Origin of the sequence: Caulobacter endophyticus, assembly GCF_029543245.1 — a bacterium.
In the GTDB taxonomy this organism is placed as follows: Bacteria; Pseudomonadota; Alphaproteobacteria; order Caulobacterales; family Caulobacteraceae; genus Caulobacter; species Caulobacter endophyticus_A.
On sequence record NZ_JARQWV010000033.1, the window covers coordinates 1 to 51,329 of the forward strand.

Consider the following 51,329-nt stretch of genomic DNA (forward strand, 5'->3'; position numbering starts at 1 on the left):
CACTGCATGGGGAAGGGGTAAAAGGCGGAAGAGGCCTGCGCGCCCCGGCCTGAGGACAAACGATCGCGCGGGGCGTTCCAGCTTCGTCGAAACGGTACTTGAAACTCACACATCCGGGCGAGGCCCGGACGCCCCGCGCCCTCTCCATCAACTTCCGTGGTTTCCACGAGAGGCTGAGAAGCCGTGCCCACTCAAAAGGAACCTCCCCCTGTGGGGGAGGCGATCGCGCAGCGATCGGTGGGGGGAGTGATTGCGAAACAGGCCCATGCCTCGAAAGCTGAAACCGTCCCCCCACCGGCCTTCGGCCGCCTCCCCCAGAGGGGGAGGCTCGCCGTCCAGATGCTCCCCCTCCAGGGGGAGCATCTTGGCCAAGCTCCCCAAACAGCAAAAGGCCCTCCCCTGTCGCCAGGGAAGGGCCAGGAGCCTGCCGGAATGGAGAGCCTAGTTCCGGTAGGTGAAGCCGAGAGCGAAGCGCGAACCGCCGTAGCCGACCGACCAGGGGTTGGCCCGGCCTTCGAAGCCGCGGTCGTCCGAGCCCACCGACAGGCGGGCGGCCTGCAGCAGGTTGCGGCCTTCCAGATAGACCTCGAGGTTCTTGTTGATCCGACGCGAAATCTTGGCGTCGAGGTACTCGTACTGTTCCGAGTAGTAGGGCTCGCTCGGGTTGTACGGGAAGCGCACGAAGTTGCCGATATTGGTGTTCGGCGCGTTGCTCACCGGCGAGGCGCTGGTGTTGCCGCACGGCGAGATGCAGGACAGCACGCGGTCGCGGGTCTGGTAGGCGATACGGGCCTTGGTGACGCCGTCGTCATACCAGAACACCAGGTTGGCGAAGTACTTCGACTGCCCCTGCGGATCCAGGCCCTCGCCGGTCAGCGGGTCCATGTAGGTGACCGCGTTGCCCGACTTGGTGGTCGAGATGTTGAAGTCCATGCCGGTCTTGCTGAGCTTCCAAGGCAGGTAGGTGAAGGCCGTTCGCGCCACGAACTCCCAGCCCGACTGCACGTAGCCGGGACCGTTCTCGAAGGTGGTCATGCCGAACTCGTAGTCCGAGAACTTCTTGCCGGTGCCCGGGATCTCGAAATCGGTACCTTCGAAGATGTTGACGTTCTTGACCGGCACGGCGATCGGAGCGCCCACCCGCACCTTCTGGCGATAGTAGGCCAGGCTGAACGAGGTGTCCTTGTTGGGATACCACTCCAGGCTCGTGTTGTTCTTGGTCGCCTGGTACGGCTTCAGGTCGGCGTTGCCGAAGGTGCCGCAGGCCATGTCCTGCTCGGAACCGTCGGCGTCGGTCACGCCGTCGCGACGCTCGTCATAGGTGCAGGTGCCGCCCGGCCACAGGCGGTTCATCGGCGGCGGCGCGATCGTCTTGGCCCACGAATAGCGCAGCACGACCTTGTCCGGGATCGCCCAGACGGCCGCGTTGTACGACGGCAGCCAGCCGGTGTAGCTCTTGTTGATCGACACCGGGCGGACCCGGTTGGTGGTCGTGACGCCAGCGGTGGCCGTGGGGTTGTTGGGGTCGAAGAGTGCGTTCTTGAAGGTCGTGGCCAGGGTCACGTAGCCCGAGCCCTTGGCCTCGGTCTTGAACATCCGCGTGCCCAGATTGCCGCGGAACTCCATGCCGAACGGCAGGTCGTGCGCCAGGTCGGCCATCCAGTACCAGGAGCTCATGGTCTCCTCGGTCTCGTTGAACGGCTGCTTGTAGGTCTTGCCGTCGCTGGCCAGGCACTCCTTGAGGCAGTCGAAGTTGTAGTTCGCCGCGCCGGCCATCTGCGAGAAGGCCTTCTTGACGTCGATGCTGTCCCAAACCTCCAGGCCCGAGACGCCCTTGTAACCTGGCATGAACTTGCCCGAATTGCCTTCGATCGAGCTCTGGAAGATCTCGATCAACTTGGCCTGCGGAACGGTCTCAATGCCGTACAGGAAGTTGACGCCCGTGGTCGCGTTGGGGGCGTAGCCGTAGTTGCAGGCGTTGGCCGGCAGGGTCGAGGCCACGTTCTCGCACGCCCGCACGTCGCCGCGCAGGGTCAGGGTCGGCACGAAGATGCCCGGGTCGGGCGAGTAACCACCGCCGGCCCACGAATTAGCCGTGCCCTTGCGATAGAGGATGCCCGCCTTGAAACGCGTGAACAGCGGCATGTCGGGCAGGTAGGTGACGTCGAACTTCAGCTGATCTTCGGCGCTTTCCACCTTCCGCGGGTTGAAGACCAGGCGATAGGCGTTCGAATAGGCCGGCTGGCCCACGGCGGTCGGGGCGTTCAGCTGGGCGTAGTTGCGCATGTCGGTGTCATCGAACGACGACGGCATGTCGATCGTCCAGATACCGTTCTCCAGCGCCCTCATGGTGGCGTTGCCGTAGGTGTAGCTGCGCGAGAAGCGCAGGTCGGTGCGCGAATAGTCGCTTTCGCTGCGGCCGAACATCAGGTCCATCGTCAGCGGCCCGCGGTTGTAGTTGGCGCCGCCGGAGATGTAGTTCGTCTTCCAGATCTGGTCGTTCTGGATCTGGTCGATGCCGAGCGCGGCGTTGGTGATGTCGAACTGGGTCAGGTGATGGTTGCCGTCGACCTGGACCGAGCCCGGCACGATGTTGGCGGCCACGCCCCACAGCGGGAACGAATTGTTGGTCACGCTCGAGCCCGGCGTCGTGTCGATCGTGAACGGCGCGGTCGGCATGCCCTGATTGTAGATGTAGAAGCCGCCGCCCGGGATGGCCGAGAGGATGTTGGGCGTGCCGGCCGGGTAGAAGGTGTTGGTGACAAGCGAAGTCGCCGTCTGGTTGGCCGAAGCGCCGTACAGCGAGGTGATGCCGCCACGGGTCCGCTGGCGGTTGTTCTCGTTCTGCTCGCGGTTGGAGACCTGGTACTTGGCGAAGATCGTCAGGTCGTCATTGACGCGGTAGTCGAAACGCAGGTCCCAGGACAGGCGGTCTTCGTACTGGGTCAGGTTCTGGTCGCGCACCAGGTTGGGCGTGTAGTCGTTCCACTGGTTGAGACAGCTGATCTGGGCGTTGATCTGCGCGGCCTGGGCGGCCTGCCGGTTGGCGCCGTTGGAGCCCGACACGATCGAGTTCAGTTGGGTGGTGTTGAGCAGCGGGAACGCGCTCAGGCACTCGGCCTTGGTCTTGGCCGCGGCCGACTTGGTGTAGATGTCCAGCGGCGTGGGGGCGTTGAACGTGCCGCCGCCGACCATCGCCCACGAGGCGATCGGGTCGTTGGCGCCGATGCCGTTGGCCGTGGCCGGGTTGTAGGTGAAGGTCTTGTCCGGCGAATTGTCGAAGTCGGCGAAGCGCGTATAGCCCTGGGCGTTGTTCGAACCGCCGTTGTTCAGCGCGTGGCTGTCGTTCAGGCGCTTGCTGTAGCTGATGTTGCCGATCACCCCGAGACGGTCGTCGAGGAACTTGCGCGAGGCCACCACGCCCAGGTCAGGCGAGGCCTTGCGCGACAGGGTGTTGCCCGCGGCGGCGCCGCGGACCGACAGGTAGGGTTTCTTGAAGTCCAGGCCTGTGCGGGTCTGGATCTGGACGGTGGCGCCCAGGCCGCCCGGCGTCATGTCGGCCGTCTGCCCCTTGATGACGTCCAGGCTCTTGATCATTTCGGCCGGGAATTCGCGAAGGTCGGCCCCGCGGCCGTCACCGCCGCCGGCGGCCAGGCTGAAGCCCGAGGCGGCCACGCCCATGCCGTCCAGCTCCACGCGGGTCAGGTCAGCGCCGTTGCCGCGGATCGACACGCCGTCGCCTTCACCGAAGCCGTTGCGCTCGATGGCCACGCCGGCGATGCGCGACATGGCTTCGTTGACGTTGCTGTCGGGGAACGAGCCGACATCATCGGCGACGATCGAGTCCTGAGCCGTGGCGCTGCGCTTCTTGCGCGCGATCGACGACTGCTGCGAGGCGCGCGCCCCGACGACGATGGCCTCGACCTCGGTCGGGGACTCGACGCTCCCGCCGGTCTTGACGGTTTCGGATTGTGCTGCGGCTTGCTGGACCGGCCAGACGGCCGCACTCAAGGCGATGATCGACACAGCCGCGGCCGTGCGGCCGCGCGCGCTGAAGCGCTTCATTACTTCCTCTCCCAAAGTCTTCTTATTTTCGCGGAGGCGTCTTGGCCGCCCGCCAGGCTCGTGGACTGCAATCGGCGACGTCGCCCGGCCGCTCCTCCCAGAGCTGGCCGGGCCGCCGCTATGCGCCGGCCGGTATTGTCTTGATCATCGTTTCCTCCCGCCCTCGCCGACGGTCGATGCCGTCAGCCCATGCCATATTTGGCCTGACCACTCTGTTGCATAACCGAGATACTCAGACAAGTTATTGTTATGATCAATGCGATAAGCATGCTCGGCGGTATCGCGCGATGACAACGCTGACATATTGCAGCGCGGAATAGGCGAGAAAGCTCAAAACCTTCGGCGAAACAACGAACAATGCTCGCCCAGGCGTCTCAGCCCGGGCGAGCGGTATGGCCAACCAGAGCGGCCATAAAAACTCCTACAAGTGGCCGGTGTTTTTCTAAACGTGACCGAAAAACGTCGATTCGAGGCGTCAGGCCTTGTTCCATCCGGCGGCCGGATAGCCTCCGACCTCGGCTTCGTCGTCGATCACGCGACCTGAGCCGTCCTTTACCTGGCGAAGGATTCGGAGGTCGACGGCGTCACGATCCCAGGGCCGGGCCCCGGCATGGGCCAGCACGAGGCCCTCCACGGCCAGGGCCGGCAGAGCCTTCAACCCTTTGGGCCATAGCGGCGCGGCGGGCAGTCGGCGCACCTTCGGCAGAGGCGTGGTCGGCAGCACCCGCACTTCGGGCATCGGGGCGCCATCGGCATAGGCGGCGCGATTGTCCTGGGCGTAGAGGTCCAGATCTCCCTGCCCCTCGACGATCAGGAACGGCAGGTCGGGCCGGGTCGAGGCGCCGCCGCGAACGACATTGCCGACCAGCGCCAGCCGGCCGACCTGCCAGGCCCGCCCCTCCCATTCGGGGGCGTTCAGCGCATAGTGCATGGCCCGCGTGCCGGGATCGTAGACTAGGTTATTGACCGAGACGGCATGCACCGCGCCCTTGAACAGCTGGTTGCGCTCGAGGTTGTGGGCATAGAGGTTGCCGGCGATCAGCACCTCCGTCGCATTATCGTGGATCAGCGTACCCTTCGAGTGCTCGCCCTTCACGTGGCTGGCGTGCGAGAGGCCCTCGGAAACGATGTTGTTGCTGAAGGTGATCCGGCGCGAAGTCCCCTTGCGCCAGGCCTCCACCGTGTCGACGCCGTCGAAGCGCGGCCCCGAGGCCGACAGGTTCTCGTCGGTGGCCCAGGCGACCGAGCAGTGGTCGACGATGACGTCGCAGGCCTTCCAGCAGGTGATGCCGTCGACTTCCCAGCCGCTGCGGTCGGGGGCTCCGTCACGGCCGGCCCGCACCCGCAGGTGACGCAGCACGACGTCGTGGCTCTGCACCTCGATGCCGCCTCGAATGAAGGTGATGCCCGGCGACGGCGCGGTCTCGCCCGCCACGGTGAGATACGGCTCGCGGATCCGGATGCTCTTGCGGCCCAGGTCGATGACCCCGGCGACGTCGAACACCACCTTGCGAGGCCCGGAGGCCTCCACGGCGGCGCGGAACGAGCCTGGCCCGTCGGCGGCCAGCGTGGTGACCCGCAAGACCCTCCCGTCCTCGCCGCCCCTTGCGCTGGCCCAACCCAGGGCGGCGAAATCGGGCGTCGCGGCCCACGCCGTGGCCGGCGCCAGCAAGGCCGCTCCGCCCGCCGCGAGCACCGTCCGGCGCCCCACCAGCACGTCACCCGTCCGCATCGTCCACTCCTGGTCGAACTGAAAAAGAAGCGGCGGAGAACCGCGCGAGGTCCTCCGCCGAGGCCGCCTTCGAGCCCTGGGGAAAGCCGAAGGGGTTGGCCGCCGCGCGGAGGGGCGCGGCGGCCAGTCTTGCCGCGCGCTAGTACTTGTAGCGCACGCCAACCCGATAGTTGGGACCGCTGCCGCCGTACGAGAGGATGACCGGATCGTTGTAGACGAACCGCTCGGACTTCTCGTCGGTGATGTTCAGCGCCTCGAAGGTGATGCTGACCTGCTTGGTGGGCTGGTAGCGCATGGAGAAGTCGACGTTCATCGTCGACTTGGCCCCTTCGAACTCGTTGATCAGCGGACCATCGCAGGCCGAGCCGTTGGCCTGGAGGCCCGGGTCGCAGTTGCCCGAGGCGATGGGATACTTGGTGTAATACTGGTCGCGCTGGGCCATCGAGACGCGGGCGTTGAACTTCTTGGTCTCGTAATAGACCGTGAAGTTGATCCCCTTGGGCGACGAGCCCAGCCATGGACCCGTGCCATAGACCGGGGCCTTGGTCACCGCGCCCGTGGTGGCGTTCACCGCGCCCGGGTCGAGGATGTACTTCAGCTCGGTGTCCAGCTTGGTCATGTTGAACTGGACGCCGAGGTTCTTGAAGTACCAGGGCAGGAAGGTGAAGTCCTGCTGGTAGCTGAACTCCCAGCCTTGCAGCACGCCGCCGGGCGCGTCACGGACCTGGCGGGCCAGCATCACGTTGTCGGCGTCGATATAGGCGCGGCGGAAGATGTCGCCGCCGGTCTCGCCCGGGAACTGCAGGCGCAGCTGGGCGATGGCGTCCGCATCCAGGAACTCCGACAGCGGCGCCTCGTAGAATACCGTCTGCGGATAGGAGTCGATGTCCTTGCGGAAGTAGCCCAGGCTGATCAGGCCGCCTTCGGTGAAGTACCACTCGCCCGCAACGTCGAAGGCCTTGCCGCGGAACGGCGACAGCTTCGGATTGCCCACGGTCAGGGTGCCGCCGGTGACCGAGCCGTCGCCGGGGATGCTGATGCCGGTGACGGCCGGCGACAGGTTGCCTAGCAGCGGGCGAGCCATGACCTTGGCCGCGGCGAAGCGGATGTAGAGGTTGTCCATCGCCTCCCAGGTCAGGTTACCTGACGGCAGGGTGTCGGTGTACTTGTTCTCGCCGCGGATCGGACGGCCGGCCGTGGTCTCGCCGACGGACTCGACCTCGGTCTCGGCCTGACGGACGCCGACATTGCCGAACAGGCGACGACCGCCCCAGACCTCGTAGCTGAAGCCGAACTGGGCGTAGTAGGCGAGGTTCTTCTCGGCCACCTCGAACGAGGCCGAGCGGTTGCGCTTACGGGTGATGCGGAAGTCGCCGTACTTGTTGATGCAGTCGCAGTCGAAGCCGAAGACGCTGCTGAAGGCCTCAAGGTTCGGCGCGAAGAAGCGCGTGGTCGAGCCTTGCGGCACGTCCAGCCCCTGGCCGAACTCGATCACCTGGCCCAGCGAGGCGCTGGTCACGCCGGCTTCCCTCTCGGTCGGATTCAGCAGGTCGTTGTTGCGCTCGTACTGGTCGGTCGAGAACTCGTACTTGCGGCCGGTGACCCCGAACTTGATCGTCCAGTTGTCATCCAGCTCGTAGGCCACGTCGATCTTGGCGCCGTCATAGGTGTTCAGGGTGTTGCGCTTGTAGTGGCGCATGCCCGAGAAGCCTTTGACGATGCCCCACTTCTTGGCGTCGGCCGCGTCGAAGCCGGCGTCGAAGCGCGGCATGCCCGAAGCGCCCCGCTCGTCGAAGATGAAGGGCTCCTGGGCGTCCATGTAGTTGAACTCGACCAGAGTGCCGGTGTTCTTGTTCTCCGACCGCGAGGCGCCATAGGCGACGGTCGCCTTCAGCCTGTCGCTGAACTCGTGGCTCAGCTCGGCCGACACCTGGCGGAAATCGGTGGTGTAGGCGCCGCGGTCGGCGCCGGAGCGCCAGTCCACATTGCCCAGCTTCAGGTACTCGGCGTTCTGCCCGACGACGTCGGCGTCGAGCAGCTTCACCGAGGGACGCCCGATCAGGTCGCCCCGGAACGGCAGGCTGGCGGCCGGGCCGGCGTAACCGGGCGAGGACGGGTTGGTATAGTACTCGTACGGATCCAGGTTGTAGGGGTTGTAGCTGTAGGTGTAGCCGCTGACCGGGTTCTGCCCGTAGAGCTGCTGGCCGCAGTCCTGGCCTGGGTTCAGGTCGGTTTCGGCCGTGAAGGTGCAGCCGCCGGGATAGAGCGCGCGGCGCTGGGCGTCGGTCATGGCGCTGCCGTTGCGGGCCGTCGCGGTCGGGGTGTTGGCGCCGTACTGATAGCTGGCGTTGGTGTTGTTGCGGTTCAGGCCCACCGGCGACAACTGGTAGTTGGTGCTGACGCTCTCGAACCGCGAATAGAGGCCGTCGACCGTCAGCTTGGTGCGCGGCCCGATCTCGAACTGGAAGGCCCCCGTCAGACCCAGGCGCTCGGTCTCGACGTCGCGCTGGGCGATCGACGGCAGGGCCGGAAAGCGGATCTGGCTGTCATTGCAGCCCGGCGAGGTCGGCGTCAGGGTTGCGACCGGCTGGCCCGAGGTCGCCGCGCAGTTCGGGTAGAGCTTGGCGTAGGCGGCCGGATCCGAGCCGGTCATCTCGGCATAGGCCAGCGGGTTGGCCAGCGGATTGTAGTAATTGGCCGGGTTGGCCTTGTAGGCGTCCAGGGCCGAGCCCGTCAGGGTGGTCGGGATCAGGGCGGTGAACACCGTGCCCGTCGGCGCGGCGAAGCCGGCCCGGCCGGGCAGTTCGTCACCGGTCCAGGTCGAGCCGCGATAGACGTAGTCCGACGAGCCGCCGCCGCGGGCGTAGGTGTCGTCCTCGGAGGTGCGCTTGGCGTAGGCGGCCGACAGCAGCAGGCCCACGCGCCCGTCGAACCAGCGGTTGGAGACCAGGCCCGTGATGCGCGGGCTGTGCTTCTTGCCGTTCTCGTAATAGCTGTCCTCGGCCGACAGGGCGAACGCGCCCTTCTTGTAGTCGAACGGCCGGCCGGTGATCAGGTCGACGGTGGCGCCCAGCGAGCCTTCGTCAGCCTCGGCCGACGAGGACTTGCGCACCCGCACCGAGCTGAAAAGCTCCGAGGCGAAGGCGTTGAAGTCGAAGGCGCGCGAGCGGTTGGGGCTGGAGCCGGAGTCGTTGGAGGCGCCGGTCGACAGGGCCTCCATGTTGTTGATCCGCACCCGGCTGAAATCGCCCGATAGGCCGCGCACGCTGATGGTGCGGCCCTCGCCGTTGTCGCGGTCGATCGAGATGCCCGGCAGGCGCTGCAGCGACTCCGCCAGGTTGGAGTCAGGGAAGTCGGCGATGTCCTCGGCGTTGATGGCGTCGAGCATCACGTCCGAGTTCTTCTTGGTGTCGATGGCGCTGCGCAGGGCGGCGCGATAGCCGGTGACGACCACCTCGCTGACCGCATTGTCGGTGATCGGCTGGTCCGCCGCCGGCGGCGGGGGCGTCGCCTGGGCCAGCGCGACGGCCGGCGTCAGCAGAGCAGCCACCGTCAGGCTCGAAATCCCGGCCAGCAGCCGCGTGCGCGGCGGCGCCTTGCCCGTCTTGTGATTGGTCATCCCTATTTCCCTCCCAATTGTTGATCGCGTCGCTTCGGACGCGTCGGCTTTGGCGCAAGCGCTCCCGTTCGCCGCGCCAGGGGCGCGGCGGCGAGAAAGCCCGCACTGATCTCTTGGTCCTCACGGACGGCGGCAGGCCGCCATCAGGTCTCGGCTCTAGGCGCTAGACATCGTCGCTCACCCTCCTGGGCTCGTGATCGGATCGGCCGCCAGCCAGTCCAGCGCGTTGCTCAGCCAGCGCGTCTGGAGCGGGGCGACCATGTCGGGAAGGCGATGGACCAGCACCCGCGTCGCGCCCTTGCGCGCGATGAAACTGGCTGCGCCATTGTGGCGGTCGTGGTCGCGGCTGTAGGCGGCGATCACCTCGACGCCCTGCCCGTCGACCAGCAGGCCGTTCGAGGGCTGCCCTTCCACCTGGTGCAGCACGCTCATGGCCATGTCGGACGGAATGCCGGCGAAGGTCGGATGCGCCCGCACGTAGTTCCAGTTGCCCATCCACGGCGCCCGCAGGCCGCCGACCTGGCCGGCGTAGGAAAAGAGGCCAAGACCCGCGAGTTGCTTGGCCACGCCCTCGGCCAGGCCGTCTTCCTGCACCATGGCCAGCAGCGGCGTCCCGGCCGAGACGGCCGCCAGCACTTCCGGCGGCAGTTCGCCAAGCACCAACTCGACCTTCTCGCCCTTCTTCGGCTGAGCCTCCAGGCCGGTCTGCTCGCCAATCTGGCGGCGGACGATCTCGTCGGCCTTCAGGCCCGAGGCGACGATCCCGTCGTAACGCACGCCCGCCTTGAAGTCCTCGATGGTGATCCCGGCCTGCTTCTCCAGCTGAGTACGCAGGCTTTTCGCAACACCCGAAACGCCCAGCTTCAGCTTGCGGCGCGCGCCTCCCTGCGGCGCGGCGACCCAGACCTCGCGGTCTGAGACCACCTGCCCCGCCCCCGACAAGGCCACGCGGATCACATGCCGCCCTTCCCGCTCGAAGGCAGGCGTCCGAACGCTTTCGGCGACCAGCCACGACATGCGGTCGGCCTCCTGCCGCGGAACCGGCCAGCGGCCCACCGACCGCGCCGCGCCATCCGGCCCGACTATGCTGAGCGCCAGATCGCCGGTGATCGGCTTGCCGGTGTCGTTGAACAGCCAGAGATCAAGCTCGGCCGCCTCGCCCGGCGCATAGGCCAGCTTGCGAGGCTTAGCCACGGCCAGGGCGGGCCGCAGGCTCTGGCTCATCAGGGTCGGGTCGGCCTTGAAGCCGCGCAGGGCATCGACGATGCCCGAATGGTTCTCGATCGCCGTGCTTTCCCAGCCCGAGATGGCGGCGACGTCCACCGTCTCGCCCAGGCGGATGTTCTCCAGGTAATTGCGCCAGGCCTCGTAGGCCTTGCGCCCTACCGACAGGAACAGCGCCTCGGTGGTCGGGAACGCCTTGCGAAAACCCCAGCGATCCAGATAGGCGCTGGTCTGCTCGACGATGACCTTGTGGTCCTCCAGGTCGTAGCTCTTGCCGCCCTTGGCCAGGATCTCGGCGACCATGGCCACGTGGTTGTCGGCCACGGCGCAGCCCTGCATCTCGCCGAACTCGACGATGAAGGGCTTGCCCTTCTGCATGTGGATGTAGTCGTCCTTGGACGCGTAGAACTTGTCGTACCACTGGTCGCCGGCGCCCTGGTGCTCGACCCACCAGCCGCCCCATTCCTCGACGTCCGAGCGGAAGTAATGGTCGTTGTACGGCAGGTACATCGCCTGGGCCGCGCCGCGCTTGACGAAGCCGTCGTTGAGGATGACCGCCCGGCTGGGATCCAGGTCGTGCATGGCTTTCAGCACGAACTGCACGTCGGGATTGGCCAGGTTCGCGCCGATCTCGTTCTGCAGCGTGTAGTGGGCCAGCGACGGATGCGAGCGGAAGGCCCGCACCATGGCCTGGCACTTCTCGACCATGAACTGGCGGCTGAAGGCGTCGGCGGGATTGAGGCTCTCTCCGGGCTTCAGGTCGCGGCCGATGGCATGACGCCCGCCGCCCGGCTCCATCACCCGCAACAGGCCCATCTCGTCCATGGCCTGGAAGACCTCGGGCTTGCCGACGTTGCGGTGGAAATGCAGCGCGTTCAGACCCAGCGCGTGGGCGGCGGTCACTTCGCGGCGGGCCAACTCCCTGGTCGGCCACAGGCCGTTGAAGCCCCAGTACCCCCAGGAGATCGCCGAATAGAGCCGGATGCGGCGGCCGTTCAGGCGCAGCAGAGCGTCCGTCCCCACGCCCTCGACGCCGAACCAGCGGAAGCCGAAGCGCACCTCGCGCGTATCGACCTCACGCCTGGCCTCCGCCCACGACAGGCGCAGGCGATGCAGGCGCGGCGTATCGAGATCCCAGAGCTTGGCCTTGGGCGCGGTCACCGAGAACCGGGCCCGCAGGCGACGACCGCCTTCGAGGAATTCCAGGCTTTCGAGCTTGATGTCGGCGGCGACCGGCGCGCCCTTGTCGTCGACCAGGGCGGCCGAAGCCTTGGCGCGCAGCGCCTGCGGATCGGCGACCGGCTTTTCCAGCACCACGTCCATAAACGCGGTGATGTTGCGCGGCTGGGGCGTGTTCAGGACCCAGGCGTCGTCGATACGGGCGGCCAGCGGATGGACGCTCAACGTCATGCCGCGATCGAGGCCGCCAAAGCCGTGCGAGGCGAACAGCTTCACCTTGCCCCAGACCATGGTGGTGCTGTCGCGCCAGTCGAAGCGCCCGCCAGGATTGGTGATGCGGATGGCAAGCCGGTTGGCCTGCCCAGGCCTCATCGCCGCCGTCAGGTCGCAGGCGAACGGCAACTCCGACATGATCGAGTAGCCGACCAGTTGCTCGTTCAGGAACACCTCGGCCCGCAGCCGCGCGCCGCGCAGGTTCAGCAGCACCCGCTTGCCCTTGGCCGAAGCGGGAATGTCGATCGTCCGCGACCACCAGGAAACGCCCTTGTAGGCGCCGTAACGCGGCACGTCGTCATCCTCTGCGTAGCGGTACTCGTCCGCGCCGTAGGGCCGCGAGGCGAACCTGCCCCAGAAGTGCTCCTCGACCGTGGTCGGCAGGCTGACGGCGATAGCATCGGAAGAGCCGAGCGCAGTCCAGCCGCCGGTCGGCGGATTGACGGGCAGCGCCTTCAGGTCGACGGCGCTGGGCAGGTGCAGCGTGTCGTCCTTCCAGGCAGCGGCCTGATCGATCCAGAGGCTCCAGCCCTCGTCGGGCACGGCCAGGAGGTCGGCGGCCGACGCAGGCGCGACCATGCCTGTAGCGGCGAAGCCGGCGCCACCGACGGCCAGGAAGGAACGGCGATCCAGATTCACGGCAGCACCTTCCGGCCGGTGACGGCGAAGCGGGCGGAGACCCCGGCGGGCTTGGCCAGACCCGGACGCGACACCGGCTGGCCGCCGCCGATCCAGAGGTCGACCGGCCCCGCCTCGACGGCGCGCACGCCGACGGCGTCGACGACGCTGAGCGCCGACGGATCGAGCTCGAAGGTCAGGGTCTTCGTCTCTCCAGCCTTCAGCGCCACCCGCTGGAAGCCCTTCAGCGATCGGATCGGCGCGCCGGCCGCACCGCGCGAGACATAGAGCTGCGCGACCTCGTCGCCCTCGCGGGCGCCGGTATTGGTGACATCGATGCTGACTTTCACGGCTTCGCCGGCCTTCACCGACTTGGCCAGCTTCGGCTGGCCGTACTTGAAGCTGGTGAAGCTCAGGCCATGGCCGAACGGATAGAGCGCCTCGCCGCCGAAATAGCGGTAGGTGCGCCCAGCCATGCCGTAGTCTTTGAACGGCGGCAGTTGGTCGGCCGAACGATAGAAGGTCAGCGGCAGGCGGCCCGAGGGGCTGTAGTCGCCGGCGATCAGGCCGGCCACGGCATGGCCGCCCTCCCCGCCCGGATACCAGGCCTCAACAACGGCCGGCAGCTTTTCGTCCGCCCAGTTCACGGCCATGGCCGAGCCGTTCATCAGCACCAGCACCACGGGTTTGCCGGTGGCGTGCAGACCTTCCAGCAGGCTCTGTTGCGGCGCGGGCAGGTCGATACGCGTGCGGTCGCCGCCGGCGAAGCCCGGGGCGCGGACCGACATCTCCTCGCCTTCCAGCTTGGCGGTAAGGCCGCCGACAAACAGCACGAAATCAGCGTCCTTGGCCGCCGCTATCGCCGCTTCGGCGCCCTGGCTGGGCTTGCTCCAGGTCAGGCGCTGGTCGCCGCGGTCGCCGTCCTGCCAGGCCTCCACCGTGATGGCGTGCGTCTGGCCGGCCGTCAGGGAGACGGCGCCCTCCGGCGTTGCGTCGGCCGGACGCTTCCAGGCGTCGACCACGACCTTGCCGTTGACGATCACCCGATAACCGCCCTCGCCGCGCAGGGTGAAGCGATGGACGCCGGTCTCGGTCGGCTTGAGGAAACCGGTCCAGCGCGTCGAAGTCTGGCGCTTCTCGCGATTTGGCCGCCCCCAACTGACCTGAACATTGGCGGCCGTCTCGGACTTGGCCTCGCCGGACAGGTCCAGCCCCTGGAAGGTCTCGAACTTGACGCCTTTGGCGGTGCAGGCGGCGTCCGCGCAGAGCGCGTCATTGGGCAGGGTGTTCATCGGCGCACCGACCAGCCCCGTCCCCTCGACATAGCTCACCTGGGCGTTCGGATAGCGGGCGCGGATCCCGGCCAGCACCGTCACCGGCTTGGAGGGCGTGCCGTTGTAGTTGCCGACCAGGGCGTCGAGGCTGTCTGCGTTCGGACCGATCACCGCGATGCGCTTCGGCGCGGCCTTCAGCGGCAGCAGGCCGTTGTTCTTCAGCAGCACCATCGAGGCCTGGGCCGTCTTCAACGACAGGGCGCGGTTGGCCGGCGTGTCGTTGTCGGCTGGGGTGATCTTCGAATAGGCGACATTGGCCGGCGGATCGAAGAGACCCAGCTTGATGCGGGCCACGAACAGGCGACGAACGGCTTGATCCAGTTCGGCCTCGGTCATCAGGCCGCTCTTCACCGCGTCGACGATCGGACCGATCTCCGCGCTCTTGTTGGCGCCGAACTCGGCGCAGATCAGGTCGGTGCCAGCCTTCATGCTTACGGCCACGCCCTCGGCCGGCGTCTTGGCGTAGTTATGCGAGGTCGGCAGGAAGACGTCGGCGATCGCGGCGCAGTCCGACACCACGTGGCCCTTGAAGCCCCATTTGCCGCGCAACGTGTCCTTGAGCAGGAAGTCGCTGGCGCAGGCCGGTACGCCGTCGACGGCGTTGTAGGCGCACATCACGGACTCGACCTTGCCGCGCTTCACCAGCGCCTCGAAGGCCGGCAGGTAGGTGTCGGCCAGATCGTGCTTGCTGGGATGGATGTCGTCGTGGTGACGATCGGCCTCCGGGCCGCTGTGCACGGCGAAGTGCTTGGCGGTGGCGGCGGTCTTGTAGTGCTTGGGGTCGTCGCCCTGCAGGCCGTGCACGAAGGCCACGCCGAACTCGGCCGTCAGGTGCGGATCCTCGCCCCACGTCTCTTGCCCCCGCCCCCAGCGCGGATCGCGGAAGATGTTGATGTTGGGCGACCAGACGGTCAGGCCGCGATACTGGCCGGAGCTCCCGTCCGCGCCGCGCTTCTCGACATACTTGGCGCGGAACTCCGTGGCGATGGTGTCGGCCACGTCCTGGATCAGCGGAACATCCCAGGTGGCCGCCATGCCGATCGCTTGTGGAAACACCGTGGCCTCACCGGCGCGAGCCACGCCATGCAGCCCCTCGCTCCACCAGTTGAAGGCGGGCACGGAAAGGCGCGGGATCCCGGGCGCGGCATGCTTCAGCTGGCCAGCCTTCTCCTCCAGCGTCATGCGCGAGACGAGATCGGCGGCGCGGGCCTCGGGTGAGAGGCTGACGTCATGGAAGGCGTCGGCCCGCGCCATCGCGACGGCCGGCGCCGTGGCCATGGACAGCGCTAGGAGGGAAACCACGCCGAAGCGACGGCTACGGACGGATACGCTCATCAAACATCGCCTCGGGAAGAATTCAGGTCGCGCAGCAGCTTGCGGTCGGGCCGATAGACGACGGCGCGCTCGCCGCCGAGGTCGGCGCGGGCGCCGCTCTTGGGATTGACCAGGCCGTAGCGGCGCTTGTCGCGGATTTCGAAACGGCCGACGCCGGGAAGATCGACGACCTTTCCCTCAAGCAGGGCCTCGCGGATCTGGCGGCAGAGAGAGCGGGTCAGCATGTCGCCGACATCCGTCTGGAAGGCCCGGGCGATATCGAAGACGGGCTCCTCGACGGGCCCCTCGTCGCCGGAAGACCGGCCACGCGGCGCAGCGCCCGAGTCGCGCGCAGAGCTGTTCATCGAACCGCCTCCCCTTCCCGTGTTGCGGCCTTGTCGACCGTCTCGCCCGGTTAGCTACCGGTGTCATGATTGAAATAAGCATGTCGCAATCGACACGAAAAGAGAAAAAGGTACCGGTAACTTGAATAAATACGGAGATTTTCTCCGCTTTTCTTCCCGACATTGAACGACGTCCGGCGAGCACCGATCCGCACGAGAAAATCGTGATCAGGCCATAATTTTTCGCCGTCCATTGATCGGGCGGGCTTTCGCCAGCATCGTCGCGCCAACCGGCCTGACCGGATGTTTGGGGAGGCCACGTGTCGACGGCGGAACGGCCAGAAGCTCGTGAAGACGAGCTGTGGAAAGACCGGTCGGCCTATCGGCGCGCCTACGCCCGGGACTGGGACGACCTGTGCGCCTTTCTGCGCGCGCGGTTCGGCGCCGGTCCGCCCGATCCCGAGGATGTCGCCCAGCAGGCCTTCCTCAAGCTCGGCGAACGGCCTTCGGATCGCGCCCTGGAAAGCCCGCGCGCCTTCGTTTTCCGGGTCGCCATCAATCTGAGCCTGGACGGCCGACGTCGGCGTCAGCGAACGGCGCGCCTGCTCGACGCCTCCGCGCCGGCCCTGGAGCCTGACGAGGCGCCGGACGTCGAGCGCGCCCTGATCGCGCGCGACGACCTGAAACTGCTGGAAAAGGTAGTCGCCGGCCTGCCCGACCGGCATCGCCGCTATCTGGCGGCCAGCCGGATCGAGGGCCTCAGCTTCGCCGAGATCGGCCGCCGCGAGGGCGTATCCGAAGCCCTGGTCCGCAAGACCATCGACGAAACCACCGCCGTCTGCCAGCGCGCCCTGGCGCGCGGCGTCATCGACTACAAAGCCGACTACAGGGGCCTGTCGCGTGAACGCAACCGTCGATCCTGACTCGCCGATCGGCCGGGAAGCCAGGGCGTGGGCCCTGGCGGTGTTCGGCGAGCCGTTCCCGCCGGAGCGATCGGCCGAACTGCGTCGCTGGCTCGACGCCGCGCCGGCCCATGCCGCCGCCTATCGCCAGGCCGAAGCCGTGCTGCTGGCCCTGGGCGAGCTGGAAACGCTGGCCGCCCCGACCCCTACCCACGCGACCAAGCCCCTACGCGCGCACGTTCTGCGCCCCGCGGCTTGGGCTGGCGGCATGACAGCGCTGGCCGCCTGCCTGGTCGCCGCCCTCTTCGTGGCCCAGCCGCCGGCGGCGCTCGAGAGCGGGGTTCAAGCCCGCCAGGTCGCGCTGAAGGACGGCAGCGCCGTGGTCCTCGCCCCCGGCAGCCGCCTGATCCAGGCCTCGCGCTGGAACGATCGGCGCTACGAGCTGGAGCGCGGCGAGGCCTTCTTCACCGTGCGCAAGGCCGAGGGGCGGCGCTTCCAGGTCGCGGTCGGCAAGGCCGAGATCGAGGTGCTTGGCACCCGCTTCGACGCCCGGGCCGGCGCAGGCGGCCAGGTGCGCGTGGCGGTCGAGGAAGGTCGCGTGGCCGTCTACGAGGGCCCGACCCGACGGCAGGTCGCTCGCCTCGGCGCCGGCGATTTCGTGCTGCTTGAGAACGGCCGCACCGAGCACGGGCGCCTGACGGCGCCGACCGAGGCCGCGGCCTGGCGCGCCGGACGCCTGGCCTATGCCGACGCGCCGCTGGGAGACGTGATCGCCGACCTGACGGCGCGGGGTCATGCCGGATTGAAGATCACGCCGCGCGCCGCTGCGCTGCGCATTACCGCCAGTTTCCAGCTCGACCAGGCCGAGCGCTTCATCGCCAGCCTGCCAGAGATCCTGCCGGTCAGAATCGAGGTTTCCGAAGAGTGGCGGACCATTGACGTCCGCTCTGTCCCCCGCCCGACGGCGCGATGAGGACCAGCCCCGCGATCGGGGCGCTGGCGGCGACCTTGATCGCGGCCGCGCCCGCCCTGGCCGCCGCGCCGGAGCGGCGCTTCGCCTTCGACCAGCCGGCCCAGCCCCTGGCGACGGCCCTGCTGGCGGTATCGGCCCGCACCGGCGCGGTAATCGCCGCCCCCGCCGGCCTGACCGCCGGCCGCCGCGCGCCGGGTCTGTCCGGCGTCATGCCGCTGAACCAGGCGCTGCGAACGCTGCTGACGGGTTCGGACCTGGAGTTCTCGATCTCCGCTTCGGGGGTCGTGAGCCTGAAGCGCGGCCCCGAGGTCGTCACCACCGCCTCGCCCCCTCCGGTCCGATCGCCGCCCCCACGTCCGCCCGAAGAACCGACCTTGGTCACGCCGATCAGCGTGCTGGCCCGCCCCCTTGCCGAGCCGGCGACCGAGCAGCCGCGCGACGCCCCGGCCCAGGTCGACGTCCTGCTGGAGGACCAGCTTCGCGGCGCCGGCGCACAGGGCCTCGGCGACGCCCTGCGGCAGATGCCCGGCGTGGCGGCCGGCCCCGAAGCCGGCGAGGCCCGTCAGATCGCCGTCAGAGGCGTCGGCGGACGCTTCACGCGGGTGCGGGTCAACGGCATGGAGACCCTGGCCACCTTCGGGGCCAGCAACGCCGTCGGCGGCACCAATCGCGGTCGCGCCTTCGACTACAACATCTTCGCCGCCGACCTGTTCAAGCAGGTGCGCCTGCAGAAGACCGCCTCGGCCGATGTCGACGAGGGCTCGCTCGGCGCGACGATCGACATGCGCACCCGCTCGCCAATGGACCTTCCGCGCCGCCACGCGGTGCTCGTCGCAGAGGCCGGCTACCAAACCCTGTCGGGCAAAGCCCAGCCGCGCTTGTCGGCGGTGCTGTCACGGCGCGACGCCGCCGGACGGCTGGGCGTCCTGGTCTCGGCTGCCTATTCGGGCCGCTCGGTGGTCGAGGCCGGCGCCAGCGCGGGCCAATGGGAGACCGGCGTGGCCGTCGCGCCGGGCTTCGGTTCGGCGGCCACGCCGCTCGACCTCGCCACCGTCAACGCCGCCCTCCACGCCCGCATCCCGCGCCTCGAGCTGATGGAGATCGACCAGCAGCGCCTGGGCCTGACCGGCTCGCTGGAATGGCGCCCGGACGAGGCGACCCGCATCGCGCTGGACACGATCTATGCCGAACTGCGCTCCAGCCGCCGCGAGAGCCTGCTGGAAAGCTTCACCTTCCGCACGCCCGGCGTCTGCGCTGCGCCGCCCGATCCGCGCTGCGGCCTCAACGCCGTCGCAGTCACGCAGGCCGATATCGCCCTTTTCGGCGGCCGCAAGCCGGTGCTGATCGCGGGCCGTTTCGACAATGTCGACATCCGCTCGGAAGCCCGCCGCGACGAGCTCAACACCATCTTCCGCCAGACGACCCTGGCCGCCACCCGTCGCTTCAAAGAGGGGCTGGAGGGCCGACTGCTGGCCGGATTCAGCCGCTCGGATTTCAGCAACCCGGTGCAGCAGACGCTCTATCTGGAGCAGTTCGACGTCGACGGCTTCGCCTACGACTTCGCCGACCGCGACCGGCCGGCCCTGAGCTTCGGGAACGCCGACCTCGTCGCTCCCGGCGCCTGGACGCTCAGCGAATTCCGTTCCGACCCCAACTGGGTCGACAACAGCTATCGGTCCCTGGCCCTGGACCTGGAGAACCGCACAGCCCCGATCGGCTGGCGGGTGGGGGTTCTGGCCAAGACCTACCGCAACGTCGGTTCGGCTCGCATGCGATCGAACGGCGGCATCGGCAACGTCAACGCCGACCTGCCTGACGGCCTGCGCGGCTTGGCCATCGCCGACTACGCTCGCCTGGTCGGCCAAGGCGTCGACTTCGGCGTCGCTGGCGCGCCCGGTCGATGGCTTGCGATCGACACCGGGGCCGCCCTGTCGTCGGCTTGCCCCATCGGCCGGTGCCCCGGTTTCGAACTCGGCCCCGCGCCGGTGGCGGGCCTGAACTACGACGTCACCGAACGTTCCGACGCGGCCTTCCTTCAACTGGCCCTGCCCCGCACGGCCTCGCGCCGCTTCTGGGGCGAGGCCGGCGTACGGATCGTCCACACCAGGGTCGAGGCGACGAGCCTTGACGTCGGAAGCGACGCGGTCGCACGCTGGATCAGCGCGTCGAACGACTACTGGTCCACCCTGCCTTCGCTGAACCTCGCCTGGAGCTTGTCGCCCGAGGCGGTCCTGCGCTTCGGCGCGGCGCGCGTGATGGTGCGGCCCGACCTGATCAGCCTGCGCCCCGGCGTCAGCGTATCGACCACCGGCGCCAAGTCGGTCTCGTCCGGCAATCCCGACCTGCGCCCCACCCGCGCCGACGCCTTCGACCTGTCGCTGGACTGGCGACCGCGCCCCGGCGTGGTGTTGTCGGCGGCCGTCTACCGCAAGACCATCGCCACCACGGTCCAGGCCGCAATAACCCGCCCTGCCCCCTTCTCGGCCAATCCGTTCGGCCTGCCCGACAGCGTCGCCGCCACCGCCTGCGGCGCGGCCCTCGACTGCTCCCCCGCCCTTCCGATCTGGCAGTTTTCGCGGCCGATCAATTCGGGGCCGGGCAAGCTGACCGGGGTCGAGGCGTCGTTCCGCGTCCCGCTGGGCGAAGCCTGGACGATCCAGGGCGCGGCCGCCTACACGCGCACCGAGGTGCGACTGCTCGACCAGGCAGGCGCCTGGGTCGACATGCAGGACGCCCTCGGCGCCCCTCGCCTGGCCGCCAATCTAGGCCTCGGCTATCAGCGACCAGGCTTGGAGGTGCGCGCCGCCCTCAGCCATCGCAGCCGCTACCTCGCCACCATCCCCGCGCCCAACGGCGGCGACGTGGACGGCGTGGATCCGCTGACCACCCTGGACGCGGCGGCCAAGCTCGTCCTGTCTCCAAACCTGACCCTGACCGCTGAGGCCGCCAACCTGACGGACGCCTATCAGCGGCAATTCAGCGACCGGACCCTGATCCCGACCTATCGCCACCACACCGGCCGCGAATTTCGGCTGGGCCTGCGCTGGGCGATGTAGCGGCCGCGCTCATCGACATCGATGACAAGGGCTCAACGACCTACGGCTCATCAAGCACAGCAGAATTACTCATATGACGGCGCGATCCCGGACAGGCGCTCGCAGACAATCTGAATATCCATCAAATTCAATGCTCAAGGATTTCAGCCGAAAACGCTAAAAGGCGAGCCATAAGCGAACGCAGTTTTTCTGAATATCCAGAGCAGCCAGGACGGCAGCCGAATACCACCTGGAAGCGACGCATGGCGCTGCTTCCTTCTTTGGCGACTTCCCCGCGTTCACTCCGGCCGCCGCCCCGGCGGCGGCCGCTTCTTGGGGAGGTCCTTGGTATGGGGCGTTCTTAAGTCTTGGTCAGCCGTCGCTCGTTCATCACCCGCGCCTTCGCCCTCGGAGGCTTCGCCGCAGGCTATACAGCCCTCCAGGGACTGGGCCTGACATCCACCGCCTTCGCCCAGGAAGCGCCCGACCTGCCGCGCGACTTTGGCAGAGGACGCTCGGCGATCGTGCTGGGCGCCGGGATCGCGGGCCTGGTCGCCGCCTACGAACTGGAGCGCGCCGGCTTCTCCGTCACGGTCGTCGAGGCCCGAAACCGGGTGGGCGGCCGCAATTGGACCATCCGCGGCGGCGACCGCGTGGAGACGCTGGACCGCCCCAGCCAGACCGCCGGCTTCTCGCCCGGCCTCTATTTCAATGCCGGCCCCGCCCGCCTGCCCAGCCACCACCAGGGCGTCCTGTCCTACGCCAAGGCGCTGGGCGTGCCGCTAGAGGTCGAGGTCAATTCCAGCCGCAGCAGCCTGCTGCAGTCCGACGCAGCGTTCGGCGGCAGGCCTATCCAGCAGCGCCAGGCGATCAACGACCTGCGCGGCGGCCTGTCGGAACTGCTTGCCAAGGCCACGCGCGGCGGCGGCCTGGACCAGGAACTGAGCGCCTCCGACAGGGAGCGGCTGCTGGCCTTCCTCAAGACCTATGGCGACCTCGACGCCGGCGGCGCCTACAAGGGTTCGGAGCGGTCGGGCTATGTCACCGCGCCCGGCGCGGCCGATCAGAAGGGCGTGGCGCGGCCGCCGCTGGCCCTGCGAGAACTGCTGTCCGACGAGACCCTGCCCTACGCCCTGTTCGAGGAGAACATCCTCATGCAGGCCACCATGCTGGAGCCGACTGGCGGCATGGACGCCATCCCCAAGGCCTTGACCAAGGCGCTGAAGGGAGCCGTGCTGCTCGACACCGAGGTCACGGCCTTCCGCCAGAACCAGCAGACGGCCGAGGTCGCCATCCGCGACCGCAAGAGCGGCGCCGCTCGCAAGCTGACCGCCGACTACCTCGTCGTCACCGTGCCCCTGCCGATCCTGGCCAAGGTCGCCAACGACCTGCCGGGCGAGGTCCAGACCGCCATCGCCGGCGCCCGCTATGACAACGCCAGCAAGCTGGCCTTCGACGCGCCACGCTTCTGGGAGGCCGACCAGATCTACGGCGGCCTGTCGTTCGTCGGCGGCGAGACGACCCTGGTGTGGTACCCGAGCGGCGGCTTCCACCAGCCGCGCGGCCTGCTGGTCGGCGCCTATACGGTCGGCGCGGCGGCGCGGACCTTCCAGGCGCGCAGCTTCGACGACCAGGTCGCCCTCACACGCTCTGCGATCGACAAGCTGCACCCCGGCAAGGGTCGCGAGTTGTCAGCGCCGTTGGTGATCGACTGGAACCGCCAGGCCTTCAATCTCGGCCCGTGGATCCACTGGGAGGGCGACGGCAACGACCCGGCCGCCTACCGCCTGCTGAACCAGCCCCAGGGCCGGATCTTCCTGTCCGGCGCCCACCTCTCGCAACTGCCCAGCTGGCAGGAGGGCGGCGTCGCCGCAGCCCGCCGCACGGTCGGCCTGATCGCCCAGCGCGTCCGCGCCGACCGCCTCACCCTTTCCCGAACGGAGACCCGTCCATGATCCGCAAGCTCGCCTTCGCCCTTGTTCTGACCGCCGCCTTCGCGGCGGGCTCGGCAAACGCGGCCGAAATCCGCCGCGCGCCGTCGTCGGGCGCGATCGCCATCACCCCGTCGGTCGCCGTGCCGCCGGGAGCCGAGCTCGTCTTCCTCAGCGGCGCGTTGCCGACCATCGCCGACAAGGCCAAGCCCGGCACGACCGAGGAGCAGACCCGCTCGGTGCTGTCCAAGCTGGAGGCGGCGCTGAAGGCCGAGGGTCTGGGCCATGGCGACGTGGTCAAGGCCACCGTGTTCCTGGTCGGTGATCCGGCCAAGGGCGGCGAGATCGATTTTGGGGGCCTGAACAAGGCCTGGGCCGAAGCCTTCGGCACGGCCGCCCAGCCCAACAAGCCGGCGCGCAGCACGGTGAAGGTGGCGGGCCTGGTTCTGCCCGGCGCCCTGGTCGAGATCGAATTCGTCGCCGCCAAGACCCGCTGACGGGCCGCGCGACCACCGAACCCGCCGCGCGACGGGGCCGCTTCCCCGGCCGATCGCGCATCCCAACAATCTGAAGCTTTCATCGGGGGATAGGATGAAAACCCAAATTCTGGGCGCGTCGGCGCTCGCCTTGACGACGGCCCTGTGGGGCGGCTCAGCGCTCGCCGATCCGGCGCCGGAACCGGCCGCGCCGGACGTCGCCTCGGTCGAGGCGGTGATCGTCACCGGCACCCGCCAGAGCGGCGTCCGCGCCGTCGACAGCGCCGCGCCCGTGCAGGTGATCGGCGACGAGGCCCTGGCCCGCACCGGCCAGTCCGACCTGCGCCTCGCCATCAGCAACCTCGTGCCGTCATTTACGGCCCAGGCCTTCGGCGGCGACGCGGCCAACCTCACCCTTTCGGCCCGTCTGCGAGGAGTGAGCGCCAACCAGACCCTGGTGCTGATCAACGGCAAGCGCCGCCACGGCACCGCCAACCTCGCCGTGCTAGCCGGCGCCTACCAGGGCTCGGCCGCGGCCGACCTCAACTTCATCCCGACCGCTTCGATCGCCCGTATCGAGGTGCTGACCGACGGCGCGGCCGCCCAGTACGGCACCGACGCCATCGCCGGCGTCATCAACATCATCCTCAAGGACGACGACCACGGCGGCAGCGCCTCGGCGACCGGCGGCGCCTATTACGAAAGCGACGGCGAGACCTACAGCCTGTCGGCCAATGCCGGCTTCGCGCCGGCGCCCGGCGCTTACGTCAACGTCACGCTGGAAAACCGCTTCCACGACTTCAGCTTCCGGGGCGCGCCGGACGCGCGGGTGATCTCGACCTCGGCAGTCGCGGCCAATCCGGGCTGGCCGTCGGCCCTGCCCGGCTATCCGTACGTGAACCGCATCGCCGGCGACGCCCGCTATCAGATCACCGCCGGCACGGTCTCGGCCGGCTGGAAGGCCAGCGACCAGCTCGAGGCCTACGGCTTCGGAACCTACGGCGTGAAGAAGGCCACGGCCTACGAGAACTATCGCCTGCCCAACCGCCTGCCGGCGATCTACCCCAAGGGCTTCAGCCCGATGCTGGAGACGCTGGAGACCGACTACGCCCTGACCGGCGGGATCAAGGGCCAGGCCTTGGGCGGCTGGCGCTACGACCTTTCCAGCACCTACGGCCGCGACGACCATGAGGTGCGGGTGCGCAAATCGGCCAACCTGCAGCTCTATGCCGACACCGGCGCCACCCCGACCGAGTTCCACGCCGGCGACTTCGTCGCCACCCAGTGGACCAACAATCTGGACCTCAGCCGCGAGTTCGAGGTCGGCTGGGCCTCGCCGCTCACGCTGGCCCTAGGCGCCGAGCAGCGCAGCGAGACCTACCGGATCGGAGCCGGCGACGCGGCCGCGCGCTACAAGTCCGGCTCGCAGTCCTATCCGGGCTTCGCCCTCACCGACGCCGGCAAGCACAAGCGCGACAGCTGGGCGGTCTATGCCGATCTGGCCGCCTCGCCGATCGAGAACCTGAAGCTCGATTTCGCCGTCCGCCACGAGGACTTCAGCGACTTCGGCTCGGCCGACATCGCCAAGCTGACCGGCCGCTACGACTTCACCCCGGCGTTCGCTGTGCGCGGCACGGTCAGCAGCGGCTTCCGCGCGCCCACCCTGGCAGAGCTCCACTACTCGGCCACCAACGTCTCGCCGACCACCGCCTTCGTGCAGCTGCCGCCGGGCTCGGCCGGGGCCAGACTGCTGGGCCTGGACGGGCTGGATCCCGAGAAATCAACCAACCTCAGCTTCGGCATCGTCGCCGAGCCGCTGCCCCGCGTCTCGCTGACCATCGACGCCTACCAGATCAAGATCGAGGACCGCATCGTCGGCAGCGGCGCGCTGTACGGCAAGATCGGCGGCGCAGTGGTCAATGCGGCCATCACCAACGCCATCACGGCCAACGGCAACGTGCTCGACCCCACCGTGGGAACAACGGGCATCAACCTGTTCTCCAATGGCCTGGACACCCGCACGCGCGGCGTCGAGATCCTGGCCACCACCTGGACCGATCTCGGCGACCTGGGGAAGATCGACTGGACCCTGGGCGTCAATGTCAACCAGACCAAGGTGACCCGCATCGCCGCCCCGCCCTCGGGCCTGGGCAGCGCGGTGCTCTACGACCGGGCGGCGATCGCGTTCCTCGAACACGCCTCGCCGCGCTACAAGGCCAACCTGACGGGGCTCTACGTCAAGGACCGCTGGACGGTCAGCCTGACCAACACGCTCTATGGCCCCGCTTGGGCCTACACCAACGTCAACGGGACCTACTTCAAGGACCGCATCAAGTCGCACCTGATCACCGACCTGGAGCTGACCTACGCGGTCACCGACGCGGTGAAAGCCTCGATCGGGGCCAACAACCTGTTCGACATCTATCCAGAGAACCTGAACCCGGCGGGCACGGCCGCCTCGATCGCCGCCGGAAATCCGGGCGTGGCGCTCTATCCCAGCTTCTCGCCGTTCGGGATCAACGGCGGCTATTACTACGCCCGCGTGACCTACAGCTTCTGACGGCGCGGGACCTCTGGAGCGATCCGGAGGTCCCGTCCGGATCAGCGATAGCGGTAGAACTTCACCCGCTGGATCTGGAACTGATCGGGCGACAGGCGGATGTGCCGGCCCTGATGGGTCTGGTCGCCATTGAGCAGGCGGCCGGCGACCCAGCGTCCCTGGGCGTCGAACACGCCCTCCTCGGCCTTGTCGATGCCGGCCAGCGGCGGTCCCTTGCCGGCGCCGGCGAAGGTCACGACGATCCCACGTCCGGCGATCAGGTACTCCTCGGGCCCCGTCTGGACGATCAACCCGCCATGGGTGGCGGACTTCTGCACGGCCTTCGGGGTCCAGGGATCGATGAACCCGACCTCGAAGCGATAGTCGCCCATCACCTGGCTGACCGGTGCGTCCTGCACGGTCCCGTCCTCGAGCACCCTGGGCTTGAAGCCGGCCATCTTCCCCTTGCCCTGGGCGGCCAGCAGCACGGGCGTCAGTTGGCGCAGGACATCGTAAGCGTCGGCGATCGCCTTGTGCTCTTCGGCGTTGACGCTCTCGATGGCGAAGGGCGAGAAGCCCAGGGCGTCCAGCTTGCCGAAGGCGTAGAAGGCGTTGGCCGAGGTCTCGGGCGCGCTGGCGTTGTTGGCCTCGGGCACGAACAGCGCGTTGTCGGGCCGCACGAACCGCGCGGCGAGATCGCTGAAGTTCGGGAAGTAGATGTCGGGCGACAGCAGATCCAGGCTCGGCGCGCCCGCCTTCCAGACATCGAGCAGGTGCGGCAGCGGGCCGCCGCTGGGATACTCCCCGGGCTTCTTGCCCGTGCGGTTCAGGGCGGCGTTGACGTACATCGGCAACGAATAGGCCGCCTTGCCGGCGACGGTGACGGCCTCGGTGTAGCGAGCGTAGGACCAGGCGGTGAACACCTCCTGCCCGGCCTCGTCGGCGCCGAACACGGCGGCCCAGGTTCCGCTGTCCTTGCTTCCGTTGCGCTTCCAGAGCTCGCGCAGCTCGGGCTCAATCGCCTCTCCGCCTGTCTTCAGCTTCCTGATCAGGGCCGGCGGAACCTGGCCGCCATAGGCCGCATCGGCGGTGGCGCCATGCTCGCGGGCCGACGGCAGCATGCCGATCTCGTTCTCGACCTGAACCATCAGGACGGTGTTGCGCTCGCCGTCGACCTTCTTCAGGTGGGCCAACAGCGCGGCATAGGCCCTGGCGTCGGCGGCGCGGGTGTTGTCGGAGAACGCCGACAGGATCTCGACCGTCGAGCCGTCCTGCGCCCTCACGCGCGGGAACCGCCCCTGGTCGCGCTTCACCCAGGCCGGGACGTAGGTCGACATGCTGTTCTTCCAGGCCCCGAACCACAGCAGGACGAGCTTCATGTCCTGGGCCCGGGCGTCCGCCAGCAGGTCGTCGACGCTGGAGAAGTCGTAGACGCCCTCCTTGGGCTCGATCAGTTCCCAAGAGACCGGCGCCAGCACGGTGTTGAGGTTCATCGCCTTCAGGCGCGGCCAGTGTCTCGCCATGTAGGCGCGGCTGGAAGCGCTGGAATTGCCCAGCTCCCCGCCCAGGATCAGCATCGGCTTGCCGTCGACGACCAGCCGGGCAGAGGTTCCGTGCTTTTCGAGACGCGGGATTTCCGCGGTCGCCACGTTTGCCGTGAGCAGGGCCGCAATCGCGACGCTCGCACCGAGCCAGGCGCCGAAAGCTCTCATCCCCAAACCTCCCGAACCCCACGCTTGCGCGCTTGTTACCGCTAGCATTCGCGGGATCGGGGGCTATTTGTCAAACTGGAAGTCATACCAATTCGACAAATGGTCGGACCAATCAGGCCGACACGCTTCTGGCCGCGCGGGCGGCGGCGCCCAGAAGGCCGGTCCTTTCGAGATAGAGGTCGTGCGGCGGCATCCCGGCCACCCGCTCGTTGATCGCGGCCCGGATGCGGCCCAGGCGCGAACGCAGCTCCTCGGACGAGATGGCGTCGGCGACGGCGTGGTAATCGCCGGGCACGAGTCCCTGCCCCAGCAATATGGCGAACCAGTTGGTCTCCTTGAAGAGCTCCTTCTGGTCGATCAGCACCTCGCCGCGCGTGCGGAACACCTCCAGCCGCTGGGCCAGGCTGTCGGGCGGGACCATGTCGCGGCACCAGCGCCAGAACGGCGTGTCGTCGCGCTCGCCGACCTTGTAGTGGGCGATGATGAAGTCGCGGACCTGCTCGTACTCCAGCGCCATCTCGCGATTGAACTTGTCGACCACGACGGGATCGAAGCCCGTCTTCGGAAACAGCGTCAGCAGCTTGGCTATGGCGGCCTGGATCAGGTGGATGCTGGTCGACTCCAACGGTTCCAGGAAGCCGCTCGACAGGCCGATGGCTAGGACATTGCCGATCCAGCTCTTGCGGCGGCGACCGGCGGTGAACTTCAGGACCTTCGCGTCGGCCAGGGCCGCGCCGTCCAGCCGCTCGCCGAGCCTGCGCACGGCCTCGTCCTCGCTGATGAAGGCGTCGCAGAACACATAGCCGTTGCCGCTGCGATGCTGCAGCGGGATCCGCCATTGCCAGCCGGCCTCGCGCGCCGTGGCCCGCGTATAGGGGGTCAGCTGGCCGGCCCGTTCGCAGGGCATGGCGGCGGCGCGGTTGCAGGGCAGCCAGCGGCTCCAGTCGTCATAGCCCGCGCCCATCGTCTCCTCGATGAGCAGACCGCGGAAGCCCGAGCAGTCGACGAAGAAGTCGCCGCCGATCGTCCTGCCGTCGTCCAGCACCAGCCGCGCGACATGACCGCTTTCGCCGTCCCGCTCGACGCCGGCGATCTTGCCCTCGATACGGACCACGCCCCGAGCCTCGGCATAGCGGCGCAGGAAGGCCGCATAGAGCGCTGCGTCGAACTGGAAGGCGTAATTGATCTTGGGCAGGTTCGGGGCCGGCGGCGTGCGCATGAACCGCCCGGTCGCCGCCGCCAGGGTCTCGGCGTTGAAGCCGTCGTGGTTGCGGTCGCCGCTCTCGCGCGCCCAGCGCAGCCAGAAGTGCTGGAAGCCCACCCCGTCCATGTCCGCGCCGTAAAGGCCGAACGGGTGGAAGTAGCTGTGCCCCAGCCGCCGCCAGTCGACGAACTCGATACCCAGCTTGAAGGTGGCGTTGGTCTCGCGGATGAAGACGTCCTCATCCAGCCCCAGCACCTTGTTGAACAGCAGGATCATCGGGATGGTCGCCTCGCCCACCCCCACGGTTCCGATCTGCTCTGACTCTACGAGGGTGATCGAGTAGCGGTGCGTCCCGACCGTCTGGGCCAGCGCCGCGGCGGTCATCCAGCCGGCCGTGCCGCCCCCGACGACGACGACGTTGCGGATAGCCTCGCTCACGTGAACCGCAGGGGCGCGGGAGCCTGCGCGGCGGGCCGCTGGGTCATCGCCGCCAGTCTGGCCTCCAGCGGACGCATCCGCCCGACATCGGCGGCGATACGGCCCAGGATCTTCTGGAAAATCTGGATCTGCTCGCCCTCGCTGACGCCCTCGGCCAGGGGATCGTGGGCCTGCGGAATAACGCCGTGACCGATCAGGCAGGCCGCCCAGTTGGCGGGCTGGAAGGCCTCGTCCTCGCGGGTCGGTACGACGCCGCGGGCGCCGAACAGTTGCAGCTTGTAGGCTAGGTCGGCCGGCGGCGCGGCGCGTCGGGCGGCTTCCCACGGCGCGCCGCTGCGGCGGTTCAGATGATAGTGCATGGCCTGGAAGTCGCGCAGGCTGCGGCCGTGCGCCGCCATGGCCGCGCCAAAGGTTCGAGCCTCCGGACCGCCGCCGACATCGGCCGGGAACAGCGTCACCAGATGAGACAGCCCGGCCTGCAAGGCATGCATGGGCGCGGCGTCGGAGGGGTCCAGCGCGATCGCCGCGGCGCCCAGCGCCACGCAGTTGCCGATCCAGGGCTGCGTCTGCATGCCCGGCTTCAGGACCAGCGCCTCGCCCGACCGCCAGCCCAGGGGCGAAATGCTCTCCGCCCGGCGGACCATGCCTTGCCCGTCGGCGACCTTGGAGTCGTAGACCGCCAGGCCCGCCGTACGGTCCTGCAACGGATAGAGCCCCACCCAGCCGCCCTCGACGGCCTCGATATGGGCGTAGGCCGGCAAGGTGTTCAGGCGCTTCCCGGCCATAGGCAGCACCCGGTCGAACGGCAGCCAGGCGTCCCAAGGCTCGAAACGCGCGCCGGGCATCTGGCCGATCAGCGCGCCGTCGCCGACATCGACGAACAGGTCGCCGGCCACCACCGCGCCGCCTTCAACGATCACGGCCTCGATCCGTTCGCCCGAACGCCCGACATCGGCCACCGCGCCCTGCTCGACACTGACGCCGTCCACCAGAGCCCGCTGCCGCAGCAGCGCGGCGTAGGCCACGGCGTCGACATGCAGGCCGACGCCGGGCGAGGACAGCCGGCCGGGGTCATCGCCCTCGACGATCCGTCCCTGCTTGGCGGCGGCCGCCCCCAGCGAGAAATCCTCCAGGGCGGTCTTCAGACCACGCCGGCGCGCCAGCACCCAGTGGTGGACGAAGTCGACATAGTCCACCGAATGGCCGTGGGTGTCGTAGGGGTGCAGGAAGGCCGAGCCATCGCCCGCAAAGCCGGCGAACCGCTGGCCCAGGGACGGAACGGCGCCGCAACGGCGCGCCAGCTCGACGTCCGACAGGCCGAGCAGTTGATGCAGGTTGCCGACGGCCGGCAGGCCCGCGTGGGACAGGCCCGGCGTCGGCGGCGCGGTCTCGACGGCTCGCACCACGAGCCCCCCGGCCCCGAAGGCCTTCCGCAGGGCCAGGGCCGTCAACCACAGCGGCGCGCCGGCGCCGACCACCACGACGGTTTGCACGGTCCGGCTCATGCCACCACCTCCGCGAGCGGACGAGGAATGGCGCAATGGCTGGCGACGAAGTCGGCGTGGGTCGGCATGGCCGGAACCCGCCTGGCGATCGCCGCCCGCTGGCGCTCCATCTCGGCCAGAGCCTGCGGCAGCGGCACGTTGTCGACCATCCGGTCGTAGCCGCCCGGCAGAACGCCCTGCCCCAGCAGCACCGAGATCCAGCTGGGCAGCGCGAACAGGCCGTCGTGATAGTTGGGCGCCACGCCGCGATGGCGGAACAGCTCCAGCTTGTGCGCGAGGCTCTCGGGGATCTCCATCTCGCGGCAGTGCTTCCAGAGCTCGCCGTCGGTGCGGGTATTGGCGTGGTAGTGCAGGATCAGGAAGTCGCGCACGCGGTCGTATTCCATGTCGACCCGGCGATTGAATTCTTCGACCAGAGCCGGCTCGACCCGCTTGCCGGGGAACAGCTTGAGCAGGTTCATGACCGCGATCTGGATCAGGTAGATGCTGGTCGACTCCAGCGGCTCCAGGAAGCCGCTGGCCAGGCCCGCGGCCATGACGTTGCGCGTCCAGGAAGCGGTGCGGCGGCCAGCCTTGAAGCGGATCTGACGCGGCTCGGCCAGGGCTTCGCCGTCGAGATTGGCCATCAGGGTGGCGGCGGCCTCGTCGTCGCTGATGTAGCGGCTGGAATAGACGTAACCGTTGCCGGTGCGGTGCTGCAGCGGGATGCGCCACTGCCAGCCGGCCTCGCGGGCGGTCGAGCGGGTGAAGGGCGTGAAGCGGCCGGCGCGGGCGCAGGGCACGGCCCAGGCTCGGTCGCAGGGCAGCCAGTCGGTCCACTCCTCGAACGGGCTGTCCAGGGTCTGGCCGATCAGCAGGCCGCGAAAGCCCGTGCAGTCGACGAAGAAGTCGCCCCTGATCACCTCGCCCGAAGCCAGGGAAATCGAGGCCACGTCGCCCGACAGCGGATCGCGCGTGACCTCGACGACCTTGCCCTCTGTGCGCTTCAGGCCCCTGCCCTCGGCAACCTTGCGCAGGTACTTCGCATAGAGGCTGGCGTCGAAGTGATAGGCGTAGCTGTAGGTGGAATCGATCTTGTCGGGATCGGGATTGGGAAACTCGAAGCGGTCGTCCCGCGCCGCGGCGATGGCGTAGGAGAACTGCTCGATGTCGAGATCGTGCCCAGCCAGCCGGGCCCTGTTCCAGTGGTGGTGAAAGCCCGCGCCGCCGATGGCCGCGCCGTGCACCCCGAACGGATGGTGGTAGGACGAGCCCTTGAAGCCCCAATCGAGGAACTCGATGCCGAGTTTGAACGTGCCGTTCGTCTCGCGCATCATCTCGACCTCGTCGATGCCGACGAAGCGGTTGTAGTCGCGCATGGCGGGGATCGTGGCCTCGCCGACGCCGACCGTGGCGATCTCGTCGGACTCCACCAGCCGCACCCGCGCCTGATGCGGACGCAGGCCGCTGACCAGCGCCGTACCGACCATCCAGCCGGCCGTACCGCCGCCGACGATGACGATATCCAGGGGCGCGCTTGTTTCCATGCCGCCGTTTCCACCCGTTTCCGGGCTCCGCTCAGCCGGGCCCGTCTTCTTGTGACGAAGGGGCGGACCGACGGCCCGCCCCTTCTCCAGATCGATCAGTACTTGAACCGGAACGTCAACAGGTAACGCTTGTCGGTGCGGTTCCAGGCGTTGTCCTTCAGGAGGCCGCCGGCGGAAGCATCAGTGACCTGCTGCTTGAGCACGGACTCGGTGTTCAGCAGGTTGCTGCCCTGCAGGCTGATCTCCAGGTTGTCGCTGGCCCGGTAGCGGATCGAGGCGTCCAGATAACCGGCGTCGTCCTGCCAGATCGGGAAGGCCAGGCAGCAGTCCATGGCGGTCAGCAGGTACTTCGAACGCCAGTTGTAGGCCGCCCGCATGGCCCAGCGGCCTTTCTCGTACATGCCCACGAGGTTGTAGGCGTACTTCGAAAGCCCTTCGAGCGAGTCGACCTGCACCGCCCCGTCGGCCTGGCTGAGGCCGCCGCCGCTGGTGTTGGAGCCGCCGCCGCCCGAGGCGTTGCTCAGGTTGCTGTTGGTGATGCCCTTGTTCTCGACATAGGTGAAGTTGGCCTGGATCCCGAGGCCGTCGAACGGCGCGGGCAGGAAGTCGAAGTAGCGCTGGTAGGCGACCTCGGCCCCGCGGATCTTGGCGCCGTCGCCATTGACCGGACCACGGGTCAGGACGGTGCGCGTGACGCCGTTGACCGTGACGTCCTGATTGAAGCCGCCGTACTGAATGTAGTCGTTGAACTTCTTGTAGAAGACCGCCAGCGAGAACGACCCGACATCGGCGAAGTAGTGCTCGAGGCTGATGTCGAACTGGTCGGCCGTCATCGGCTTCAGGTACGGATTATAGGACTCCGCCGTGTAGCGGATGTTGGCGCCGGTGATGTTGCCCGCGCTGTCCTTGATCCACAGCGGGTCATTGACGTTGTTCAGGTCGGGCGCGCCCATGTTCACCTGAACATAGTTCTTCAGGTAGCCGATGTCGGGGCGCGACATGGCCCGCGACGCAGCAAAGCGCAGCTGCCATTCGTCATTGAGGTCGATGCGCAGGTTGAAGCTGGGCAGGACGTTGTGGTGCTTCTGGCGCACCACGCTCGCCGTGGCCAGGCCGTCCGTGAAGGCCTTGTCGTCGGCCGACAGGTAGCACCACAGGGTCTGGGGCACATAGGCCCCGGTGACGGGCAGGCCGTCGGGGCCGAGCGGCCGTCCACGCGGCTGGCACGAGCGCGGCGCGGTCTTCAGGAAGTCGGCGTGGATCAGCGAGCCGGCGCTCTCATTGGTGGTCTCGACATAACGCAGGCCGATGTTGCCGCTGATCCCGAAGCCGCCGATCGTGTGATCCCGGCCTCCGAATTTCAGCATGAAGTAGGCCGCGTTGGTCTTTTCGGAGATGTCGGCGATTTCCTGCGGCAGGAAGCAGTTGGTCTCGCCGGGGCGATAGCAGACGGCCTCCCAGCGCGACGAACCCACGCCGGTGTTGGAGTAGCCGAAGGCCTTCTGGAATTTCTCCAGGTCCTTGACGAAGTCCATGCTGGCGAAGGTCAGCATGCCGGTCTTCAGCACATCGCCGCCGAAGACATCGTTGAACGCCCGGACGTCCGGCAGATTGCGGTCCCAGCCGCTGAAGGTGGTGGTCGCGGTGCCGGTCGAGCAGTCGCCGTTGACGTTGGCGGCCGGCGCGGTGCGGTCGACATTGTACCAGAGGTAGTCGGTGCTGTTGACGCCGCCGCCGCCCTGGTCGCAGCCCCAGGCGTTGGCGATGCCGCCCCAGTTATAGACGCTCCAGCGCACCGTCTGCTCGCGATCGGCATGGCGCGCGCCCACCTTCAGCGAGTCCAGCCAGCCGTCGCCCAGGTCGTACTGCACGTCGATCCGCGCGGCGAACTGGTCGCCCTCGCTGCGCTCGAGGTGGTTGTTGACGTTGTTGAAGCGCCAGGCGTTCGGGTTGGCCAGGCCGCCCGGGGCATAGTTGATGTTGGTGCCCGGAAGCACCGTCATGACCGGATGGTCGCCCGTCGCGTCGATATTGAGGTTGGCGTAGGACACCAGGCCGACGTCGGCGTCGTAGTTCGACAGCTTGGCCTTCACCTTCTGGACGTCGAAGTTGACGCGCAGGCGATCGGTCGGATCCCACTTCAGATTGAAGGCCAGATCCTGGGTGGTCTGCTTGTTGTAGTTGTAGCGCGTGGTCGCCGACAGTTCGCCGCCGCGCTGCTCGGGCGCGCAGTCGGTCCGGCCGGTCCAGCCATAGCAGGGCTCGATGACCGGCTGGCCAGTCGAGGTCTGACCGATCAGATAGCCCGCCCAGTCGTTGCTGGCCGAGGTGGTGTTGCCGACCCAGCCCAAGGGCGAGGTCATGATCCCGCTTTCGAAATTGCCCTCGTCGTCGAACTTGAAGGTCGTGCCCGGCGCCGGCAGCACATAGGTGCTCGCGTCCGCGTTGGTGACCTCGAAGTGCGGACCGCGGTTGTAGAGGCTGAAGGCGCTGCCCTGCACCGAGCGCTCGTGCCAGACGTTCTCGTAGCTCGACTTGTTGAACTGCACCGTGGCCAGGAACTTCTGGTCGTTGTCGCGCCACTGGCCGGCGGCGGCGACGCCGTTGCGGGTGCGGTCGAACTCGGTGTGGGCCAGGCGATACCAGGCGGGAATGTACTTCGTCCCGCCACCGAACATCGTGACGTCCTTGAAGATGCCCATGCGGCCGAACTGTGAGCTTTCCGAGATGGTGTTCAGCTCCGAATGGGCGCCGTTCACCATCAGGCCGAACTCGCCGATCTCCGTGTCCCAGCGATTGGCGTAGATGGCCGAGATCTCGGGCGTAACCTGTTCCGACAGGTTGCCGTAGTTCAGCGAGGTGGTGATGCCGATCACCCTGCCAGCGCTGTCGAACGGCAGACGGGTCTTCAGGTCGACCGTGCCGGCGATGCCGCCTTCGATCAGTTCGGCGGTCTGGTTCTTATAGGTGTCGACCCCGCCCATCAGTTCGGGCGAGATGTCGCCCCACGACAGGCCACGCGAGGAGTTGGCGCTGAAGGTGTCGCGGCCGTTGAATTCCGAGCGGACCTGCGAAAGGCCCCGCACGATCACGCCCGACGGTTCGGCCGAGAAGTGGGTGGTGTCGCTGGTCGAGGCGTAGCGGTTGACCGTGATGCCCGGCACGCGCTGCAGCGCCTCGGCGACCGACTTGTCGGGGAACGAGCCGATGTCGCTGGCGGTGATGGAATCGACGATGGTGTCGGCGCTGCGCTTGATCTGCTGGGCCGATTTCAGCGCCGCGCGCTGACCGGTGACGATCACCGTCTCGACCTCGTTGTCGGCGATCACATCCGACGGCGATGCCTGCGAAGCGGCCGGCGCCGTCGACATCGCCTCCTGGGCCAAGGCCGGCGCCGCGCTCAACAAGGCCGCGACCGATGCGCAGCCCATCCATCCAGCCATGCGGATACGCGTGGTCTTCATAGGTCGTCCCCTCCCAAGGCCGCGCGCGTTGGCGCAGCCCCTTCAAGTGTCCGGAACAGGCGCTCCGGAGATGAGCGGTCGTGCCGCCGATTGTACGGGAAGCCTTGGCCAGGCAGTTCCTGGCGTCGCGCTTCCTCCCGTCGCACCCGTCTCGACGCGGGCGCTTGTTGTTTCATAACCGTAGCAAACGCCGGTACGCCAGCATTTTATAAAATTATTTTGTTTAATCTTGGAGCCTTGCCAACCGCTGTTGCGTGGCGGACACAATCGCCCTCCTGTACGCCCCGTTCGAAGGGTGACGACCTTCGATGGGAGGGCTGCAATTGAAGGAAATCCGCGAATCCACGGCGGCGTCGCCGGAGGCGCTGAGCGCCTTGACGGCCGCCGCCGAGCCGGTGGTGATCCGAGGCCTCGTTTCCCACTGGCCCGTGGTTTCGGCCGGCCGCGCCGGTCATGCGGCGCTGTTCGACTACGTCTCACGGTTCGACGCCGGACACTCGGTCTCTACCGTGTTCGCGCCGGCCGAGGCCGGCGGGCGGTTCTTCTACGACCATGATCTCGCGGGCATGAACTTCAAGGGCGGCCGGGCCCGGCTGAGGAAGACCTTCGATTTCCTCGCCGAACACGCCGGCGACGCCGAGCAGACCGCCCTGGCGGCCCAATCGGTTCCGACCTGGAACGCCCTGCCCGGCTTCGCCGAGGCCAATCCCCTGCCCCTGCTCGGCCCCGAGGTCGAACCGCGGGTCTGGGTGGGCAACCGCGTGATCGTCGCCGCCCACCACGATCCGTTCGAGAACATCGCCTGCGTGGTGGCCGGCCGACGCCGCTTCACCCTGTTCCCGCCCGCCCAGGTCGAGAACCTCTACATGGGTCCGTTCGAACGCACCCCGGCCGGGGCGACCATCAGCCTGGTCTCGTTCGAGGACCCCGATCTCGACCGTTTCCCCCGGTTCGCCCAGGCGCTGGAGACCGCCCAGACGGTCGAGCTGGAGCCCGGCGACGCGATCTACATCCCGTACCTCTGGTGGCATCACGTGCGTTCGCTGGAGACCGTGAACATGCTGGTGAACTACTGGTGGACGCCGCCCAACCAGGGGCGGGGCCTGGCCCGCGACGCCTTCATGCACGCCATGCTGACCCTGCGCGCCCTGCCGCCGGCCCACCGCCAGGCCTGGAAGGCGATGTTCGACCACTATGTCTTCCGCACCGAGGGCGACGCCAACGAGCATCTACCTCAACAGGCGCGCGGCATCCTCGGCGACCTCGACGAAGGCGCGGCCAGGGAGCTGCTGACCATCCTCTCGCGGGTGCTGGCCGAGTCCGCCGCCGCCAAGCGCAGCTAGCGGCAGCCGGAAAAGACCCGCGAACGGCGACTGGTCTGGCGCACGCCGCCGGGCCCGTCGAAGAACCGCCGCCCCCAAGGCGTCAGCCGGCGGCCATCGAACCGCTCGACAAGGTCGAGATCGGCCACCTCGGGCGCGTTGCCCGACCATGACCAGCCCAGATAGCCGACGCCCATCGCGCCGGAGAGCCGGAAAATCGCCTCTTCGTCGACCGGCTCGCCCCGATGGTCGGGCCCGAACTCGCCGATGATCAGCGGCAGGCGGGCCGCCTCGAAGGCCTTGAGATAGGCCTCGACGGTCCGCGCTTCGCCATAGGCCTCGTACATGTGGACGTCGAAGACCAGGTTGCGCAGCGGATCGGCGGCGAAGAGGCCGGCGGCGTTGTCGCGCATGGTTCCGGACCGGTCCTGGCCATAGTCGTGGGCGTCGATCACCAAAGTGTGGCGCAGGCCAAGCGCGCGCAGGGCGACGACCGCAGTTCGATGGGCTTCCAGCCATTGCGTCGGCGTCGTGACACCCGCCGTCGGTTCGTTGCCGATATTGATCAGCACGAAGTTCTCGTGGCCCCGCAGCACCGGCGCCAGCCGCGCCCAGTAGGCCACGGCCGAGCCGATATGCGCCGCTTGCGGCTCCAGGCCGTAGCCGGTGGTGTCGTGCACCTCCAGGATCACGACCTGTCCGGCGCGGCGGGCCTGGGAGAGGATCCGGCGTACGGCGACCCGCCCGGTGCGTCGCCAGCGCGTCCCGTCGCTCAGCACCACGCGGACGGTGTTGGAGCCCATGGCCGCCGACTCGCGGATGGACCGGCCCGTGGCGGCGCGCTTCCAGGCATGGGGCAGGTTCACGCCCCTGGCCACGAAGGTTGCTCCGCAGGCGTCGACCAGCTTTCCGTCCTGCACCGAAAACCCGGCGAAGGCCGGCGCGGCGTGAAGAACACAGACCAGAGCCAGCCCCGCAGCCAGCTTCCGCGCGACGCTTATCTCCATCAACGGCTCCCACCCCATGGCCCACGACCCTGGCGTTGGCGCCCAAGCCGCGCAAGGATAAAAGAAAGCAATTTTCATTATTCAACGGCGCGCCATGTCGGATCGTCGACACCGGCCTTTCGCGCCCCGCGTCGCAGGTGCTAAGCCAGGGCATAGATGAGCCAGTCGCCCAAAAGTCCCGCCCGCAAGACCTCGCAAGCCGGTCCGAGCCTGTCCGGCACGAATCTGGAGCGGGCTGGCGACTACAACCAGCGGGTCACCCTCCAGTCGATCCGGATCGGCGGCGCCAAGACCAAGCCCGAGATCGCGGCCCTGACCGGCCTGACCGTGCCGGCCATCACCAACATCACCAAGCGCCTGCTGGACGACGGCCTGATCGTCGAGGCCGGCAAGCTGCACGGCGGACGCGGCCAGCCGGCCATGACCCTGGCGGTCAATCCCGACGGCTGCTTCTCGATCGGTCTCAACATCGACCGCGACCACGTCACCATCCTGCTGCTCGACTTCGCCGGCCAGGTGCGGGCGCGCTCGACCTGGGAAGTGGCCTTCGCCGGCCCCGACGCGGTGGCCGAGTTCTTCGAGACCAACTGGAAGACCTTCCTGAAGACCAAGGGCGTCGAGGCCGAGCGGATCATCGGCGTGGGCGTGGCCATGCCCGACGACATGGCCCGCGTCGACCTGCCCCATCGCCCGGCCGAGTACGGCGCGTGGAACACCACCGACGTGCGCGAACTGCTGTCGCGCCGCCACGACCTGCCGGTGACCGTCGAGAACGACGCCGCCGCCGCCGCGCTGGGTGAACTGCATTTCGGCCACGGCATGAACGCGCCCAGCTTCTTCTACGTGCTGGTCACCTCGGGCCTGGGCGGCGGCCTCGTAGTCGAGGGCGAATATTTCCGAGGCGCCCAGGGCCGAAGCGGCGAGTTGGGCTTCCTGCCGGTGACCTCGCCGCGCATCGACGTCGCCACCCTGCAAGAGGCCGTGTCGCTATCGGCCCTGGCCCAGTTCCTGGAAAACAACGGCTTCGCCATCGCCGCGCCCGGCGACCTGGAAGCCTTGCCGCAGAAGGGCCTGGACGCCGTCGAGGCCTGGATCGACCTGGCGGCGGACCTGCTGACCGGACCGACCGTGGCGATCAGCTGCCTGATCAACCCGCAGGCCGTCTATATCGGCGGACGCCTGCCCGAGAGCCTGGTCGACCGCCTGGCCGGCGCCCTCGAAACCAAGCTCGCGGGCGTTCCGGGCGTGCCCACCCTGGCGCCGGTGCAACGCGCGGCGCTGGCCGCCGACGCGCCGGCCATGGGCGCAGCCATCCTGCCGATCATCGAACGCCTGCTGCCCTCGCGCGCGGCCTTGCAGAAGACCTGATCCATGACTGTCGAGATCGACGACCGCCTCGCCGCCGCCGCCTTCCGCCGCCTGGTCGAGCACCTGCGCATGCGCACCGACGCTCAGAACGTCGACCTGATGGGCCTGGCCGGCTTCTGCCGCAACTGCCTGGCCGACTGGGTCGAGGAAGCTTCCGAGGGCGCACTCGACAAGGACCAGGCCCGCGAGGCCATCTACGGCATGCCGCAGTCCGAGTGGAAGGCCCGCCACCAGGCGCCGGCTTCCCCCGAGCAGCTTGCGCGGATGGAGGCCAGCGTGGCGCTGAACAAGCAGTTGCGCGGCGAGCGCGACTAGCGCACCGCCGCCGTCCGAGGCGTCACGTTCCAGCCGCGCAGGGCGACCTTCGCCGCCTTACCCGCCTTCACCGGATAGCGGATCTCCACCGTCCGCGTCTCACCCGGCAGCAGCGAGACGTAGTTGTCGGAATAGTAGGCAGGCAGAATCCGGACGCCCTTCGCGTCGACAAGGGTCAGCTTGGCGTTCAACGCCGGCGCAGAGCCGGTGTTGACCAGTTCAACCGTCACCATGGCCTCACCGTCGGCGACCTCGCCGCTCCTGGCCGCCAGCGCCACCGGCTGGGCCGGCATATCCGCCAGCCGTCGCTCGCCAGCGTCGTCGGCGCCGATCCAGTAGAGATTACGCGACAGCACCGCGCCGTCGGCGCCCGTCAGATCGAGCCGCACCACGGCCGCCTCCCCGCCCTTCAGTCCTAGATCCGGCGTCCCGCGAGGCGTCACGGCGTTGGCGGCTGCATCGACCAACTGCGTCTGGTCGGACAGCACCTTGCCCGACAGATCGAGCACCCGCGTTCTCAACTTCGCCCCCACCACAGGCGCGTTCGTGTTGTTGATCACCGCCAGGGCGTGGTCGGCCAGGCTCATCTGCGCATGGACCGGCTCTGCGGCCGCCTTGGTTCCGTAGAAGGCCCCGTGAGTGTCGTAGTCGTGGCTGAGGATCTGCCACATGGTCGAGGGCCAGGCCGGCTGGGTCATCCACAGCAGGCGACCCGACGACTTCGTCCAGAGCTCCTGGTTCATGCCCTCGAAGATCGCCCGGTGCGTCTCGTAGTTCATCAGTTGGGCCTTGCGCTCGAAATCCTCGAGGCTGGTCGGCGCGCCCAGCTTGGCGGCCATGGCGTCGGTGAAGCTCTTGGTCGCGCCGTTACCGGTGGGATGCCAGTCGTGGTAGGCCCACGTGTCGCTGATCGGCCAGCGATCGGGCGCGGGCACGGCGGCCGAGAACGCCTCCAAGGTCGGGAACGACGGGGTGCCGACCTCGACCGAGAAGCCCTTGGCGTGCTCGGTGAAATAGGTCTCGGGCTCACGATAGTTGTAGGGCCCGCTGTTCTGCAGGTTCACGCGGTTGGAGCTGCCAGTGTACCAGCGCGTGCCGTCCAGGTCGTGGACCAGAGCCTCCAGCCCCTCGTTGAGGATCGGGTGCGGCACGCCCTCGTTGCGCCCGAACCAGAGCACGATCGAGGGGTGGTTGCGGTAGCGCTGGATGACGTCGGCGGCGTTCTTCAGGAACAGCGGCACGTCCTGGGGCTCAAGCTGATAGTCCTGGGTCGAGGCCCAGAAGTCGTTGAGCACCAGCAGGCCGTACTCGTCGGCCAGGTCGTAGAACGGCTCCTCGGTGTTCTGGCCCACCCAGTTGCGGATGGTGTTGAGCCCCGCCTCCTTGTGCAGGCGGAAATAGGGCTCCAGGCGCTCGCGCTCGATACGCTTGCGCCAGTCGTCCGTGCCCCAGTTGCCGCCGCGCGCGGCGATCTTCACGCCATTGACCTTGAGCACCAAGTGCGGCGCGAGGCCCGTCTCGGGCACGTCACGTACCGCCGGCGAGGTCTCGCCCTGCGCCGTCAGCGAAGTCGCCCAGCCGTCGACCACCTTGCGGATGCCCTCGTGACTACCGTCGGTGACGTCCTGACCCAGCTGCCGGGCCTTGCTGAAATCGACCTCCACCCGGCGCAGATGGCCGGTCGGGTTCATCAGAGAAAGCTCGTAGGTCACCTGGCGGATGCCGAACCGCAGGCGCTTCTCGTCCGAGGCCTGGCCGTCGACCGAGGCGGTCAAGGTCAGGTCGTGCAGGGCCTGCTCGCCATAGCCGTTAGGCCACCAGAGTTTGGGGTTGGCCACGGCCAGTTGCGGAAACTCGGCCGGCGTCAGGCGCACGGTCGAAGCCCCGGGCGGGACGGCAGCCGTCTTGCTGACCCTGACGCCGTCGAAAGCGGCCGTCACCGTGGCCTGGACAGGTCGGTCAGACAGGTTTTCGACCGGAGCCAGGATCTCGATTTCGGCCAGGCTGTTGTCGGGCTTGCCGGCCATTGGGGGCAGCGTCGTGACCACCTGCGGGTCGCCCAGGCGCGCGTCGCCCGAGGCCTCCAGCACCACGTCCTGCCACAGGCCGGTGTTACGGTCGCGGACGCTGGGGATCCAATCCCAGCCCTCGCTGGCGACAAAGGTCGGGCCGTCCAGGGCCATCATGCCGCCGTTCTCGCCGACGCCGGCGGTCAGCGACTCCTCGTGCGCCAGCCCTGGATGCGACGGTGGCGAAACCTTCACGGCCAGCACGTTGCCGGTCGGCTTCAGCTTGCCCGCCACGTCAAAGCGGCCGCGCACGAAGGCGCCCTTCATGTCGCCCAGCTTCTCGCCGTTCAGCCACACCTCGGCGGCGTAGTTCACGCCCTTGAAGGTCAGGCGCGGGCGCTTGCCGGCCACTGCGGCGGGCGCATCGAAGGTCGTGCGATACCACCAGGCCTGCCTGTTCAGGCTTTCCGGGATGGCGGTGTTGTTGAGGCCGTAGTCGGGGTCGGGATAGATGCCGCGATCGACCAGGGTTGTGAGGACGGTGCCCGGCACGGTGGCGGCGTGCCAGCCCTTGGCGTCGAAGCCGGCCGACGACACCACCGCGCCGTCGCCTGCGACCTTGGGCGCTTCGACCAGGCTCCAGCGCTTCAGCGTCCACGCGCTGGGGCCGGCCTCGACCAGGGCGGGGCCGGCATAGGGCGGCTTGGCGACGGGCGCCGAGATCGCGCCCTTGCCCTGAGGCCGGGTCCAAGCCTCCTGCGGGGTCACTTGTCCGGCCTGCTGTCGCACCTGCACCGGCCAGGTCGGACTGCCGGTCTCGAACACCGTCAGCGGATCGGGCCTTGCGGTGGCCCGGGCGCGGACCTCTTCGGCCGACAGGGCGCGGGCCTCGGCGCGGAAGCCGGCCACCTGCCCGGCGAAGGGCGCGAAGCCGGCCGCCTTGCGCGGTCCCAGGGCGACGACGGCCGGCGTGGCCACTACGGGCGCGCCGCCCTGCCCGGCCCGCTCGCCATCGACATATAGGGTCACCCTCGAGCCATCGGAGACTGCGGCGACGAAGCGCCAGTCGCCGGGCCTGGGCGCAGTTCCGCCGTTGGTCTGCGCACCGGCTGCAACGGCGGCGAAGCCGGCCGGCCCAACCGCGAGGAAGCGGCCGCTGGCGGCGTCGCCGACCCCGGCGACCAAGGCTTGGCCGGCCGGCGGTCCGGAGACCCTGATCCAAGCCGACAGCGTCCAGGGCGCGCCGGCCGGCAAGGTCTGTCCTTCGGCGGCTCCCGCCAGCGGACGCGACAAGCCGTCGCCTCCCGCCGGAAACTCGGCATTGTACGGCCCCCAGGTCTGGGCGACGGCGACGGAGGCCAGCAGGGCCATCGCGCAGCCGGCCAGCGAGGCCAGCCTATGGGCGGACATCACGCGGATCGTCATTTCCGTTTCCTCCTCCGCTCGCGGCTTGGTCGCCGCTTGTCTGTGTGTTTCTAGGGCCGGGTCAGGTACCGGCAGGCCGGCTCGCCGCCCCGTTCCACCCTGGGTCCGTCAGGGCCAAAGAACAGGCGCAGGCCCGAACCATCCTCGGCCGGCCATGGCGGCTGTCCGGGCGCATCGGGATCGCCGGTGCTGGCGAAGGCGGCCCAATAGGCCTGCATAGGCGGCCGCCCGTCGGCGGGCCGGTCGAAGACATTGGTCAGTTCCGAGCCGTGACCGACGCTCGCCTGCCCTGGCGGCGCCACCGCCAGTTCGTAGCGCCAGACCTTGCCCCCGGCCCGCTGGCGCAGGGCCGCGACCGAGGCGGCCGGACAGCGGAACATGCGGTCGGTGGCCAATTGCAGCACCGCGTCGCCGCGCAGCGGATCAGCGGCAGGCGGCGGATCATGGTCCAGGCCATAGAGCGCCAGCACCCGCCGCGCCCGCTTCCCAAGGGTCTGTCGCACCCACGCCCTCGCCGCCTGCGGCTTTCCGCCGAACAGGGCGATCTCCCGTGCGCTGGAGCCGACGATCATCGGCTTGAGATCGGGGCCGGCCAGCAGGACCTCGGGGACCTCGGGCAGCACGGCGCCGTCGACCACGGCCTGGGTCCAGATGAACCCCTGGTCGTCGATCGGCGCCCTCAGGTGCTCGGCCGCCTCGAGCAGATCAGGCCCGGAAACTCGGCGCAGATCGGCCAGCGAACGCGCCCCCACGCCCTTGGCCAGGCTGAGGCCAATCGCCTCGTTCTGCTTCAGGCTGCGCGGCGCGAAGCCGAAGCCCGGCATGCCGCTCTGCATTATGCCCCGGGCGAAGAGGCCCCTGGCCTGGGGGCTGAGCATGACCAGGCCCACGTCCTGCCCGCCCGCCGAGTGCCCGAACAGGGTGACGTTCTCGGGATTTCCGCCGAACGCGGCGATGTTGTCCCGCACCCAGCGCAGGGCCGCGATGATGTCCATCAGGGCATAGTTACCCGAGGCGCCGCCCTGCTCCCTTGTCAGGTCCGGATGCGACAGAAACCCGAAGACGCCCAGGCGGTACTGCACGCTGACCAGGATCACGCCCTGGTCCACCAGCGACGCTTCCACCGTGCCCGCGCCGGAGCCCGCATGGTTGGCGCCGCCATGCACCCAGACCATGACCGGCAGCCGCGCTCCGGGCGCATGCCTGGGCGATCGGACGTCGAGATAGAGGCAATCCTCGCTGGAGCGCGCGGCGTCGGTGGCGTTCCAGCCGCGCGAGGTCTGAAGACAGGCCGGACCTGACTTCAGCGCCGGACGCTCACCGCTCCAGGACGCCGGCGGCTGCGGCGGCTTCCAGCGCAGGTCTCCGACCGACGGACGAGCGAAGGGGACGCCGAGAAACGCCTCGCTGCCGTCGCCCCGCCGCTCGCCGACCAGATCGCCGGACCGTGTGGCGACGCGCGCGGGCTCGGCGACGGCGGCGCCCGCCAGCGCTGTCAGTACGGCGGTGACGAGGAGGCACGCCCGCCGCATGGCTCAGCTCGCGTCAGGCGGCGACATCGCCGGCCCAGTCGGTCTGGCTCCACAGCCGCGCGGCGCCCCGCACGCCCGAGGAGTCGCCCCAGCGCGCCTTGACGATGCGGCTCTCCCAATTGTCGGTGAAGACGTGCGGCGCCACCAGGGCCGGCAGCCGCTCGTACAGAAGCTCGACGTTCGACATGCCGCCGCCCAGGACGAAGACGTCCGGATCAGCGATGTCGGCGATCACCGCCAGGCCCCGGGCCAGGCGATCAAGATAGCGGTCCAGCGCGCCCTTCGCCGTCGCGTCGCCCGAAGCAGCGGCCGCGACGATGGCCGCGCCGCCGAGATCGCCGCCGCCGTGCTCGCGGAAATCGCGGCGGAAGCCGGTGCCGGAGATCCAGGTCTCCAGACAGCCATGACGACCGCACCAGCAAGCAGGACCGGGGCTTTCCTCCGCCCTGGGCCAGGGCAGCGGCACGTGGCCCCACTCGCCCCCCACGCCGTTGGCGCCGTCGACCAGCTTGCCGTCGACGACGAGGCCGCCGCCGCAGCCGGTGCCGATGATCACCGCGAAGGTCACGCGCGCCCCGGCCGCCGCGCCGTCTACTGCTTCGGACAGGGCCAGGCAGTTGGCGTCGTTGGCCAGGCGGATGGGCCGTTCGAGCACCGTCTCCAGGTCTTCCCGGAAACGTCGCCCGTTCAGATAGGTGGTGTTGGCGTTGCGGATCAGGCCCGTGCGTGGCGAGATCGATCCCGGCGCGCCGACGCCGACTGAACCGCCCCCGCCGACGGCCTGTTCAGTGCGGTCCACGAGGTCGCGCACGACGGCGAGCGCCGTCTCGTAATCGCCCGGCGTGTCGGCGCGGAGCGTCGAAAGCACGCGCCCTTCGAGCGACAGGGCCGCCGCCTCGATCTTGGTTCCGCCGAAATCGATCCCGATCTGGATCACTCGAAACTCCCTCGCCGCATCCGTCTAGACCGGACGCCGCAACCTCCAGCGGCCCGAGGCTTACCTTGAGCCAACCGGTCGCGCCAGAATAAAAAAAGCCTTTTTACTTATTATACTACAAGTCAGGGCTCGACCCGGAGCATGACCACGCCGTGGGACGCGACCTGCGCCGCATAGCCTGTCTTGCGCACACCAAGGTCCTTGGCCGCCCACAGATCGCGGACCTTGGCCGGCAGGCTTGGCGGATAGTCGAGCATCGCCCAGTCCACGCGGATCGTCGCCGGCGCCGTGCTTCGGTTGAGCAACACGACAGCGCGGCCGCCGCCTTGCAGCGGGCGCGCCCAGACCTCCAGGTCGCCCTGCTTGGACACCCGCCGCGCCTGGGCGCCAAGCGGATCCTGGTCGACGGCGATGACCTCCCTGTTGGTCAGGATCGCCTTGGTGCCGGCGTCCATGTGGCCGATGTCGTTGCCGGCGATCAGCGGGGCGGCCAGCATGGCCCACAGGCTGAAGTGCGCTCGGTACTCCTCGGTGGTCATGCCGCCGTTGCCGACCTCCAGCATGTCCGGATCGTTCCAGTGGCCCGGCTTGGCGAAGGGATAGAGCTCGACCTGCTTGTCGAGGATGTTCATGACGCCCAGGCTGTAGCCCTTCACGCCCTCCCAGGCGTCGTAGATGTCGCCCGTGGTGCGCCAGAGGTTTCCGACCGACGCGCCCCAGGTCCAGGGCTTGGAATTTCCCCACTCGCAGATCGAAAAGACGATCTCCCGGCCCGAAGCCTGCAAGGCCGCCGACATGATGTAGTACGAGGACGGCGCGTCCTGCGTGCCGGCCATGCACCAGTCGTACTTCAGGTAGTCGACGCCCCAGGCGGCGTACTGCCTGGCGTCCTGGTACTCGTAGCCGCGGCTGCCCGGACGGCCGGCGCAGGTCTTCAAGCCGGCGTCGGAATAGATGCCGAACTTCAGGCCCTTGGAATGGATGTAGTCGCCCAGCGCCTTCATGCCGCTCGGGAAGCGCTTGGGGTCGGGCTGGATGTCGCCGCGAGCGTCGCGCTCGCCGTGCCAGCAGTCGTCGATGACGACGTAGTCGTAGCCGGCGTCCTTCATGCCCGAGGCGACCATGGCGTCGGCCATGCGCCTGATCAGGGTTTCGTCGACGTTGCAGGCGAACTTGTTCCAGCTGTTCCAGCCCATCGGCGGGGTGCGTGCCAGGCCGTTGTCGGGCAGAGGCGGCGGCGGGTCGTCGGCAAGGGCCGGAGTTGCGGACGCGAGCAGGGACGCGGCCGCCAGGGTCGAGACGAGGCGCTTCATGGGTTCACGCTGGCGATGGGGAAGGAAGAGAAGGACGGCCCGCCGGTCCCTTGGCTCCCGCTTGCAGGAATCCTGGGAAAGGCGCGGGTGAATCCGGCGGACCGCGAGGCGACGAGCGCCTCAGTCGATCAGGCGGGGAAGAAAAGGGTTCGTGGACGCCAAAGCGCGTCGGGACCGTGCCCGAAAGTCATGTTTGCCTCCCCAAGTCCTGCGCCGCGCCTTGGTGGCGCGGGCGGCTGGCTTGAGACGGAGGTGATCACGGGCGACGCGGCCTCGTCAATCGAATAAATAAATTTGTTTTTCTTTTTATCCGACCATCAGCGGACATAGACCACCCCAACCCGCAGGCTGCGTGGCGCATCGTAGCTGGTGATCCCGTCGCCGGTGCGGCCGGTGGCGACCTCGGCGTCGAAGGCGTTGCGCAGGTCGATCTCCAGGCGGGTCGAGCGATTGACGTCGTAGCGGGCCGACAGGTTCAGGGTCGTGGCCGCCGCCAGCCGGCGGGTGTTGAGATCGTCGTCATAGCGCGCGCCCTCGTGGCGGGCGGCCAGGAACAGGCCCAGGCGATCACCGGCCCGCCACTCCAGTCCCGCCGAGGCGGCCAGGCGCGGGGCCTGGGCCGGACGCTTGCCGGTGAGCTCCGGGGCGTCGGCGCCGCCGTCGACCTCGGCCCTGGTGGCCATCACCGCGCCGGTCAGCGCCAGACGATCGCCGAGACTGGCGCGACCTTCGAGCTCCAGCCCGACGGCGTCGATGCGGCCGACGTTCCGGCGCTGGCGCAGCACGCCGCCGGCCGGAATGAAGCCCGCCGTCGGGAAGGTCGCGGGCCCCTGGCCGATGGTGACATTGGCCACCGGATCCTCCAGCCGATTGAGGAACAGGGTCGCCGTGAGGCTGCCCTGCTTCCCTTCCAGCCCCGCCCCGGCCTCGACGCCGTAGAGGCGCTCGGGCTTGAGGGCGGCGTTGGCCTCGGTGACGTCGTTGCCGACCCGGAAAGGGCGGTGCAGCTCGTTGAGGCTGGGCGGGCGGAAGCCGGCATAGGCGGCGGTGCGCACGAAGCCCGGCCCAAGGTCACGACGCAGGCCGACGCGGCCGGTGGGCGTGGTGGTCGAGCGCCCGGCCGGGGTCTCGGCGAGGGTCGCCGCGCCGGTCTGGGCGTCGTACTCGCGACGACGGGCGTCGAAGGCCCGCCAGTGGTCGAGACGCAGGTCGCCGGTGACCAGCCAGGGACCGGCGGTCCAGCTGGCGTCGGCATAGGCGCCCAGGGTCGTGGTCTGGCCGCCAGCCTCGCGCAGGCGGGTGAACTGGCCGCTCATGTAGCGGAAACGCTCGTGGGTCTCGCCCTCGGCGGCCCGGAAATCGGCGCCGATCTCCCACTCCAGCGCCCCCCGCACGCCGCGCAGGGCGGCGTTGAAGCCGTAGCCGTAGGCCGGGGTCTCGAACTGGTCGTTGGCCGGGGTGGTGAAGGCACGGCCCGCGCCCACGGCGACCGAACGGTTCTGCAGGTCGCTGACCAGGGTCCAGGCCTGCAGCCGCCAGCCGTTGCGCCCTTCGGCGGGGGCCTGGGCGAAGGTCAGGCTGGCTTGCGCGCCGCGCGAGCGGGAATCGGCGCCGACGAGGCCCGAGCGACGGTTCTCGTCATAGACGGCCAGCCGGGCGGCCATGGCCGGACCGCTCGAAAGCCTCGTGTCGTAGCGCAGAGCCGCCGACCAGGTGTCGAGCGCCAGCGGCTCGTCGGCCGCGCCGCGTCCCTCGCGAACGGGCGTCCAGCCATCGGAACGCTCGGCCGTCACGCTGGCCAGCAGGCCGCCGCTGCCGGCGTTGACCGCCGCGCGGCGATAGCCCAGGCCGCCGGCCTCGACCCCCGCCTCCAGCACCGGCGCGCCGCCGTCGCGCCCAGCCAGGGCGACGACGCCGGTCAGGGCGCCCGCGCCATAGGCCTGGGCGCCGGCGCCGCGCACGATACGCAACGACTGGATGGTCTCGGACGGCAGGCCGCTCCAGATCACCCATCCCCCGAACGGATCGTTCTGCGGCACGCCGTCCAGCGTGACCAGCGCCCGCCCCGCGCCCGACGGGGCGATGGCGCGCAGCGACAGGCCCTGTGTGGTCGGGTTGGCCGCAAGGCTGGAGGTGCGGCGAAACAGCGAGACGCCCGGCGCCCGGGCCAGTTGCTCGTCCAGGCGCGGCGAGCGCGCCCAGGCCGGGTCGGCCAGGTTGGTGATGGCGAAGGCGCCCTCCCCGGCCGACGGCGGCAGGCGGGCGCCGGTGACGACGACTTCCGAGACCGGAGCTTCAGGCGCGGGGACGGTCTCGAGGGGGGCGTCGAACATCGGGGCTCCAGGCGGCTGAGAGTCGGCGCAGCCTATCGCCGCCCCGGCGCAAGGGAACGTCCTTCCGGTGGAAAAGGCTCGCCTGTCATCAATCCGTTTTGCAATCGTCGCATAAGCCCTCGCGCGCGGCCCTCGGCCCGCGCGCAGGTTTCTCGGGGGACAAGCCGCATGACCCATCTTCGCGCCAGCGCCGCCGTCGGCGTGCTCGCCTTCCTGCTGGGCGCCGGAGCGGCCCACGCCCAGGGCGCAGCCGTCGCGCCCGTCGTCGCGACCGCCCCCACCGTCGAAGGCGGCGCCAACGGCGTGGCCTTGATCCGCAACCCCGCCGCGCCCGACAAGAGCCTGATCGCCGCCACCGGCGAAGGCGGCGGCCTTGAACTCTACGGCCTGGACGGCCAGCGCGTCGGCGCGATCGCCGGCGGCGAGGTCTATGGCGTCGACGTGCGCGAGCACGGCGGCAAGCCGCTGCTGGCGGTGCTGGACCGCAAGGGCGGCCGCCTGCGCCTGGCGTCTTACGATTTCGCCACCGGCCAGGCGGCCAGCCTCGACGCCAAGCCGCTGACGCTGGACTACGCCGGCGAAGGCGTCTGCCTGCATCGCGGCGCCCGTGACGGCGCGCTCTACGCCTTCACCCTGGGCGTGGCCGGCCAGATGGACCAGTGGCTGCTGTTCCCCACCGCCGACGGCAAGCTGGACGGGCGCATCGTGCGCCGGCTGCACCTGTCGTCGGAGGCCAAGTACTGCGTCAGCGACGACGCGACCGGCGCGCTCTATGTCGCCCAGGAGGCGGTCGGTATCTGGCGCTACGACGCCGATCCGGAAGCCGAGGCCGTGCCGACCCTGGTCGACGCCAATCGCCTGGGCCAGATCGCCGGCGAGGTCGCGGGCCTTGCCCTGGTCGACGGGGGGCCGAGCGCCCGCTTCCTGGTGGCCGCCAATGCGACCGCCGGCGGCTACAACGTCTATAACCGCGCCCAGGACGACGCTTTCGTCGGGACTTTCCAGATCAAGACCAGCGACCAGAACGCGGTCGAGAACCCGTCGGGCCTGTTCGCCCTGCGCGCTCCCCTCGGTGATCGCCTGCCGGCCGGCGCCCTGCTGGTGGCCGACGATCGCAAGGCCGATGCGAACATGAAGGTCGTCTCGTGGGCCGACATCGCCGCCGGGCTGAAGCTGCCGGCAGGCGACGCCGCCGGCTCCAAGCCCGCCAAGGGCTTCGCCACGGTGCAGCCGACCATGGAGACCAGGCCCGTCGACCACGACGGCGACGCCGCCGACGATCCGGCGATCTGGGCCAATCCGGCCGATCCCGCCAAGAGCGCCATCATCGCCACCGACAAGAAGGGCGGCCTGCTGGTCTACGACCTGTCGGGCCAGCCCTTGCAGTACCTGGCCGACGGCAAGATGAACAATGTCGACCTGCGGGCCGGCTTCAAGCTGGCCGGCCGGGAGACGATCCTGGTCGCCGCCAGCGACCGCACCCACAAGTCGATCGCGCTCTACACCCTGGACCCCGCCACGCGGCAGCTGACCTCGGTCGCCGACGGCGTGCAGGCCACGGGGCTTTCGGACCCCTACGGCCTTTGCATGTATCGCGGCCGCAAGGGCGCTACCTATGTGTTCGTCGGCGATCCCGACGGGCTGGTGCGGCAGTGGAAGCTGGTCGCCCAGGCCAATGGCAAGGTCCGCGCCGTTGCGGTGCGCGACGTCAAGTTCGACACCCAGACCGAGGGCTGCGTCGCCGACGACGAGACCGGCGCCCTGTACCTGGCCGAGGAGGACGTCGCCCTGTGGAAGCTGGGCGCCGAGCCGACCGACCGGAAGGCGCCCAATGCGGTCGACCGCGTGGCCTCCAACCCGGCCCTGAAGGACGACCTGGAAGGCGTGGGGCTTTACCGGCAGGCGGGCGGCAAAGGCTATCTGGTCGTCTCCAGCCAGGGCAACAACAGCTACGCCGTCTATCGCCGCGAGGGCGACAACGCCTATGTCGGCAGCTTCTCGGTGACCGCCGACGGAGCCAAGGGCATCGACGGGATCTCCGAGACCGACGGCCTGGACGTCACCAGCGCCTCGCTGGGCGAGGGCCTGGAAGCCGGCGCCTTCGTGGCCCAGGACGGCCGAAACGTGTTTCCGCCGGAGCACCAGAACTTCAAGCTCGTGCCCTGGTCGGCGATCGCCGGGGCGCTGGGGCTGAAGTAGGACCTTTTTCGATCCTTCTCCCCTTGCGGGAGAAGGTGTCGGCGATAGCCGACGGATGAGGGGTCGCGCGGACGGTTCTGAGAGGCCCCTCACCCGACCTCGCTTCGCGAGGCCACCCTCTCCCGCAAGGGGAGAGGGACATGGAGAGGCGATCTCCCGTGG

At 68.8% G+C, this 51,329-nt stretch carries 27 protein-coding genes; 10 read left to right on the forward strand and 17 right to left on the reverse strand.

Annotated features, from left to right (window positions below):
• Positions 1-441: 441 nt before the first annotated feature.
• The 6 genes from P7A99_RS22925 to P7A99_RS22950 all read right to left on the reverse strand — a co-directional run bounded on the left by P7A99_RS22925 (position 442) and on the right by P7A99_RS22950 (position 15,723).
• Complete coding sequence (locus P7A99_RS22925; protein WP_277796037.1) at positions 442-4,065, reverse strand: TonB-dependent receptor plug domain-containing protein; 3,624 nt, start codon at positions 4,063-4,065, stop codon at positions 442-444.
• A 475-nt stretch (positions 4,066-4,540) separates the two neighbouring features.
• The gene (locus P7A99_RS22930; RefSeq protein ID WP_277796038.1) at positions 4,541-5,797 is read right to left on the reverse strand and encodes a pectate lyase family protein; all 1,257 of its coding nucleotides are present in this window, start codon (positions 5,795-5,797) and stop codon (positions 4,541-4,543) included.
• A 139-nt stretch (positions 5,798-5,936) separates the two neighbouring features.
• A complete protein-coding gene (locus P7A99_RS22935; RefSeq protein WP_277796039.1) occupies positions 5,937-9,416 on the reverse strand; it encodes a TonB-dependent receptor domain-containing protein in 3,480 nt (1,159 codons plus the stop codon).
• Positions 9,417-9,593: 177 nt separating this feature from the next.
• The gene (locus P7A99_RS22940) at positions 9,594-12,731 is read right to left on the reverse strand and encodes a sugar-binding domain-containing protein (RefSeq protein ID WP_277796040.1); all 3,138 of its coding nucleotides are present in this window, start codon (positions 12,729-12,731) and stop codon (positions 9,594-9,596) included.
• Positions 12,728-15,379 (reverse strand): glycoside hydrolase family 3 C-terminal domain-containing protein, encoded by a 2,652-nt coding sequence (locus tag P7A99_RS22945; RefSeq protein ID WP_277796041.1) that lies wholly within the window; start codon positions 15,377-15,379, stop codon positions 12,728-12,730. Before P7A99_RS22945 ends, P7A99_RS22940 begins: the two co-directional genes overlap by 4 nt.
• Positions 15,379-15,723 carry an HU family DNA-binding protein gene (locus P7A99_RS22950; RefSeq protein WP_277796042.1) on the reverse strand — a complete coding sequence of 115 codons (345 nt, stop codon included), beginning with the start codon at positions 15,721-15,723 and terminating at the stop codon, positions 15,379-15,381. The genes P7A99_RS22945 and P7A99_RS22950 overlap by 1 nt, the downstream gene beginning before the upstream one ends.
• A 299-nt stretch (positions 15,724-16,022) precedes the next feature.
• Here P7A99_RS22950 and P7A99_RS22955 point away from each other — a divergent pair, with 299 nt between their 5' ends.
• The 6 genes from P7A99_RS22955 (at position 16,023) to P7A99_RS22980 (ending at position 25,579) form a co-directional block, all read left to right on the forward strand.
• Positions 16,023-16,625, forward strand: coding sequence for an RNA polymerase sigma factor (locus tag P7A99_RS22955; RefSeq protein ID WP_277796043.1), 603 nt, complete (start codon positions 16,023-16,025; stop codon positions 16,623-16,625).
• Positions 16,603-17,577, forward strand: coding sequence for a FecR family protein (locus P7A99_RS22960; RefSeq protein WP_277796044.1), 975 nt, complete (start codon positions 16,603-16,605; stop codon positions 17,575-17,577). The genes P7A99_RS22955 and P7A99_RS22960 overlap by 23 nt, the downstream gene beginning before the upstream one ends.
• Positions 17,574-20,633, forward strand: a complete 3,060-nt coding sequence (locus P7A99_RS22965) for a TonB-dependent receptor (protein ID WP_277796045.1) — start codon at positions 17,574-17,576, stop codon at positions 20,631-20,633. Before P7A99_RS22960 ends, P7A99_RS22965 begins: the two co-directional genes overlap by 4 nt.
• Positions 20,634-20,980: 347 nt before the next feature.
• Positions 20,981-22,567 (forward strand): flavin monoamine oxidase family protein, encoded by a 1,587-nt coding sequence (locus P7A99_RS22970; protein WP_277796046.1) that lies wholly within the window; start codon positions 20,981-20,983, stop codon positions 22,565-22,567.
• Positions 22,564-23,040 carry a Rid family hydrolase gene (locus tag P7A99_RS22975; RefSeq protein ID WP_277796047.1) on the forward strand — a complete coding sequence of 159 codons (477 nt, stop codon included), beginning with the start codon at positions 22,564-22,566 and terminating at the stop codon, positions 23,038-23,040. The genes P7A99_RS22970 and P7A99_RS22975 overlap by 4 nt, the downstream gene beginning before the upstream one ends.
• Before the next feature lie 94 nt (positions 23,041-23,134).
• Positions 23,135-25,579, forward strand: coding sequence for a TonB-dependent receptor plug domain-containing protein (locus tag P7A99_RS22980; RefSeq protein ID WP_277796048.1), 2,445 nt, complete (start codon positions 23,135-23,137; stop codon positions 25,577-25,579).
• A 41-nt stretch (positions 25,580-25,620) separates the two neighbouring features.
• Here P7A99_RS22980 and P7A99_RS22985 read toward each other — a convergent pair whose 3' ends face one another.
• The 5 genes from P7A99_RS22985 to P7A99_RS23005 all read right to left on the reverse strand — a co-directional run bounded on the left by P7A99_RS22985 (position 25,621) and on the right by P7A99_RS23005 (position 35,407).
• The gene (locus P7A99_RS22985; protein WP_277796049.1) at positions 25,621-27,270 is read right to left on the reverse strand and encodes a DUF5597 domain-containing protein; all 1,650 of its coding nucleotides are present in this window, start codon (positions 27,268-27,270) and stop codon (positions 25,621-25,623) included.
• 112 nt (positions 27,271-27,382) lie between these two features.
• Positions 27,383-28,912 (reverse strand): tryptophan halogenase family protein, encoded by a 1,530-nt coding sequence (locus tag P7A99_RS22990; RefSeq protein WP_277796050.1) that lies wholly within the window; start codon positions 28,910-28,912, stop codon positions 27,383-27,385.
• The gene (locus tag P7A99_RS22995; RefSeq protein WP_277796051.1) at positions 28,909-30,417 is read right to left on the reverse strand and encodes a tryptophan 7-halogenase; all 1,509 of its coding nucleotides are present in this window, start codon (positions 30,415-30,417) and stop codon (positions 28,909-28,911) included. Before P7A99_RS22995 ends, P7A99_RS22990 begins: the two co-directional genes overlap by 4 nt.
• On the reverse strand, positions 30,414-31,943 hold the full coding sequence (locus P7A99_RS23000; protein WP_277796052.1) for a tryptophan halogenase family protein: 1,530 nt from the start codon (positions 31,941-31,943) through the stop codon (positions 30,414-30,416). Before P7A99_RS23000 ends, P7A99_RS22995 begins: the two co-directional genes overlap by 4 nt.
• 95 nt (positions 31,944-32,038) lie before the next feature.
• Positions 32,039-35,407 (reverse strand): TonB-dependent receptor, encoded by a 3,369-nt coding sequence (locus P7A99_RS23005; protein WP_277796053.1) that lies wholly within the window; start codon positions 35,405-35,407, stop codon positions 32,039-32,041.
• 323 nt (positions 35,408-35,730) lie between these two features.
• Here P7A99_RS23005 and P7A99_RS23010 point away from each other — a divergent pair, with 323 nt between their 5' ends.
• Positions 35,731-36,750: a cupin-like domain-containing protein gene (locus P7A99_RS23010; protein WP_277796054.1), complete on the forward strand. Its 1,020-nt coding sequence runs from the start codon at positions 35,731-35,733 to the stop codon at positions 36,748-36,750.
• On the opposite strand, the gene P7A99_RS23015 is transcribed toward P7A99_RS23010, so the two are convergent.
• Positions 36,747-37,736, reverse strand: a complete 990-nt coding sequence (locus P7A99_RS23015; RefSeq protein ID WP_277796055.1) for a glycoside hydrolase family 5 protein — start codon at positions 37,734-37,736, stop codon at positions 36,747-36,749. The two genes, P7A99_RS23010 and P7A99_RS23015, sit on opposite strands and share 4 nt — an antisense overlap.
• A 156-nt stretch (positions 37,737-37,892) precedes the next feature.
• Here P7A99_RS23015 and P7A99_RS23020 point away from each other — a divergent pair, with 156 nt between their 5' ends.
• On the forward strand, positions 37,893-39,104 hold the full coding sequence (locus tag P7A99_RS23020) for an ROK family transcriptional regulator (protein ID WP_277796056.1): 1,212 nt from the start codon (positions 37,893-37,895) through the stop codon (positions 39,102-39,104).
• Between the two features lie 3 nt (positions 39,105-39,107).
• Positions 39,108-39,419: a DUF1244 domain-containing protein gene (locus P7A99_RS23025; protein WP_277796057.1), complete on the forward strand. Its 312-nt coding sequence runs from the start codon at positions 39,108-39,110 to the stop codon at positions 39,417-39,419.
• Here the strand turns inward: P7A99_RS23025 and P7A99_RS23030 are convergent.
• The 5 genes from P7A99_RS23030 to P7A99_RS23050 form a co-directional block, all read right to left on the reverse strand.
• Positions 39,416-42,853: a glycosyl hydrolase 2 galactose-binding domain-containing protein gene (locus tag P7A99_RS23030; RefSeq protein ID WP_277796058.1), complete on the reverse strand. Its 3,438-nt coding sequence runs from the start codon at positions 42,851-42,853 to the stop codon at positions 39,416-39,418. The genes P7A99_RS23025 and P7A99_RS23030 overlap by 4 nt on opposite strands.
• Positions 42,854-42,903: 50 nt before the next feature.
• Positions 42,904-44,385: a carboxylesterase/lipase family protein gene (locus P7A99_RS23035; protein ID WP_277796059.1), complete on the reverse strand. Its 1,482-nt coding sequence runs from the start codon at positions 44,383-44,385 to the stop codon at positions 42,904-42,906.
• A gap of 13 nt (positions 44,386-44,398) precedes the next feature.
• Positions 44,399-45,322 (reverse strand): ROK family protein, encoded by a 924-nt coding sequence (locus tag P7A99_RS23040; RefSeq protein ID WP_277796060.1) that lies wholly within the window; start codon positions 45,320-45,322, stop codon positions 44,399-44,401.
• Between the two features lie 122 nt (positions 45,323-45,444).
• Positions 45,445-46,635 carry a glycoside hydrolase family 27 protein gene (locus P7A99_RS23045; protein ID WP_277796061.1) on the reverse strand — a complete coding sequence of 397 codons (1,191 nt, stop codon included), beginning with the start codon at positions 46,633-46,635 and terminating at the stop codon, positions 45,445-45,447.
• A gap of 317 nt (positions 46,636-46,952) precedes the next feature.
• Positions 46,953-48,968 carry a TonB-dependent receptor gene (locus P7A99_RS23050; protein WP_277796062.1) on the reverse strand — a complete coding sequence of 672 codons (2,016 nt, stop codon included), beginning with the start codon at positions 48,966-48,968 and terminating at the stop codon, positions 46,953-46,955.
• A gap of 168 nt (positions 48,969-49,136) precedes the next feature.
• Here P7A99_RS23050 and P7A99_RS23055 point away from each other — a divergent pair, with 168 nt between their 5' ends.
• The gene (locus tag P7A99_RS23055; protein ID WP_277796063.1) at positions 49,137-51,167 is read left to right on the forward strand and encodes a phytase; all 2,031 of its coding nucleotides are present in this window, start codon (positions 49,137-49,139) and stop codon (positions 51,165-51,167) included.
• Positions 51,168-51,329: the final 162 nt, after the last annotated feature.

Excerpts from the sequence above, each read along its gene's own strand:
- P7A99_RS23015 (WP_277796055.1), bottom strand. The coding sequence starts at position 37,736 with ATGGAGATAAGCGTCGCGCGGAAGCTGGCTGCGGGGCTGGCTCTGGTC.
- P7A99_RS22975 (WP_277796047.1), top strand. The coding sequence starts at position 22,564 with ATGATCCGCAAGCTCGCCTTCGCCCTTGTTCTGACCGCCGCCTTCGCG.
- P7A99_RS23025 (WP_277796057.1), top strand. The coding sequence starts at position 39,108 with ATGACTGTCGAGATCGACGACCGCCTCGCCGCCGCCGCCTTCCGCCGC.
- P7A99_RS22935 (WP_277796039.1), bottom strand. The coding sequence starts at position 9,416 with ATGACCAATCACAAGACGGGCAAGGCGCCGCCGCGCACGCGGCTGCTG.
- P7A99_RS22945 (WP_277796041.1), bottom strand. The coding sequence starts at position 15,379 with ATGAGCGTATCCGTCCGTAGCCGTCGCTTCGGCGTGGTTTCCCTCCTA.
- P7A99_RS23045 (WP_277796061.1), bottom strand. The coding sequence starts at position 46,635 with ATGAAGCGCCTCGTCTCGACCCTGGCGGCCGCGTCCCTGCTCGCGTCC.
- P7A99_RS23050 (WP_277796062.1), bottom strand. The coding sequence starts at position 48,968 with ATGTTCGACGCCCCCCTCGAGACCGTCCCCGCGCCTGAAGCTCCGGTC.
- P7A99_RS22950 (WP_277796042.1), bottom strand. The coding sequence starts at position 15,723 with ATGAACAGCTCTGCGCGCGACTCGGGCGCTGCGCCGCGTGGCCGGTCT.
- P7A99_RS22995 (WP_277796051.1), bottom strand. The coding sequence starts at position 30,417 with ATGAGCCGGACCGTGCAAACCGTCGTGGTGGTCGGCGCCGGCGCGCCG.
- P7A99_RS23030 (WP_277796058.1), bottom strand. The coding sequence starts at position 42,853 with ATGACGATCCGCGTGATGTCCGCCCATAGGCTGGCCTCGCTGGCCGGC.
- P7A99_RS22925 (WP_277796037.1), bottom strand. The coding sequence starts at position 4,065 with ATGAAGCGCTTCAGCGCGCGCGGCCGCACGGCCGCGGCTGTGTCGATC.
- P7A99_RS23020 (WP_277796056.1), top strand. The coding sequence starts at position 37,893 with ATGAGCCAGTCGCCCAAAAGTCCCGCCCGCAAGACCTCGCAAGCCGGT.
- P7A99_RS23055 (WP_277796063.1), top strand. The coding sequence starts at position 49,137 with ATGACCCATCTTCGCGCCAGCGCCGCCGTCGGCGTGCTCGCCTTCCTG.
- P7A99_RS22985 (WP_277796049.1), bottom strand. The coding sequence starts at position 27,270 with ATGAGAGCTTTCGGCGCCTGGCTCGGTGCGAGCGTCGCGATTGCGGCC.
- P7A99_RS22980 (WP_277796048.1), top strand. The coding sequence starts at position 23,135 with ATGAAAACCCAAATTCTGGGCGCGTCGGCGCTCGCCTTGACGACGGCC.
- P7A99_RS22965 (WP_277796045.1), top strand. The coding sequence starts at position 17,574 with ATGAGGACCAGCCCCGCGATCGGGGCGCTGGCGGCGACCTTGATCGCG.
- P7A99_RS22930 (WP_277796038.1), bottom strand. The coding sequence starts at position 5,797 with ATGCGGACGGGTGACGTGCTGGTGGGGCGCCGGACGGTGCTCGCGGCG.
- P7A99_RS23000 (WP_277796052.1), bottom strand. The coding sequence starts at position 31,943 with ATGGAAACAAGCGCGCCCCTGGATATCGTCATCGTCGGCGGCGGTACG.
- P7A99_RS23005 (WP_277796053.1), bottom strand. The coding sequence starts at position 35,407 with ATGAAGACCACGCGTATCCGCATGGCTGGATGGATGGGCTGCGCATCG.
- P7A99_RS23035 (WP_277796059.1), bottom strand. The coding sequence starts at position 44,385 with ATGCGGCGGGCGTGCCTCCTCGTCACCGCCGTACTGACAGCGCTGGCG.